The organism is Bacteroides sp. (assembly GCF_029057325.1).
In the GTDB taxonomy this organism is placed as follows: domain Bacteria; phylum Bacteroidota; class Bacteroidia; order Bacteroidales; family Bacteroidaceae; genus Bacteroides.
Genome location: NZ_JAICZW010000012.1, coordinates 1 through 57,671, shown reverse-complemented (window position 1 = coordinate 57,671; position 57,671 = coordinate 1). Strand labels below are relative to the sequence as shown.

General features: G+C 50.5%; 42 protein-coding genes (1 of these 42 running past the window's edge). 24 read left to right on the top strand and 18 right to left on the bottom strand.

The window, feature by feature from the left end; genetic code table 11:
* The 4 genes from K2G43_RS00585 to K2G43_RS00570 form a co-directional block, all read left to right on the top strand.
* Positions 1–1,893, top strand: partial view of a hybrid sensor histidine kinase/response regulator gene (locus tag K2G43_RS00585; RefSeq protein ID WP_297644230.1) — the 3' portion only. Its footprint begins 420 nt before the window's first position; the window shows 1,893 of its 2,313 coding nt (coding positions 421–2,313); its start codon lies beyond the left edge, outside the window; the stop codon is at positions 1,891–1,893.
* 40 nt (positions 1,894–1,933) lie between these two features.
* Positions 1,934–2,770: a peptidylprolyl isomerase gene (locus K2G43_RS00580; protein WP_297644231.1), complete on the top strand. Its 837-nt coding sequence runs from the start codon at positions 1,934–1,936 to the stop codon at positions 2,768–2,770.
* A 148-nt stretch (positions 2,771–2,918) separates the two neighbouring features.
* Complete coding sequence (locus K2G43_RS00575; protein WP_297644232.1) at positions 2,919–4,166, top strand: pitrilysin family protein; 1,248 nt, start codon at positions 2,919–2,921, stop codon at positions 4,164–4,166.
* A 254-nt stretch (positions 4,167–4,420) separates the two neighbouring features.
* Positions 4,421–5,755: an MATE family efflux transporter gene (locus K2G43_RS00570; RefSeq protein WP_300152663.1), complete on the top strand. Its 1,335-nt coding sequence runs from the start codon at positions 4,421–4,423 to the stop codon at positions 5,753–5,755.
* A 33-nt stretch (positions 5,756–5,788) separates the two neighbouring features.
* Here the strand turns inward: K2G43_RS00570 and K2G43_RS00565 are convergent, their stop codons facing one another.
* Both K2G43_RS00565 and K2G43_RS00560 read right to left on the bottom strand, forming a co-directional pair.
* On the bottom strand, positions 5,789–6,889 hold the full coding sequence (locus tag K2G43_RS00565) for a BF3164 family lipoprotein (protein WP_297644234.1): 1,101 nt from the start codon (positions 6,887–6,889) through the stop codon (positions 5,789–5,791).
* Positions 6,890–6,894: 5 nt separating this feature from the next.
* Complete coding sequence (locus K2G43_RS00560; RefSeq protein ID WP_297644235.1) at positions 6,895–7,149, bottom strand: NVEALA domain-containing protein; 255 nt, start codon at positions 7,147–7,149, stop codon at positions 6,895–6,897.
* 678 nt (positions 7,150–7,827) lie between these two features.
* On the opposite strand from K2G43_RS00560, the gene K2G43_RS00555 reads away from it, so the two are divergent.
* The 3 genes from K2G43_RS00555 to K2G43_RS00545 all read left to right on the top strand — a co-directional run bounded on the left by K2G43_RS00555 (position 7,828) and on the right by K2G43_RS00545 (position 15,751).
* Positions 7,828–12,348 carry a translocation/assembly module TamB domain-containing protein gene (locus K2G43_RS00555; RefSeq protein WP_300152661.1) on the top strand — a complete coding sequence of 1,507 codons (4,521 nt, stop codon included), beginning with the start codon at positions 7,828–7,830 and terminating at the stop codon, positions 12,346–12,348.
* Positions 12,349–12,357: 9 nt separating this feature from the next.
* Positions 12,358–14,715 (top strand): BamA/TamA family outer membrane protein, encoded by a 2,358-nt coding sequence (locus K2G43_RS00550; protein ID WP_300152660.1) that lies wholly within the window; start codon positions 12,358–12,360, stop codon positions 14,713–14,715.
* Between the two features lie 124 nt (positions 14,716–14,839).
* The gene (locus tag K2G43_RS00545; protein WP_297643360.1) at positions 14,840–15,751 is read left to right on the top strand and encodes a nucleotidyltransferase; all 912 of its coding nucleotides are present in this window, start codon (positions 14,840–14,842) and stop codon (positions 15,749–15,751) included.
* Between the two features lie 158 nt (positions 15,752–15,909).
* Here K2G43_RS00545 and K2G43_RS00540 read toward each other — a convergent pair whose 3' ends face one another.
* From K2G43_RS00540 to K2G43_RS00510, 7 genes are all read right to left on the bottom strand, one after another.
* A complete protein-coding gene (locus K2G43_RS00540; protein ID WP_300152657.1) occupies positions 15,910–16,407 on the bottom strand; it encodes a DUF3836 domain-containing protein in 498 nt (165 codons plus the stop codon).
* A 115-nt stretch (positions 16,408–16,522) separates the two neighbouring features.
* Positions 16,523–17,845: a TolC family protein gene (locus K2G43_RS00535; protein ID WP_300152655.1), complete on the bottom strand. Its 1,323-nt coding sequence runs from the start codon at positions 17,843–17,845 to the stop codon at positions 16,523–16,525.
* Between the two features lie 467 nt (positions 17,846–18,312).
* Positions 18,313–20,478: a peptidase domain-containing ABC transporter gene (locus K2G43_RS00530; RefSeq protein WP_297643355.1), complete on the bottom strand. Its 2,166-nt coding sequence runs from the start codon at positions 20,476–20,478 to the stop codon at positions 18,313–18,315.
* Positions 20,479–20,500: 22 nt separating this feature from the next.
* A complete protein-coding gene (locus tag K2G43_RS00525) occupies positions 20,501–21,670 on the bottom strand; it encodes an HlyD family efflux transporter periplasmic adaptor subunit (RefSeq protein ID WP_300152653.1) in 1,170 nt (389 codons plus the stop codon).
* A gap of 157 nt (positions 21,671–21,827) precedes the next feature.
* A complete protein-coding gene (locus tag K2G43_RS00520) occupies positions 21,828–22,658 on the bottom strand; it encodes a hypothetical protein (RefSeq protein ID WP_300152651.1) in 831 nt (276 codons plus the stop codon).
* 15 nt (positions 22,659–22,673) lie between these two features.
* Positions 22,674–22,874 carry a hypothetical protein gene (locus tag K2G43_RS00515; RefSeq protein WP_300152649.1) on the bottom strand — a complete coding sequence of 67 codons (201 nt, stop codon included), beginning with the start codon at positions 22,872–22,874 and terminating at the stop codon, positions 22,674–22,676.
* 112 nt (positions 22,875–22,986) lie between these two features.
* Positions 22,987–23,136 (bottom strand): hypothetical protein, encoded by a 150-nt coding sequence (locus tag K2G43_RS00510; RefSeq protein ID WP_300152627.1) that lies wholly within the window; start codon positions 23,134–23,136, stop codon positions 22,987–22,989.
* 997 nt (positions 23,137–24,133) lie between these two features.
* Here K2G43_RS00510 and K2G43_RS00505 point away from each other — a divergent pair.
* From K2G43_RS00505 to K2G43_RS00480, 6 genes are all read left to right on the top strand, one after another.
* A complete protein-coding gene (locus tag K2G43_RS00505) occupies positions 24,134–25,129 on the top strand; it encodes a HAMP domain-containing sensor histidine kinase (protein WP_297641506.1) in 996 nt (331 codons plus the stop codon).
* Entirely contained in the window at positions 25,126–25,824 is a 699-nt protein-coding gene (locus K2G43_RS00500; RefSeq protein ID WP_300152624.1) for a response regulator transcription factor, read from the top strand. Before K2G43_RS00505 ends, K2G43_RS00500 begins: the two co-directional genes overlap by 4 nt.
* Positions 25,825–25,929: 105 nt before the next feature.
* Positions 25,930–27,684, top strand: coding sequence for an AAA family ATPase (locus K2G43_RS00495; protein WP_300152622.1), 1,755 nt, complete (start codon positions 25,930–25,932; stop codon positions 27,682–27,684).
* A 414-nt stretch (positions 27,685–28,098) separates the two neighbouring features.
* Positions 28,099–29,418, top strand: coding sequence for a TolC family protein (locus K2G43_RS00490; protein ID WP_297641512.1), 1,320 nt, complete (start codon positions 28,099–28,101; stop codon positions 29,416–29,418).
* A gap of 45 nt (positions 29,419–29,463) precedes the next feature.
* Positions 29,464–30,498 carry an HlyD family secretion protein gene (locus K2G43_RS00485; protein WP_300152619.1) on the top strand — a complete coding sequence of 345 codons (1,035 nt, stop codon included), beginning with the start codon at positions 29,464–29,466 and terminating at the stop codon, positions 30,496–30,498.
* Between the two features lie 38 nt (positions 30,499–30,536).
* Positions 30,537–32,132: a hypothetical protein gene (locus K2G43_RS00480; protein WP_300152617.1), complete on the top strand. Its 1,596-nt coding sequence runs from the start codon at positions 30,537–30,539 to the stop codon at positions 32,130–32,132.
* On the opposite strand, the gene K2G43_RS00475 is transcribed toward K2G43_RS00480, so the two are convergent.
* Entirely contained in the window at positions 32,099–32,443 is a 345-nt protein-coding gene (locus K2G43_RS00475; RefSeq protein ID WP_300152615.1) for a hypothetical protein, read from the bottom strand. The two genes, K2G43_RS00480 and K2G43_RS00475, sit on opposite strands and share 34 nt — an antisense overlap.
* Positions 32,444–32,466: 23 nt before the next feature.
* The gene (locus K2G43_RS00470) at positions 32,467–32,751 is read right to left on the bottom strand and encodes a hypothetical protein (RefSeq protein ID WP_300152613.1); all 285 of its coding nucleotides are present in this window, start codon (positions 32,749–32,751) and stop codon (positions 32,467–32,469) included.
* A gap of 7 nt (positions 32,752–32,758) precedes the next feature.
* Here K2G43_RS00470 and K2G43_RS00465 point away from each other — a divergent pair, with 7 nt between their 5' ends.
* Positions 32,759–34,729, top strand: a complete 1,971-nt coding sequence (locus tag K2G43_RS00465) for an ABC-F family ATP-binding cassette domain-containing protein (RefSeq protein ID WP_300152611.1) — start codon at positions 32,759–32,761, stop codon at positions 34,727–34,729.
* 29 nt (positions 34,730–34,758) lie between these two features.
* Positions 34,759–36,795 carry a M13 family metallopeptidase gene (locus K2G43_RS00460; RefSeq protein ID WP_300152609.1) on the top strand — a complete coding sequence of 679 codons (2,037 nt, stop codon included), beginning with the start codon at positions 34,759–34,761 and terminating at the stop codon, positions 36,793–36,795.
* 199 nt (positions 36,796–36,994) lie between these two features.
* Here the strand turns inward: K2G43_RS00460 and K2G43_RS00455 are convergent, their stop codons facing one another.
* Positions 36,995–37,258, bottom strand: a complete 264-nt coding sequence (locus tag K2G43_RS00455) for a GNAT family N-acetyltransferase (protein ID WP_297641571.1) — start codon at positions 37,256–37,258, stop codon at positions 36,995–36,997.
* Positions 37,259–38,230: 972 nt separating this feature from the next.
* Here K2G43_RS00455 and purH point away from each other — a divergent pair.
* From purH to rodA, 6 genes are all read left to right on the top strand, one after another.
* The gene (gene purH / locus K2G43_RS00450) at positions 38,231–39,754 is read left to right on the top strand and encodes a bifunctional phosphoribosylaminoimidazolecarboxamide formyltransferase/IMP cyclohydrolase (RefSeq protein WP_297641523.1); all 1,524 of its coding nucleotides are present in this window, start codon (positions 38,231–38,233) and stop codon (positions 39,752–39,754) included.
* 116 nt (positions 39,755–39,870) lie between these two features.
* The gene (locus tag K2G43_RS00445) at positions 39,871–40,893 is read left to right on the top strand and encodes a rod shape-determining protein (RefSeq protein ID WP_297641525.1); all 1,023 of its coding nucleotides are present in this window, start codon (positions 39,871–39,873) and stop codon (positions 40,891–40,893) included.
* Between the two features lie 96 nt (positions 40,894–40,989).
* Positions 40,990–41,835, top strand: a complete 846-nt coding sequence (gene mreC, locus K2G43_RS00440; protein WP_297641527.1) for a rod shape-determining protein MreC — start codon at positions 40,990–40,992, stop codon at positions 41,833–41,835.
* On the top strand, positions 41,835–42,335 hold the full coding sequence (gene mreD / locus K2G43_RS00435) for a rod shape-determining protein MreD (protein ID WP_297641529.1): 501 nt from the start codon (positions 41,835–41,837) through the stop codon (positions 42,333–42,335). The genes mreC and mreD overlap by 1 nt, the downstream gene beginning before the upstream one ends.
* 66 nt (positions 42,336–42,401) lie before the next feature.
* Positions 42,402–44,255, top strand: coding sequence for a penicillin-binding protein 2 (gene mrdA, locus K2G43_RS00430; RefSeq protein ID WP_297641531.1), 1,854 nt, complete (start codon positions 42,402–42,404; stop codon positions 44,253–44,255).
* Positions 44,236–45,693: a rod shape-determining protein RodA gene (gene rodA / locus K2G43_RS00425; RefSeq protein WP_300152606.1), complete on the top strand. Its 1,458-nt coding sequence runs from the start codon at positions 44,236–44,238 to the stop codon at positions 45,691–45,693. The genes mrdA and rodA overlap by 20 nt, the downstream gene beginning before the upstream one ends.
* 24 nt (positions 45,694–45,717) lie before the next feature.
* Here rodA and K2G43_RS00420 read toward each other — a convergent pair whose 3' ends face one another.
* The 5 genes from K2G43_RS00420 to K2G43_RS00400 form a co-directional block, all read right to left on the bottom strand.
* Positions 45,718–46,203 carry a gliding motility lipoprotein GldH gene (locus K2G43_RS00420; RefSeq protein ID WP_297641534.1) on the bottom strand — a complete coding sequence of 162 codons (486 nt, stop codon included), beginning with the start codon at positions 46,201–46,203 and terminating at the stop codon, positions 45,718–45,720.
* Positions 46,181–47,473, bottom strand: a complete 1,293-nt coding sequence (gene ricT, locus K2G43_RS00415) for a regulatory iron-sulfur-containing complex subunit RicT (protein ID WP_300152604.1) — start codon at positions 47,471–47,473, stop codon at positions 46,181–46,183. The genes K2G43_RS00420 and ricT overlap by 23 nt, the downstream gene beginning before the upstream one ends.
* Before the next feature lie 99 nt (positions 47,474–47,572).
* A complete protein-coding gene (locus K2G43_RS00410; protein WP_300152602.1) occupies positions 47,573–48,700 on the bottom strand; it encodes a DNA polymerase III subunit in 1,128 nt (375 codons plus the stop codon).
* 50 nt (positions 48,701–48,750) lie between these two features.
* The gene (gene metF / locus K2G43_RS00405; RefSeq protein ID WP_297641540.1) at positions 48,751–49,704 is read right to left on the bottom strand and encodes a methylenetetrahydrofolate reductase [NAD(P)H]; all 954 of its coding nucleotides are present in this window, start codon (positions 49,702–49,704) and stop codon (positions 48,751–48,753) included.
* A 91-nt stretch (positions 49,705–49,795) separates the two neighbouring features.
* Positions 49,796–51,718, bottom strand: coding sequence for a fimbrillin family protein (locus K2G43_RS00400; RefSeq protein ID WP_300152599.1), 1,923 nt, complete (start codon positions 51,716–51,718; stop codon positions 49,796–49,798).
* Positions 51,719–52,078: 360 nt separating this feature from the next.
* On the opposite strand from K2G43_RS00400, the gene metA reads away from it, so the two are divergent.
* Genes metA through K2G43_RS00385 form a run of 3 tightly spaced genes read left to right on the top strand, consistent with a single transcriptional unit; the run spans position 52,079 to position 55,954 of the window.
* Complete coding sequence (metA, locus tag K2G43_RS00395; protein ID WP_297641544.1) at positions 52,079–52,996, top strand: homoserine O-succinyltransferase; 918 nt, start codon at positions 52,079–52,081, stop codon at positions 52,994–52,996.
* Positions 52,997–52,998: 2 nt separating this feature from the next.
* On the top strand, positions 52,999–54,885 hold the full coding sequence (locus K2G43_RS00390) for a U32 family peptidase (RefSeq protein ID WP_300152668.1): 1,887 nt from the start codon (positions 52,999–53,001) through the stop codon (positions 54,883–54,885).
* Between the two features lie 16 nt (positions 54,886–54,901).
* On the top strand, positions 54,902–55,954 hold the full coding sequence (locus K2G43_RS00385) for a hypothetical protein (protein ID WP_300152597.1): 1,053 nt from the start codon (positions 54,902–54,904) through the stop codon (positions 55,952–55,954).
* A 245-nt stretch (positions 55,955–56,199) separates the two neighbouring features.
* On the opposite strand, the gene K2G43_RS00380 is transcribed toward K2G43_RS00385, so the two are convergent.
* Positions 56,200–57,671: TonB-dependent receptor (locus K2G43_RS00380; protein ID WP_300152595.1), on the bottom strand; the 1,472-nt coding region annotated here is incomplete at its 5' end.

The following is a 57,671-nucleotide window of genomic DNA, read 5'->3' as shown; positions in this document are numbered from 1 at the left end:
GCTACGGATACGCTGCTTGCGCCCTATAATCCTGCCGACTCCTTGCACGAAGAGTTGCGTGCCGTGGCGCGGCAGAAGAGGGCGGTGCACACCGCCGTGCAGCGTCGCAAGCGTGACCTGCAACGCCGCAGCGACCTGCTGGCCGTTCGCATCGACAGCCTGCTGAAAGAGCATGAGGCGGAAACCCTTCTGCGTGCGCGGGCGGAGGCGACATATCGTCAGGAGGTCCGTCACCGTTCGGTCCGGACGATTGGGGGCATTGCAGCGGGCGCACTGCTGCTTTCGGTGCTGTTCCTTGTCGTCATCGGGCGTGACATCACCCGCAGCAATCGCTACCGGCGTGAGTTGGAAGAGGCGCGCCGCCGTGCCGAAGAGCTACTTGCCGTCCGCGAGAAGCTGATGCTTGCCATCACCCACGACTTCAAGGCGCCGCTTGGCTCTATCATTGGATATGCCGACCTGCTCGTCCGGTTGGTGGAAGAGGAGCGGCAACGGCTTTATGTGAACCATATCAGGAGCTCCTCAGAGCATTTGTTGAAGCTGGTGACCGACTTGCTTGACTTCCATTCGCTGGAGTTGAACAAAGTAGAGGTCCGCCGGGTGGCTTTCCGTCCTTTACGCTTGCTTGAAGAGGTGTGTGCCGGTTTCCAACCGCTTGTGGCGGCAAAAGGGTTGGCGTTTCACTGCGATATGGACTCCCGCTTGGCAGAGCCCTGTACGGGCGACCCCTTGCGCCTGCGGCAGGTGGTCGATAACCTGCTTTCTAATGCCGTGAAGTTTACGGAGCGGGGCAGCATCACGCTGACTGCCCGTTACGAGGGGTGTTCTTTGGTGATAGCTGTTGCAGATACCGGCAAAGGCATGCAACCTGCCGACTGCGAACGCATCTTTCGGGAGTTCACCCGCCTGCCGGATGCCCAGGGGAAAGAGGGCTTCGGGCTCGGCCTTTCCATTGTCCGCATGTTGGTACAGCTGCTTGGAGGCACCATCTGGGTGGATAGCGTGCCCGGTAAGGGGAGCACCTTTACCCTGTGTATCCCGACCTTTTTAAATGAAGAACCGGTTGATAATGAAGAATCGGGGAGGAATGAAGAATTAAGAATGAAGCATGAAGAGTGGGGCTGCGCTGTCATGCCGCAAGGAGATTCTTCATTCCAACTGAAGCGCCTTCTTCTGATTGACGATGACCGCATCCAGCTCACTCTTACGGCTGCCATGCTCAGGCAGGGTGGCATCGATTCGGTCTCCTGCTTGCAACCGGACGAGTTGCTCGATGCTTTGCGCACCGATACTTTCGATGCGCTGCTCACCGACGTGCAGATGCCTGCCATGAACGGCTTCGACCTGCTGGCATTGCTTCGTGCGTCGAACATCCCGCAGGCGTGCACCCTCCCGGTGATAGCCGTTACCGCCCGTAGCGACATGCGCCGCGAGGAGTTTGTGGCTCATGGATTTGCCGGATGCCTGCACAAGCCGTTTACCGTCGGCGAACTGCTGGGCGAATTGGAGCAGGCGGTCGATGCACCGGCGGCGGAAGTTCCGGATAGTCCGAAAGAGCTTGACTTCTCGTCTCTCACGGCTTTCTCTGCAGGCGACCCAAAGGAGGCGAAGTCTATCGTGGAGAGTTTTCTTGCTGAGACCCGTCTGCATGCGGCACGTCTGCGGAAGGCGGTGGAGTGTGAGGAGGTAGAAGAACTGGCTGCCGTCTCGCATAAGATGATTCCCCTCTTCACCCTGATTGGCGCCACGGAGGCGGTAGCCTTGATGAGGCTGCTGGAATCTTCCCGGGAGGCTCCTTTCACCAACGAACTGAAGGCGCATGCACTCTCCCTGCTTGCCTGCATAGAGGAGGTGAAGACGCAGGCACAATCTTTCTTTGCGGCTTTGGGCTGATTTTCGTATATTTGCGGACTTTAATCAAATAGAAAAACGAATGAAACGGAACATCATTGTATTATTAACCCTGCTGGCTTGCGGGCTGACAGCATGCAAGCCGGGACAAAAACAACAAGGAGACATGGAAAAAGAAACAAAGCTGAAGATTGAAACCAGTGCGGGCGACATCATCGTGAAGCTCTATAACGAAACGCCGAAACATCGCGACAATTTTATCAAACTGGCCAAGGAAGGCACGTATGAGGGCACGCTCTTTCATCGGGTCATCAAGGATTTCATGATACAGGCAGGCGACCCGGAATCGAAAGGCGCCCCGAAAGGCAAGATGCTGGGATCGGGCGACGTGGGCTATACCGTTCCTGCCGAGTTTGTCTATCCGCAGTATTTCCACAAGAAAGGTGCCTTGTCTGCCGCACGTCAGGGCGATGAGGTGAATCCGAACAAGGAATCCTCCGGATGCCAGTTCTACATCGTTACCGGAAAGGTCTATAGCGACTCCACCCTGCTGGGCATGGAGCAGCAGATGAACCAGGTGCGCCTGAACAACGTTTTCAATGCGCTGGCACAGAAACACATGAAAGAAATCTACAAGATGCGCAAGGCGGGCGACCAGGATGGTCTGATGAACCTGCAAGACTCCTTGATAGCGCAGGCAGAGGCACAGGTGGCCAATGAACCGGAATTCCGATTCACCCCCGAACAGGTGAAGGCCTATACTACCGTGGGCGGTACGCCCCATCTGGACGGCTCATATACCGTGTTTGGCGAAGTGCTGGAAGGCATGGACGTGGTGGACAGCATACAGAAGGTGAAGACCGACCGCAACGACCGTCCGGAGGAGGATGTGGTGATTAAGAAAGTGACGGTGTTGTAATCGATTTAAAGGAGTTATCGGGAGTTGGCAGGAGTTGTCCGGGAGTTAGGAACCAATACCTTTTCTATCGCTATGCGATGGGCCTTTACCTCCTAACGGAGTGATTGCTCCCGAATGACTTCCGGTAACTCTTTTCGTCCTATAAATTATGAAGATAAATAAATACCGTCTTCCCAACGGCCTGCGTCTGGTGCATCACGAGGACCGCAGCACGCAAATGGTCGCCCTGAACATTGTCTATGATGTCGGTGCCCGCGACGAGCATCCCGACCACACCGGTTTCGCCCACCTCTTCGAGCACCTGATGTTCGGAGGTTCGGTGCACATCCCTGATTATGACACCCCGCTGCAACGGGCAGGCGGGGAGAACAACGCGTGGACAAACAATGACATCACCAACTACTACCTGACGATTCCGAAGTCGAATGTGGAAATCGGATTCTGGTTGGAATCCGACCGCATGCTGGAATTGGCGTTCAGCGAGCAGAGTCTCGAAGTGCAGCGGGCGGTGGTGATCGAAGAGTTCAAGCAGCGTTGCCTGAACCAGCCGTATGGCGATGTGGGGCATCTGCTTCGTCCACTGGCCTATCAGAAGCACCCTTATCGCTGGCCTACTATCGGGAAAGAACTTTCACACATCGCCAACGCCACGCTTGCCGAGGTGAAGGAGTTCTTTTTCCGCTTCTATGCACCCAACAACGCAGTGCTCGCCGTTACCGGAAACATCTCGTGGGAAGAAACGGTCAGGCTGACGGAGAAGTGGTTCGGCCCGATTCCCCGCAGGGAAGTGCCGGTGAGGCAACTGCCGCAGGAACCCATGCAGACAGCAGAGCGCAGGCAGACGGTGGAACGGAACGTCCCTCTGGATGCCTTGTTCATGGCTTACCGTATGTGCGGTCGCAATGAAGCCGACTATTATGCTTTCGACATCCTGTCGGATATCCTGAGCAACGGGCGCTCCAGCCGCTTGACACGCAAGCTGGTGCAGGAGCAGAAGCTCTTTTCCAGTCTTGATGCCTACATTTCCGGCACCCGGGATGCGGGATTGCTCCACATCAGCGGAAAACCTTCTGCAGGCGTCTCTCTGGAGCAGGCGGAAGCGGCTGTCCGCCGGGAACTGGAAGAGTTGCGGAACGTGCTTGTTGGCGGGCAGGAGCTGGAGAAGGTGAAGAACAAATTTGAATCCACGCAGATATTCGGCAACATCAACTACCTGAATGTGGCTACGAACCTTGCCTGGTTCGAACTGACAGGGCAGGCGGAAGACATAGACCGGGAGGTGGACAACTACCGTGCGGTGACGGCAGAACAACTCCGCAGAGTGGCGCGGCAGACGTTTCGCGACGAGAATGCGGCGGTGTTGTATTATAAAGGAGTTGTCGGGAGTTCTAAGTAGATGTGTCAGAACATACATTTCACTATCTTTTAGGCACGGATCACACGGATTTACAAGGTTTTCTTCTTTGTTAATCCGTGAATTCCGTGTAATCCGTGCCTGAAATTTATCATTATGTCGGTTCCTTTTCGTTTTTGACAACCTCCTTAGGAGTTAAAGGCCGATAGTCCTGCTTGCATGATTCGGAGTATTGGCTTTTGACTCCCGATAACTTCTGCCAACTTCCGATAATTCCTTTTTGTAATCATATCATCATGAAACATCTATTCGATACCTATAAACAACATTACAAAGCCTTGCTCTTTTTGGGGATGCCCATTGTGGTGGGGCAGTTGGGAGTCATCGTATTGGGCTTTGCCGATACGTTGATGATTGGGCATCACAGCACGGAAGAGCTGGGTGCCGCTTCGTTTGTGAACAATCTCTTCACGCTGTGCATCATCTTCAGTACGGGTTTCAGCTACGGACTGACACCGGTGGTGGGCGGTTTCTACGGCAACCGCCGCCATGCCGAAGCCGGGCAGGCGTTGCGGTGCAGCCTGGTGGCGAATGTATGCGTAGCCTTGCTGCTGACCTTTGTGATGGCTGTTCTATACTTCAATGTGGAGCGACTGGGGCAGCCCGAGGACTTGCTGCCGCTGATTAAGCCTTATTATCTGGTGCTGCTTGCCTCGCTGGTCTTTGTCATGCTGTTCAATGGCTTCAAGCAGTTCACAGACGGCATTACCGATACGCGCACCGCCATGTGGATTCTGCTTGGAGGGAATACCCTGAACATTGTGGGCAACTACATCCTTATCAACGGAAAGCTGGGCTTTCCGGAAATGGGGCTGCTGGGCGCGGGTGTCAGCACGCTGTTCTCCCGCATCGTGATGGTGGTGGTCTTTGCCGTGATTGTGCTTCGCAGCCGCCGCTTCATCCGTTACAAGGTAGGCTTCATGCGCTTGGGCTGGTCGGCGCCGATGTTCAAGCAGCTCAATGCGTTGGGATGGCCTGTCGGCATGCAGATGGGCATGGAGACCGCTTCGTTCAGCCTCAGTGTCATCATGGTGGGGTGGCTGGGTACGCTGGCGCTGGCTTCCCACCAGATAATGCTTACCATCGCTCAGTTCACTTTCATGATGTACTATGGCATGGGGGCCGCTGTGGCGGTGCGTGTCAGCAACTTCAAGGGACAGGGAGATGTGCCGAATGTACGCCGTTCGGCATACGCGGGCTTCCATATCATGCTCTGCATGGAGGTGGTGTTGCTCAGCATCGTTTTTGCCCTTCACGGCCAGGTGGGCGGATGGTTCACGGACAATGCGGAAGTGTCTGCCATGGTTTCCGCCCTCTTCTTTCCCTTCCTGATTTATCAGTTCGGCGACGGGTTGCAGATAACCTTCGCCAATGCCCTGCGGGGCATTTCAGACGTGAAGCCGATGATGGTCATCGCCTTCATCTCCTATTTTTTTATCTCTTTGCCAGTGGGCTACCTCTGCGGCTTTATCTTGGGTTGGGGGCTGACGGGCATCTGGATGGCTTTCCCCTTCGGGCTGACCAGTGCGGGGGTGATGCTGTGGCTGAGGTTCAGGAAACAGACGCGATGAGGCGGCCCGAAAATACCGGTGCGTTAAGGAATATCAGAGCCGGTACTTGACTATAAGCGGCTCGTATGCTTCCGACTCCGTGATGCCGTAAAGGGTGCTGTCATCTTCTGTCGCAACGATGTTGACAACGAAAGGAGACAGATGCAGCTTGTGGCACAACTGCCCTTCCCAATCAAATACGAACACCTCTTCACTATAGCTGACGCTCTTGCCCGGTCCTTTAAACTTATCAGGGAGTTGTTTGGCACGTAAATCGCCGTGAGTCTCTCTGTGGCGGAGTATATAGATGTGGCGGGATGTCACGGACACCTTGAACCCCTTTAATTGCGAGTCCGGTTCTCCTTCGGGACTGACACCGTCCTTTCCCGGACGGTACGACGGATATTGGTCGAGTATGACTTTGCGGTTGACGACCCGATTACCTTCCAGATCAAAGATCTCAGCATAAAATCCCTCGTCACCGCATCCGTACAGAAAGCGGTTCCGGTGGGGATGCTTCTTGATGTGTGCCCCGGAGTTGTAAACCCATTGTTTGGTCATTACAGGCTCATCGAATCCGTCTTCCGGCCAGAATCCCTCGATGTCAGTCAGTTTTCCGGTGGGTAGGTGCAGGAGCTTGAACCAGTCCCGTTTCCGGCTTTTCGGATTGGGGATGACACAAGTGCTGATCAGTGTACTGTCGTTTATGTACTCCGCCTGTTCAAGCCACAGGGCTGTACTTTGCCTGAAGACATGGAGAGGACGTATGGTTTCGGTGTCGAGGTTGATGATTTGCGCGTTCCTGTCGTTGACACTGTAGAGTAGCATATTCTGTGTAGGCTTGTGGTAGAATATGCGATGTGCCTCTATCAGCTCCTCAGGCCCTGTTCCCCGCTTGCCGTAACGACGAGAGAGGAGGGCGCTATCAGTTGTCAATCGGTATGTCTCGACGAAGAATGATTCTTTGGAAGCTTCAAGAATGATTTCATCGGCGTTTACATCAATAACAAAGTGGCTGTTTTCAAGTGAATCGGCGGGTATCACGGTTCCTTCAAGGCAGAAAATGGGGGTGTCATCAGTCTTGTTCCGGTAATTGCATGATACAAGCAAAATTCCGGTCAGGAGTGTGGAAAGAAGGAGGAAGAGGCGGTTCATAACGATTATTTTTTAGGCTCCATATCTTTGACTATAAGATGCCTCCAAACCCCTTCAGAGTCTTCGATCAGGAATTTGCATTCAGATTTATCTTTTTCGCTACAAGGAATTTTGACGGGTGTGGCACCTTCTCCACTGGCAAGAGCTTCGATGTTTGCGATTTGAAGATTTGTTAGCTGTTTCATGCTCGCGCCACGATATTGGATGTAACTACAAAAACTAAAAATTACGGCTGCGATAAGGATGATCTTTCTTTTCATAATTCGTGCATTTAAAGGAAAACAATTTTGAAATATGCAAATATAACAATCAGTTTCGGCATTTGCAATTTTTTATATGACTGTTTTTGAAATATCTATGACTTCATTTTGATTCATTTGATTCTGCCCCCAATCGCCCCATTGCCCACAGGTGTGAAAATGGCATTGAGGCGGTTGCTTCGTTCTTTTAAAATGTAAGATATTTTTTCGTCCTTTTTTTGTGACCGGCACGTTCCGGTGAAAAAACGCTCTTTTCCCTTCACTTCCTTGTTTCCCCTATCTGCTTCCTATCCCACCCCTACCAGGACCTATTCGGCTTCGGACGTTCTTCGGACAAACTCCACTCCCTAGGACCGAAGAATGTCCGAAGAACGTCCGAAGAACGTCCGAAGAAACTACGGAGCAGGTAAGGGCCGGATAAGACGCGGACAAGAAGAGCCGGAGATGATAAAAATTCCTGGAGGGGAATATGGCGTGTAAATAATTGTGATTTTAATTCCTCGTGGGAAAGTTGGAGAAACTGTCAGCCGTCAATCTGTGCGCGACGGCGATCGAATTGCTTTCAGAACCGTAACTTTGCCACCACCCTTGTGATTTTCCTCTTCATTAGAACCAAATGTCGAAATTAATTGTTTCCTTTGTACTACCTTTTAAACGTGATGAAAGATTAACAATCCGATGAGAAGAAAATGGCTGAGAATAGCACTCTGGGTGCTGCTTACTCCTGTAATACTGTTTTTCATCCTGATGGTGTTGCTCTACGTGCCGCCCGTGCAGAACCTGATACGGAAGCAGGCCACGGCAATCGCCTCGGATGTGACGGGTATGGATATATCTGTGGAGCGGATTGACCTTCGCTTTCCCCTGAACCTGCTGGTCCGCGGCGTGTTGGTGGTACAGCCCGTCGACAGCACCGCCGGCGTGCAACGTCCCGATACGTTGCTGAACCTCGAAAGCCTGAACGTGCGCGTTCAGGCACGTCCCTTGTTCAGAGGGAAGGTGGAGGTGGACGACATCACCCTGAAACAGGTGGCCGTCAACTCGTCCAACCTGATAGAGGGGATGCAGGTCAAGGGGGTGCTGGGGCGTTTCTTCCTCGAAAGTCATGGCATAGACCTTACGCAGGAGGATGCTGTGATTAATAATGTCGAATTGAGCGACACTCGTGTGCAAGTGCTGCTTGCCGATACGACCGATACCCCCGCGGATACTGCCGCCGTGGCATTGAACTGGAAAGTGGCGCTTCATGCCTTGAAGCTGAAGAACGTGTCGGTGGATTTGCAGATGCCTTTGGATTCCATGAGTCTGGAAGCCCGGGTGGGAGATGCCGAGATAGCCGATGCCGCCGTCGATTTGAAGAACCAGGCATACGGTTGGACGAAATTCTTGCTGAGCGGGACCTCTTTCTGCTACGATGCGGGCGTACGGCCTGATACGGTTGCCGCAGGTTTCGATCCTTCGCATATCGCTTTTCGGGACATCCGTGTAGGCATAGATTCCGTTTACTATCGTGGCAGGGAGATGAACGCCGTGGTCCGTGAGTTCTCTATGAACGAGCGTTCCGGCTTGAGTGTCACCTCCTTGACCGGACATCTGTTTGCCGATTCCACACTTATCCGCATTCCTTCCTTGAGGCTGCTGACCCCCCACAGCGAGATGAGCCTCACGGCGCAGACCTACTGGGACTTGATTCATATACCCACTAGCGGGCGCCTGAGTGCCCGCTTCAATGCCCGCATCGGCAAGCAGGATGTGTTGCTGCTGGCCGGTGAACTTCCCCAGACCTTTAAGGATGCCTATCCCTTCCGTCCGCTGACGATTCAGGCAGGAACGGAAGGCAACCTGAAGCAGATGCAGATTTCCCGCTTTGCGGTAGATTTGCCGGGGGCCTTCTCGCTGACCGGAGGCGGTGAGTTCTGGAACCTGGAGGACAGCGTGAGGCGCAGTGGAAGCATGGACTTTGAGATGCGTACCCAGAACCTGAACTTTCTGACCGGACTTGCGGACATGGCTCCTGGCGGTTCGGTCGTCGTGCCGGACAGCATACGCCTGGCCGCCCGCATCGGTGTGGACGGTCCGCAGTGCACCGCCACCTTGCAACTGCAAGAGCAGGAGGGCACTTTGAATCTGGACGCCGCCTACAACCTCGCTACCGAAGCCTATCGTGCCGCTTTGGATGTCAAGGACTTGCAGTTGCATCACTTCCTGCCTCAAGACTCTATCTATACGCTCACCGCCAAGGTGTCTGCCAAGGGACGTGGCGTGGATGTGACCTCGCACAAGAGCGTTGCCGCCCTGAAAGCCTCGTTGGAGCAATTGCAATACAAGCACTGGGATATCTCGGGGGTGAAATTGGATGCGGGGCTTCAAGCTTCGGTAGCCCGTGTCCGCCTTTCCAGCGACAATATGTTGCTGAAGATGCGTGGAGGTGCCGATTTGCGGCTCGACCGCACCTATCTGGACGGTGCGTTGGACTTGAATGTGGAGGAGGTGAACCTCTATCGGCTGGGAGCTGCGCCCCGACCTTTGAAGCATCCCTTTGCCTTCACGCTGGCAGCGGAGGCACGTCACGACTCCATTAAAATGAGGATGGATGCCGGCGACCTGAACCTGCGCTTCCGGGCGCGTAGCACCCTGAAGAAGCTGATGGAGCAGTCGGACAAGTTTGTCGCTGTTCTGACGAAGCAGCTGGAGGAGCGGCATCTGGACCACGCCGCCCTGCGCCGGATATTGCCTTCGGCAGGCATGCACCTGATGGCAGGGCATGAAAATCCGGTGGGCTACTTTCTGGCGACAAAGGGGATTGCATACGAGGACTTCCGGCTCAGTTTCGGTTTTACGCCGGAGGTGGGCATCAACGGACGGACCGCCGTTCACGGCCTGCGCATGGACTCCTTGCAGCTCGATACCATTTTCTTCACGGTGAAACAGGACACGACGCGCATGCAGTTGCAGGGCGGGGTGATCAACGGACCTAAGAATCCGCAGTTTGTGTTCCGCAGTGCGCTGACGGGCGAGATACGTAACGAGGACGCCGAACTGACCGCAAGTTATGTGGACGGGAAGGGACGGACCGGTGTGCTGTTCGGCATTAACGCCCGTCCGCTGGTCGAGGGACATGGCAAGGGGAACGGCGTATTGTTGAACCTGACTCCTGCCGAACCGATTATAGCCTTCCGCAAGTTTCATTTTGAAGACAATTGCAATTGGATCTATCTGCATAAGAACATGCGTGTCTATGCCAATGTGGATATGGACAGCGACGACGGACTCTGTTTCCGCGTGCAATCCAATCCGCAAGACACGGTTTCCTTGCAAAACATCAACATCGAGTTGCTTCGTATGCGGTTGGACGAGTTGACGGATGTCATTCCCTATATGCCGAGATTGTCCGGCCTCTTCTCGCTCGAGGCCAACTACGTGCAGACGGCTACTTCCTTGCAAGTCTCCGCAGAGGCGGGTATTGAGAAGCTTACCTATGAGCGGCAGCCGGTGGGTGATATAGGCATGGGCGCCACCTGGTTGCCCGGCGACAAGAACCAGCACTATCTGAATACCTACTTCACATACGACAATCAGGAAGTGATGACTGCCGACGGCATCCTGACCCAAACGAACGGAAAGGACTCACTGGAGGTCACAACCCGCTTCGAGCATTTCCCCTTGAAGATAAGCAACGCTTTTATTCCCGACCGGATGGTGGCTTTTTCTGGTGATGTGGATGGTGAGCTGCTTATTGACGGTGCGTTGGAGAAACCGCAAGTGAATGGGGATGTTGTGTTGGACAGCGTTTCCGTCTATGCCCGTCAGGCGGGAGCACGCTATTGGTTCGACCATCGTCCTATTCAGATAAAGGACAACCGATTGCTGTTCAATAAGTTCGCCATTTATACCACCAGCAAGAATCCATTTACCATTGATGGCGCTGTGGATTTCCGGAATATGGAACGGCCTACCGCAAACCTGAGCCTGCTGGCCGAGAATTATACGTTGCTGGATGCTCCCCGCACGCGCGAAAGTCTGATTTATGGTAAGGTCTTTGTCGATTTGCGGGCCACCGTCAAGGGACCGCTCGACGGCCTGACCATGCGAGGAAGCATGAATCTGCTGGGCAATACAAACGCTACGTATGTATTGACCGACTCTCCGCTGACGGTGGAAGACCGTTTGGACGGGTTGGTGACTTTCACTTCGTTCACCGATACCGCTTCCGTAGCAACGGAGGAGGTGCCGGCCATGTCTTTGGGGGGGATGGAGATGTATATGTCCGTCCATATAGACGATGCGGTGCGTCTGCGTGCCGACTTGAGCACCGACCGCAGCAAATACATTGAGCTGGAGGGCGGTGGAGACCTGAATATGCAATATACTCCGCAAGGTGATCTCACCCTGACCGGACGTTATACGCTGTCGGGCGGTGTGATGAAATACTCGTTGCCCATTATTCCGCTGAAAGAGTTCCAGTTCAATCCGGGCAGCTATGTGGATTGGCGGGGAAATGCCATGAACCCCACCTTGAACCTGAAAGCTACAGAGCGCATGCGTGCGTCTGTGGCCGATGAAACCGGAGACGGCTCGCGCATGGTGAATTTCGATGTATCCATTGCCATCAAGAACCGGTTGGAGGCACTGGAGCTTATCTTCGATATCGCCGCCCCCGAAGATGCCACCATCGAGAACGAATTGCAGGCAATGGGAGCGGAAGAGCGCAGCAAGCAGGCGATTGCGATGCTGGCCACGGGCATCTACCTGAACAGCGGTGCCAAGGGCGGCGGCCTGTCAATGGGTACCGCTCTGAACAGCGTGCTCCAGAGCCAGATAAACTCGTTGGCCGGAGGCATCAAAGGTGCCAATATCAGTGTGGGGATTGAGGACCACACTTCTGCCGAGACGGGCGACACGCAAAAGGATTTCAGCTTCCGCTATTCGCAACGCTTCTTCAACGACCGTGTGCAGATAATCATCGGCGGCAAAGTGTCCACTGGTTCCAATGCCACGAACAATGCGGAGTCGTTCATCGACAACATCTCGTTGGAGTACCGGCTCGATACGTCGGGCACCCGCTATATACGTGTGTTCCACAACAAGAATTACGAGAGTGTGCTCGATGGTGAAATCACGGAGACCGGTGTCGGTCTGGTGCTTCGCCGCAAGATGGATAAATTGAGCGAGCTGTTTATTTTCAAGAAGAAAAAATAACCGGAAACAATGAAACGAATCTTACTATATGCCATAATGGCTATGTTGCTCTGGACCGGCTGTTCCACGACCAAGCATCTGCCCGAAGGGGAGATACTCTATACCGGACAGAAACCGATGATTGTGCTGAACCGCAGTGAGACGGCTGTGGGCGAGATTGCCATGGAGGAGGTGGAAGCGGCGTTGGCTACTGCACCGAACAACTCCTTCCTGGGAAGTTCTACGATGCGTACACCGCTGCCTTTCGGATTGTGGATTTACAATGGATTCCAGAAGTATGAAAAGGGAATCGGCAGATGGATTTTCAATAAGTTCGGAGCCAATCCGGTGCTGATGTCCACCGTGAATCCCGGCATCCGGCAGAAAGCCGCCACCAATTTGCTGCGCGACTACGGCTACTTCAACGGAACGGTCAGCTATCAGACCTTTATCGATCCGAAAGATTCACTGAAGGCAAAGCTGCAATATACGGTGGATATGCGCAATCCTTATTTCATCGATACGGTGGCATACGTGGGGTTCGACCCGCACACGACCCGTATCATGGAGCTGGGACGCCGCCGTTCGCTCATCAGTCCGGGCGAGCAGTTCAATGTGGCCGACTTGGACGGGGAGCGCACCCGCATCAGTACCTTGCTGCGCAACGTCGGCTGTTACTATTTCCGTCCCGACTATCTGACGTATCAGGCGGACACGACGATGGTTCCGGGCGGGCATGTGCAGATGCGCATGACACCCGTGCCCGGCATGCCGAAGGTGGCGGAGAAGCCTTTCTATGTGGGCAAACGTTCCGTCTATCTGCTAGGCAAGCGAGGAGAGACTCCCAATGACAGCATCGGCTACAAGGATTTGTCCATCCATTATCACGACAAGTTGCGGGTACGTCCCAATATGCTTTACCGTTGGCTGAACTATCAGGGATATCGCCGCAAACAGCAGATTCAGGACAGTGCGGGCATTGTGCGCCGGCAGTCCATGCAGAACCGATATAGCTTCTATCGCCAGACCCGTGTGCAAGAACGTTTGGCCAATGTGGGCATCTTCCGTTATGCCGAGATGCAATATGTGCCGCGTGATACGGCATTTGTCTCCGATACGCTGGACCTGAATATTATCGCTGCCTTCGATAAACCTTACGATGCGGAGTTCGATTTCGACGTCACCATGAAGAGCAATAACCAGACGGGACCGGGTGCCACCTTTACGCTCACGAAGAACAATGTCTTTGGTGGCGGCGAAAGTTGGAACGTGAAGCTGAACGGCTCGTACGAATGGCAGACGGGTAAGGGAAGTTCCTCTTTGATGAACAGCTATGAGTTGGGCCTTTCGACATCGCTTGTCTTCCCCCGGGTGGTTTTTCCCCGGATGGGCGACCGTGAGTACGACTTTCCCGCTACGACCACTTTCCGGCTCTATGCCGACCAGATGAACCGTGCCAAATACTACAGGTTGTTGGCTTTTGGCGGCAATGTGACGTATGACTTCCAGCCTAAGCTGACCGGTAAGCACAGCTTCACGCCTTTCCGGCTGACCTTCAACGTGCTGCGACATCCTACGGAGGCTTTCAAGGAGTTACAGGAACAGAACCCGGCGCTCTACGTCAGCCTTCGCGACCAGTTCATCCCTGCGATGGAATATACCTATACCTACGACAATGCTGCCGTACGCGGAAAGCGGAACCCTGTCTGGTGGCAGACTACCGTGGCTTCGGCGGGCAATGTCACTTCCGCCATTTATGGCATCTTCGGGCAAAACTTCAATAAGGAGGGGAAGAAACTGTTCGGCGTACCGTTCGCCCAGTTCCTGAAGCTGAATTCCGAGTTCCGTTACCATTATCGGATAGACAAGAACCAGTTAATCGCTTCGCGCATTGCAGGCGGTGTCATCTGGTCCTACGGCAATGCCACGACCGCTCCCTATACGGAGCAGTTCTATATCGGTGGTGCCAACAGCGTGCGTGCCTTCTCAGCGCGCAGTATCGGTCCCGGCGGATATCCTCCTGAGAAGGAACGGAAATACACCTATATCAACCACGTCGGCGATATCCGCATGGAGGCAAACGTGGAGTATCGTTTCCGCATGATTGCCGACTTGCATGGGGCGGTGTTCTTGGATGCCGGCAATGTGTGGCTGATGCGCAAGGACGAAAGCCGTCCGAACGGAGAGTTTACGCTGAAGAATTTCCCGAAGCAGATAGCGTTGGGCACCGGTGTCGGCCTGCGTTATGACATGGATTTTCTGGTGTTCCGTTTGGATTTGGGTATCGGCCTGCACAATCCGTACGATACCGGAAAGTCCGGCTATTACAACATTCCTAAGTTCAAAGACGGCATGGCGCTGCATTTTGCCATCGGTTATCCTTTCTAAATGTGGTTTTTTAATTGGTTAGTGCTAAATTATGCATTGAAAATATCCCTTTTCAGTAATAAATTTTAGTACATTTGCAATCGTAATCAATCCGGATACACTAACCTTTTAAAAAATAACAGATATGAAACCTACATTATTCTTATTGGCAGCCGGCATGGGCAGCCGTTATGGTGGCTTGAAACAGTTGGACGGACTGGGTCCGAATGGCGAGACAATCATGGATTATTCTATCTATGATGCCATCAAGGCAGGCTTTGGCAAGCTCGTTTTTGTGATTCGCAAGGATTTCGAGCAGGACTTCCGCGATAAAATCATCTCTAAATATGAAGGTCACATCCCGTGCGAACTGGTGTTCCAGGCTCTTGACAACCTGCCCGAAGGCTTCACTTGCCCGGAAGGACGTACCAAACCTTGGGGAACCAACCATGCAGTGATGATGGGTGCCGATGTCATCAAGGAGCCGTTTGCCGTAATCAACTGCGACGACTTCTACGGCCGCGACTCCTTCCAGGTGATGGGCAAGTTCCTTGCCAACCTCCCCGAAGGTTCCGAAAACGTATATTCCATGGTGGGCTTCCGCATCGGCAACACGCTGAGCGAGAGCGGTACGGTTTCCCGCGGTCTTTGCGGAACGGATGCCAACCATCTGCTGACTTCCGTGGTAGAGCGTACTAAAATCCAGCGCATGGACGGCGAAGTGAAGTACATCGACGACAACGGCGAATGGGCGCCCACGCCTGAGACCACTCCGGTCAGCATGAACTTCTGGGGCTTCACTCCCGACTACTTCGCTTACAGCAAGGAGTTCTTCAAGAGCTTCCTCAGCGACCCGAAGAACATGGAGAACCTGAAGAGCGAGTTCTTCATCCCGTTGATGGTGGACAAGCTGATTAACGACGGAACGGCAACTTGCGAGGTGCTTGATACCACCAGCAAGTGGTTCGGTGTGACTTATCCCGAAGACCGCCAGAGCGTAGTCGATAAGATTCAGGCTTTGGTGGATGCCGGCGAATATCCTGCCAAATTGTTCTAAGGTTTTTTGTTTTTTTCTTTCATAGAAAGCGCGTCCTGTCACTCTCTTTGGTAAGGGAGGGGGCAGGGCGCGCTGCTTTTTTTTTGATGTGGTTGGCATTATGCGGCACAAGGTGGCGGTGGATTTCAAGGCATGGGAATGCCGGTGTGCGAAGGAGGTTAAAACGCTGTCAACAGGTTGCTGTCCGGATTCATCATGATTACGTTGTCCTGCATCACCCAATCGTTGTCTGCCTTGTCCCATTTGTATAGTGTCACGGCCATAGTCCCTTCTAGGCTTTGGTCATAAACCTGCTTGCTCAGGATTTCCGTGTAGCCTGCCTTTTGAGGGTTCCATAGGGCGTATTCTATCGAAAAGCCTGACTGGTCATATACATAATACAGGCAATGGCTGTGCTCCCATTGGTTGGAGGTTCCGTTCCACTTCATTGCTTCTTTTCGGGTCAGGCATCCTTGCTCGTCATACGTGTAGTTGTATTTCAGGTGGTGCGATAAGTGCTTGTCGTTTTCGCTCTTCTTATACACTGTCTGCGAGGTTATCATTTGTTCGTCCATCTCTACATTGTAGGCAAAACCGTTGTTGTTGCCGGACACACCTAAGAAGGTTGAGAAAATGGTTGTTGTTGTAATCAGCGTTGCTGTTGTAATCGATTCCATATTGTTCTTTTTTTTAAAGTTTATATTCTTTTTCTTTTCTCTGATGCAAAAGTTGGGAGGATTTTTACCCTTTTAGGTTATCCGTATGTTATCGTTACGTTAACCGTTTGCAAAGTCAGTTTACCGGTGAATGGCAAGAATAGAAAGCCAGTATTCTGTCTTTCAGTAAGTAGGTATATTTGGCCTGCGATTGTTTGGAAAGGGCGTCGGCCAGTTTCATCTTGATTTCGTTGTACTCAAATACGGTCGATTTCCCGGCTGCATACTTTTCCAAAGCATATCGGTGTGCTTCTTGGTTGGCGGTTACGGCTTTGGAGGTCGATTGGTACTTCTCGAAGGCCGCCAAGGCATCCGTGTATGCTTTCTCTATATTTTTATACAGGCTTTTCTTTTCATTCTCCAGAGAGAGCCGCGAATCATCTTCTTCGATTCTTGCCGCCCTGACACGGTTTCGTGTGGCGAAACGGTCGAACAGGGGAAGGCTGACTGTAAAATAGATGCTTTTCTGCATATTGTTGTTAAATTGGTTTTGGAATGTTTCGCTTACCCCGTGTCCGTAATGGTAATAACCCGTACTTATTCCGGCACCCAGCGAAACCGCCGGATAATAGCCTGCCTTGGCAATCTTCACCCCCTTCGACTTGCTTTGCCATGTATAGTAGGCTTGTTTGACTTGTGGCATGCAGGTCAATGCCGCGTGATAGATGCCCAACGGGTTCAACGTGTCTGCCATGACGATGTTGCCGCTTAAAGAATCAATGTCAAAGTATTCATTCCCTTTCAGCTCCATCAGTTGGGCCAGTTCCAGAAAAGCAAGTCTCAATGCGTTTCCTGCTTCGGTTGCGGCCAATTCATCATCTGCCAACTGCGCCCTCACATCATAGAGCTGCGAGGGTGCTGCCTTCCCGTTTTCAATCAGCAGCCGGGTACGCTCTTCCTGTTCTTCGGTCAGCCTGATTTGTTCTTGCGCTATCCGGAGGATTTCCTTGTCCAGCAGTATTTGGAAGTAAGCGCCGGTGATATTCAGTGAAAGGTTGTTCTCTATCAGTCCCTTGTCCGCCTCTGCCGCCAGCAAGTCATACCTGTTTTGTGAGATGGAAGCGATTGTCCTGAAGCCCGAAAAGAGGTTCATTTCCGCGCTGACGGAAAAGGTTGAACTCTGTATGTTGCTGTTCTCATAGGTGTTGTCCCGGTTCAGTGCTCTTCCAAACGCAAACTTTTGGGAGGCACCGGCATTCAAATCCGGCAACAGGCTGTTCTTCCATGTGTTTCTTTGCACTTGCAAGCTGCGAATCCGATTCTTGCTTCGTTTCACTTCGGTGTTATGCTCGATGGCATACTCGATACAGTCGTTCAGAGCCCATTTTCTGTTTTGTGCATTGACGGCTGTAATACCGGCGAAAAGGATTAGCGCGATGGCAATACTTCTTTTTTTCATATACATCATTTTATTAGTTGGTTACTTACTTTGTCTGTTGGCGGAATTAAATCAGCGAGGAAATAACTTCTGCAATTTTCCTTATATTCCCCGGTTTGACAGACACTTGCGTCTGTCGTCTCAAACACTTGTGTTTGTCAGCTTGAACACAAGTGTTTGTCACGCTGAACACAAGTGTCTGTTATCGTATTTTTCAGCACTTGATAATCAGTGCGTTAAGTAGCTGTAAGAAGCGGGTCTGCGAATTAATTCCGCCAACGGGTTTACTTTTGACGATGCAAAAGTAGGGCGCTGTTCTGTCGGATGATGTTATCTGAAGGTTATCGTTAGGTTAACGTCGTATAGATAGTATGCTCTTTTCTTGCTGCAAGTTCTGTTTCAGTCTTTATTTCTTCTTTTCATGTCGCCGTTTTCAGTTGTATTGACACCCGGGTGTTGTACAACTGAAAACGGCACTTCTAACTCCTTTAATCCAATATCTCAAACTGCTCCGTCCACAATCGGTTGTAGATGCCGCCAAGCCTGAACAATTCCTGGTGTGTGCCGTTCTCCACCACTTTTCCCCTGTCAATCACTACAACGCGGTCGGCCTCCTTCACCGTGTTCAGCCGGTGGGCAATGATGATGACGGTCTTCCCTTTTTGGGCCAAAGCCTTCAGCGTTTGCTTCACATACCGTTCGGAGGAGGTGTCCAGGGAGGAGGTAGCCTCGTCGAAAATCAAGATTTCCGGTTCTTTGTAGAGGGCTCTGGCAATGGCGATGCGCTGCCGCTCGCCGCCGGATAAGGAAGCGCCGTGTTCGCCGATGTATGTATTATACCCGTTAGGAAGCCGCTCGATAAACTGCTTCAGGCCTAACTGCTCCGACAAATCCACAATCCGCTTCATGTCAGGATTCAAATCGCCGATGGCGATATTCTCCACCACCGTACCGGCGAACAGCTCAATCTGCTGCGGAACCGTGCCTATCCGGCGGCGCAGGCTTCTGTTGTCAATCTGCGCGATGTCGTAATCGCCGATGCGGATGCGTCCCGACTGAGTGGGATAAATGTGCTGTAGAAGCGAGATCAAGGTCGTCTTGCCCGAACCGCTTTCGCCGATGATGGCGGTCGTCTTTCCCTGCTCAATCTTCAGGTTCAGTCCCTTGAACACCTCCTTGCGCGAGCCGTAGCGGAAGAAGACATCCTCAAAAAAGATATCTCCAATCATATCCGGCTTCAATGCTATCTTCCGGCTGTCGTCCTGCTCGCGTTCCAAGTCCATAATCTGGAAAAGGCGGTCGGCGGCAATCAGGGCATCTTGAATGGTCTGGTTGGAAGAAATCAAAGAGCCGATGGGCGAAACCACGTAGCTTATCAAGGAATAGAACACCATCAGGGTGCCCGGTGTCAGTTCCCGGTCTATCACCAACAGGCTTCCTACCCACAGCACGGCGATGGTGATGGCTGTAGAGACAAACTGTATGCCTCCCTGCGCCATGATGGCGCCATAGATGCTGTGGAACGTATTCTTCAGCAACAGGACGAAACGCGATTCGGTCTTCAGGTTGGCAAACGCTTCGATGCCGAAACGCTTGATGGTGGCAATCGAGTTGATGGACTCCACCAACTGGGCTTCCAAGTCCGCGCTGCTCTCCATGATGCTGCGTTGGTATTTCTTGTTCAGCCGGTTGAATCCCCGGAAGATGAGCAGGAACAACGGAGCGGATGCCAGCGTGATGAGTGCCAGCTTCCACGAATAGACAAACATCAGACAGACGGAAAAGAGCAGAATCATCAGGTTCACCACCAGGTCGAGCGACACATTGTTGATGAAGTTGCGTATCTTCACCGCATCGTTCACACGCGAAATGATTTCGCCCACACGCATTGTGTCGAAGAACTGTTGCGGCAGTGTAAGCAGATGCTTGTAGTAGCCCAATATCAGGGCGGCGTCAATCCGCTGTCCGGTCTTCAGGGCAAGGATGCTCTTCATGGCACCGATGAACGTGCGCAGCAGCAGGACGATAATCATCACCACGCCCATCAGGTTGAGCAGGTTGACGTTTTCGTCCACCAGCACATAGTCCGTGATTTTCCCCACATACACGGAGGTGGAAAGCCCCAGGATGCTGTATATCAAAGCACCGAATACGGCTTGTGCCATCACGCTCTTGTGCGGCGCCAGCAGGGAGAGGAATTTCCGGGTCATGCTTGTCTTCATGTTCCCTTTCCGGAAGGTCTCTTCCGGTTCCATCAAGACCAGTACGCCTGTCCACATGTTTTTGAATTCGTCATCCGTCACTTTGTGCATCTGTCCGTCTGCCGGGTCCATGTAAGTGACGCGCCCCTTTTCCGCCTTGTACAGCACAACGAAGTGCTGCAACCTTTCATGCACAATCACATGCGCGATGGCGGGTTTGGGTACTATCTGCAGGGCCTCGAACTGTGCTTTTACCCCTTTGGCCGACAATCCCAACTTGCCTGCGGCTTCAATCAGCCCCAAGACGTTCGTTCCCTTTTGGTCGGTGAACGCATACTGGCGGATTCGCGCCACCGGAAACCGCAAACCGTAGTGGGCGCATACGGAAGCCAGGCAAGCCGCTCCGCAATCGGTGATGTCATGCTGTTTTATTTTTACTCCTTTCTGATACATAATCTTGTCTCCTCTTTTTGGGTTAGTTTAATTTCGCAATCTTTGTTTCGTTGACATATTGTTTGGGATTTACCCAACTATCCATCTTCTGATGCAGCAAGTCGAACAGCGAACGGCGTGTCACCATGAAGTGGGCGCTGACCGTCATTCCCTTCTTCAACCGGCCTGTCCGGCCGTCTTTCAGTTGCAGGTAGTCACGCTCCATTTCGCACTTCACCTTGTAGAAAGAGTTTCCCTGGCTGTCGGTCAGGAAGTCCGACGAAATATCCTTTACCTTGCCGGGCAAAGTTCCCCACTCGTTGTAGTTGAAAGATTCCACCTGCACTTTGACCGGCATTCCCACGCTCATGAACCCGATGTTCCGGGGAGCGACATACACCTCCAGGCAGAGCGTGGAGTCCGGGCTGATGACCGCCAATGCCTGTCCCACCCGGATGCTGCTTCCCCGATAAACTCCCGCGAACTGGTCCACCGTTCCATCCACCGGGCTGCGCACAATGTACATCTCCTTATCCTTGACCTCCTGCTTCAGGCTTGCGTTCATCTCATTGAACGTGTTCCGGTAGCTGTTCAGGTCGGCCTGCCAAGTGCTCAACTGGCTTTGCACCAGCGATGCCAGTTCGTTCTGCTGGCTCTGCCACCTGAAATAGTAGCCGTCGTACTCTTCTTCGGCAATCACCTTCTTCTCGAACAGCACTTTGTTTCGGTTGTATTCCTTCTCAGCCTGCGCCAAGGCTGTCTCCAGCTCCTTTTTCTTCTTCACGAAGTAGGCATATTCCTGCCGGCGTACCGGTGAACTGAACTGTTCCGGGCACTCCCCTTTTGCCAGATACGCCAAATCGGCCAGTTGTGCATGGCAGTCGTCCAAGCGGGCGGACTGGTAACTTATCTTGTAATCCGGGTTGTTTGTCCGGAATTTCAGAATCACGTCTCCCTTGCGCACCTGTTCCCCTTCGCATACAAACACCGAATCGACAATTTCCGTGACGGCGGAGGTGATTTCCGTCTTTTCGGTCACCGGTCTGACCACTCCATTCCCTTGCACCGAGATGTCCACGTAGATAAACGGAAGTGCCACCATCGTGGCCGTAACGGCCAGCAAGACCACCCAATAAATAACCTGAGACTTCGTAGTGTGCTGATAGATGTAAGTCTCGATGCAATTGTCTATCCATTCGTTCGGTAATAACATATTTCTTTGTTTTTATTGATTAATACTTTTGTTGATGTTTACGGAGGCAAAAGTAGAGGAGACTAAATCAGAAGAGAGTTATTTCTATGTTATGGTTAGGTTAATAGAGAGACAAAAATCACTATCGAACGTATTGTGCTATCTGTATGTCGGTAACTTAGTTGTAACAAGAAATCATTTTCTCATGTGTATCAATATAAATAGAAGAGAAACGCTTAAAAAATGGTAATCCAATCACATGCTCTCCCTCTGAAAAAGAAATGATGGCTTCTTTTACTCTTGTATTATTTACTAAGCACTCTCTTTTTGTATATAAATCTATTTTAAACAGCGTGTTTTTAAAATTGTAGCATGTATCTTTCCGGAAGAACTCAATGTTTAATTTGTCCTCATAACCTTTGGGAAGAATAAAATCGCTTCTTGTATATCCAGTATCAATAATGACATCTTCTACTAATATGGAATCCAATTGTAAATCTATTACCCATCGGCTTTCTTTCTTTCGATAATTAAAGATCATATCTGGAATTTGCTCAGATTTGTAAAATTGGTTATTTATCGTCTGCCTCTTAAAGTCAATATTCCAATTTGAATGATTAATAATATCTGTCCCCAAAATCCCATCAATATTTTTTATGCCAAAGGATTTCGGTAAAATCATTACCGTTTGAAAAAATCTTCCATCGTTTAACAGGCCGGGATATAGTAGTAAATATTTCTTAAGTTTTATTTCATTCCCATATATATCTGTAGCTATCGCATTATAGAAAAAGGAAGTAGAGTTGGGTATTGTATCAGTATATAGCAATGTAATATCTGCACCTGTATCAAATACAAAATTCATTCCGTTAACTGAAAGAACCATGCAATCATCATCATTGAAAGTCGTATCTATAGTAGGATATTTTTTCCTAAAACAAAAGATAACAATCAAACTGATTAGTGATATTGCAGCGAACAATACTTTTATCCACTCCCTTTTTCTCATGTTACTAACAAATTGTTATTTGTTTTGAATCGAATCACCTATGGCCACATTGTTTCCTGTACCTTGACCGGTTGAAACATGATTGTTAGAGCACATAGAAATCGTTATACTACCAACAGCCAATACAGCCCATACCAACAGCGACCCGCCATTAACTTCATTCATTTCTTGTACGCTCATTTCTTGCATTGTTGCAAATTCATTAGTCTTTTTCATAAAATTACTTTTTAAATTGTTAATAATATACTTGTACTACTGCAATAGTCTTCTTTTTTTTATACTTTCAATTTTATTAGGAAAATCCAAATATTTATCCTTTCAGTTTCCTTTACCAGCAGATAATGTATTCGGCAAGCGGGCCATAGATTTCACGAATCCGTTCCAGTTCTTCAGGAGTCGGCTCGCGATAGCCGCCATTCACGTTTCTCACTTCTGCTTCATTCAGCAAAATGCACTTGTTCTTTTCTTCTTTTTTCATAATTCTTCTTTTTTTATTGTTAATACTAAAGTTTGTTGTTCTTTTGATGCTGCAAAGATAAGCAGTGTATTTTTGGACTTATGTTAGCTTTATGTTATCATTAGGTTAATATGCTTTAGTGTTAATACTGAATTTGTTTCTTTTTGATGCTGCAAAGTTGGGGAATATCTTTCAGGCTTTGTGTTATCCTTATGTTATCGTTAGGTTAATAAGGTTTCGATTCTTAAATAACTTTCTTAACTGATTTCAAATATCAAAGGATAGCCATTCTTGTTGTTTGATAGGTCATTCCTTTACTACTATTTTTACCCTTACACCATCAATGATGACCCAATCATAACTTTTGTCACCTCCGAAAATAGCTTCGGCTTCACTCTTACTTAAATCTCTGATGTTCTCTTTCATATTTTTGTATTTTTGATGTATTGATTAATAAACTGGCGCAAAGTTATAAGTTCGTCAACTTCTAAAATGTTACTTTTCCGTTATCGTTAGGTTAACATTTCAAATAAAACCAATATATTTGCAACCGTTTTTTAAGTTCGTGTAGATGAAGTCGCAAGAAAAAAAAGGTAAAGCAAGGATGCTATATGATAAAATTATGGCAATAAAAAGCAGAAAATCCCCAAATAGGGGAACGTCCTTCTCTGCTTATATTGTCATATTTACCGTTTTAGGTTTGGTTGGAGCGTTGGCTTTACAATCCATTTGGCTGTATAATACCTATATACTTGTCAAAAATAACATTCAAAGAGAAACTACGATTGTAATAACAAAGGCATTAGAAAAAGAAGGAGATATTAGATTTGCGAAAGTTCCTACAGGAACCCGAATTATGAGTGGTCCCACAAAGGATAGTATTCCTGCAGAAACCTATTTTTATGAGCGACTGTCTGATATGGGCTATCCGATGTCATTAAGTAAATTAGACTCAATAATATCTGTTTTGTTAAAAGAATGCGGAATTAAGGATGAGTTCTCAATTGATATGTTTGATATGAGTGATGATGTTATGCAGGGAAAAAGTAGAGATATCGGTTCTTCGTCATTGCTAACAATCAAGTCTAAGGGTTTTCCTATCCGTTCCGACTACACGCAAGTGGTTCAATTGACCCTTGTTAATCCATATAAGACATTTGTTGAGCGCATGGGGTTGCTTATCATTGCTACTATCATCATCTTGAGTTTTGTTGTCGGTTGCATTATTTATCAAATCAGGATGATATATCGGATGAACAAGATAGCCCGCATCCGCGAAGACTTCTCCTATGCTTTGATTCATGACATGAAGTCTCCACTGAGTTCTATCTTCATGATACTGAACTTTCTTCATAGCGGAAAACTCGAAGGGAAGCCCGAAATGAAAGAGAAGTATTACCGGATAGCGGAAAGCGAAGCGGAACATTTGCTGGCACTTACCAACAAGGTGCTCACCATCTCCAAACTGGAGAACCATAAACAGGAAATAACGAAGGTAAAAGTGTTGCTGGCACCCATCCTAAAGGAACTGGCGGATAAGTTTATTGCCCAATCCACCAAGGAGGTGCGCTTCGCTTTCGACCTGAAAGTGGAGGAAGTCTATGCCGAGGCCGAATACCTGAAAGAGATATTCAGCAACCTGATAGACAACGCCATCAAATACTCCAAAGAGTCTGTGGAAATAAGAATCAGCTCGGAAAACCGCGATTCGAATACCATCATCAGGGTGCACGACAACGGGCTGGGCATTGCCGACAAATACCAGCGCCGCATCTTCAACAAATACGAGCGGGGAGCCGCGGAGCGACGGATACGGAAAGGCGGTGCCGCAGGTTTCGGTCTGGGACTGAACTTCGTGCAGCAAGTGGTAGAGGCACATGGTGGAAATATCACCGTGAACAGCATAGAAAGAGAATATACAGAATTTATAATCTATTTACCGAACCGGGAGAATTCGGCCGGAGAGGTCGATTCGTTGGAAGTCTTAACTCCCGATAACTCCTTAAAGATATGATAAAACTTTTATTGGTAGAAGACGATGCCAACCTGTCGTACATCGTGCAGAGCGGCTTGCAGGACTTGATTGGAGGATATGAAGTGGTCACCGCCGCCAATGGCAAGGAGGGGCTGAAAGCCTGGGAAGAGTTTCGGCCGGACATCATCATCTCCGACATCGACATGCCCGTGATGGACGGCTACGAAATGGTGAGGCGTATCCGGGAGACGGACGGCGACACGCCTGTGCTGTTCGCATCGGCACTGGTGTTGCCCAGCGATGTGAAGAAAGGGTATGAGATAGGGGCGAACAACTACGTGAAGAAACCCTTCGTGCCGGACGAGATGGATGCGCACATCCGTGCCATCCTGAAGATGAAGGAGGGGGCAAAGTCCAAGGACGAAACTGGTTGCTGCAAGTTCGGTGCCTACACGCTGAATGCCATGCGCGCCACGCTGCGCAACAACGATACCGACCAACTGAAGACACTGACCGTCAGAGAAGCCAAAATCTTGCAACTGCTCGCCGAGAATAAGAACGAAGTGGTGAGGCGCGAAGCCATCCTCAGTCGTTGCTGGGATACGGAAGACGACTACTTTGCCTCACGCAGCCTGGACGTGTTCATCTCCAAGCTTCGCAAGCTGTTCGAGAAAGATGAACAGATTGAGATAAAGACCGTCAGGGGCGTGGGGCTGATGCTGGTGGTGCAGTGACGCGAGGAGTCCTGTAATTTAGCGACCGACTGTTTGGAGAACTGATAAAAAGGCTTTACCTTTGTTTCTTATTGAAAGCAAACCTCTTAAAAAGGTATAGAAGTTATGAAGGAATATGTAGCCCCGAACAGGAAACGTCTGCCATACGGCATGATGAACTTCGCAGACATTCGCTGCGAAAACTATTACTATGTGGACAAAACACGTTTCATCCCTCTGATAGAAGAGGTGGACCGCTTCTTTTTCTTCATCCGTCCCCGCCGTTTCGGCAAGAGTCTGACACTGAACCTCCTGCAACACTACTACGACATCCTCACTCGTGACCGTTTTGAAGAGTTGTTCGGCGACCTTTATATCGGGCAGCATCCCACGGAGAGCCGCAACAGCTACTTGGTGCTTTACCTCAACTTCTCGGGCATTGTAGGTGAACTGGATGATTACCGCAAAGGGCTGGATGCGCATTGTCTGACGATGTTCGATTACTTCTGTGATATCTATGCCGACTATCTGCCTCAAGGCCTTAAGAAACAGTTGGGTCAAAAGCATGGAGCGGTCGAACAATTTGAATTTCTATACACGGAATGTGCGAGAGCGGGCCAAAAGATATACCTTTTTATCGATGAGTACGACCACTTCACCAATTCCATCCTTTCTAACCCCGAAAGCCTGTACCGTTACACCAACGAGACGCATGGCGAAGGTTATCTGCGTGCTTTTTTCAACAAGATAAAGGCGGGAACCTATTCAAGCATTAAGCGTTGTTTCATTACTGGCGTCAGTCCCGTGACGATGGATGACCTGACAAGCGGCTTCAACATTGGTACCAACTACTCCCTTTCGTCCGAATTCAACGAACTGATGGGTTTCACCGAAGAAGAAGTGCGCGCAATGCTGACCTACTATTCCACGAACAGCCCCTTCAAGCACAGCGTGGACGAGCTGATAGAGCTGATGAAACCTTGGTATGACAACTACTGTTTTGCGCAAAGGAAATACGGGAAAGTCACAATGTACAACTCCAACATGGTGCTCTATTTTGTCAAGAACTACATCATGGATGGCTGTGTGCCCGACAATATGGTAGAGGACAACATCCGCATGGACTACGAGAAGCTGCGTATGCTCATCCGCAAGGACAAGGAATTTGCCCATGACGCTTCCATCATCCAGACTCTGGTGAAGCAGGGCTACATTACTGGCGAACTGAAGCGGGGATTCCCCGCCTCCGGCATGGTCAATCACGACAACTTCGTGAGCCTGCTCTTCTACTTCGGCATGCTTTCCATAGGTGGCCTGTACAAAGGGAAGACCAAACTCATCATCCCCAACCTGGTGGTGCAGGAACAGCTCTACACCTACCTATTAAGTACCTACAACGAGGCAGAACTCCACTTCAGCAGTGACGAGAAGAACGAGCTGGCAAGTCAATTAGCGTACGACGGCAACTGGCGGACTTACTTCGGCTACATCGCCGACTGCCTCCATCGCTACGCCTCGCAGCGCGACAAGCAGAAGGGCGAATCGTTTGTCCACGGGTTCACCCTTGCCATGACAGCGCAGAACCGCTTCTACCGCCCCGTATCCGAGCAGGACACGCAGGCTGGCTATGTTGATATTTTCCTCTGCCCCTTGCTGGATATCTATGCCGACATGCGTCACAGCTACATCGTTGAGTTGAAATACGCCCGGTACAAAGACCCCGAAAACCGCGTGGAGGAACTACGCTTGGAAGCCATTGCGCAAGCGAACCGCTATGCCGAAACCGAAACAGTGAAGCGTCTTGTCGGCACTACGCAGTTACATAAGATTGTGGTGGTGTATAAGGGCATGGAGATGGTCGTGTGTGAGGAAGTTCAGTGACCGAAAGTATCTGTGTTTTGTACATATTCCGTGCCTTTTAGAAGGAACAGTCGGTCTGTAATGGTTTCCCTATCTTGACATTTATAATGTATTCATTATCAATGTAGGGATGCACTCTGGTGTTGCCGGAATGCCAATGGGTGATTGTTTTAAGCCGTATTTCTGCAAATTGCTGAATTCCAATCAGGTAAAGTTGCTGAATAGCTATGCGAGCCTGTAATTTATAGTTAAAAGATGTTATAATATCGCGCCCGTAGGGTCACAACTTACCTCTTAATTTCTTTACCTTTGCTGTCGAAATAACTGAAATGAAGGAAAAGAGAGAGTATATGAAAGTCCGTTTTTATTAGACGATGGTTCGTTATCCGAATAAAGAATAGACAGCAAATTACCCTTTAAAACAAATATATGCTTATGAGTAACAGAACGTGGCTCATGGCACTGTGTTTCGCAGCGCTATGCAGCCAGGGCTTGTATGCCCAACACTCTTCCGGACGCACTTTGGGCATTGAAGAAATGTTCCGTTTGGCAGACACGAACAGCAAGAGTATTCAGACCTACCAAACAGGGCGCGAGGCTGCTGACCAGGCTGTGAAAGCCGCTAAAGCGCAACGGCTGCCCGATGTCGGCGCTTCTTTGTCGTTCAGCTATTTGGGCGACGGACACTTGTGGGACCGTGATTTCGATAACGGAATGAATATCCCTATGCCTCACTTTGGCAATAACTTCGCTTTGGAGGCGCAGCAGGTCATCTATGCGGGAGGTGCCATCAGTAGTGGTATCGCCCTTGCCGAATTGGGACAACAGATGGCTGAGTTGGATTGGCAGAAGAACCGGCAAGAGATTCGCTTCCTGCTGACGGGATATTATCTGAATCTCTATAAACTGAACAATCAGGTGCGGGTGCTTCGGAAAAACCTCGATGTAACGGAGCAACTGATTCGTCACATGGAGGCACGGCGTAGCCAAGGCACCGTGTTGAAGAACGACATCACCCGTTACGAACTTCAGCGGGAGACGTTGAGGCTGCAACTGGCACAAGTGCAGGATTCTCGTAAAATTGTGAACCATCAGTTGGTGACCACGTTGCATCTGCCTGCCGATACGGAGATTGTGCCCGACACTACGCTGCTGGATGAGGAGATCCGGACGCTTGCCGAAGAAGATTGGCAGCAGATGGCGGTGCAGGGTAATATCAGTTTACAGCAAGCCGAGTTGGTGGTACGCATGAGCGAGCAACAAGTGAAGCTGGAACGCTCCGAACGTCTGCCCAAAGTGGCATTGGTGGCTGCCGACCATCTGGACGGCCCCATCACCTTCGAAGTGCCGGTGCTCGACAACAACTTCAACTACTGGTATGTAGGGGTAGGGGTGAAGTACAACCTCTCTTCCCTCTTCAAGAACAATCGGAAACTGAAGCAGGCACATCTCAATGTCCGCCGTGCGCAGGAGGGGCATGAACTGGCGCAGGAGCAGGTGGAAAACGCCGTACAGGCGGGTTATGTCAATTTCCTGACCTCCTTCACCGACTTGCGTACGCAGGAAAAGAGCGCGGAACTGGCTGACGAGAACTACGCCGTCACCGCCAACCGCTACAAGAACGACCTCGCTCTGCTGACCGATATGCTGGATGCAAGCAACACCAAGCTAAGTGCCGACCTCGGTCTGGTGAACGCCCGTATCAACGTGATATACAATTATTACAAGATGCGCTACCTCACCCACTCCCTCTGATTCTTTTTATTTTTCTATTTTCAACTTTCAATTTTCATTTTTATTATGATTGCAAAAAAAACTCAGAAGCTGATATACAACCTCCTTATTATCTGTTTCCTCTTGGGAGGATTGGTTTATGTTTTCGCCCGTTTCATCCATTTGGGCAGTGTGGAGTACACCGATAACGCTCAGGTGAAACAGCACATTACCCCTGTTAATACCCGTGTGCAGGGCTTCATCCGTGAAATCTGCTTTGACGAGTATCGTCCGGTACGCAAAGGCGATACATTGGTCATCATCGAAGATGCCGAGTTCAAATTGCGGCTGGCGCAGGCGGAGGCCGACCTTGCCAATGCCCTTGCCGGCCGACAAGCCACGACAGCGGGCATTGCCACCACGCATAACAACTTGAGCGTAAGCGATGCCGCTATTGAGGAAGTGCGTGTGCAGTTGGAGAACGCCCGTCGTGAATTGTCCCGTTATGAAAAACTCTTGAAGGAAGATGCCGTCACCAAGCAGCAATATGACAATATGCGTACTGCCTGCGATGCCGCCCGGGCACGTTACGAGCAATTGTTGCGTGCCAAGCAATCCACCTCGTTGGTGAAGAGTGAGCAGACGCATCGTCTGGGGCAGAACGAGGCGATGGTACACTTGGCAGAGGCTGCCGTAGAGTTGGCCCGGCTCAATCTTTCCTATACGGTGATCGTCGCTACTTGTGACGGTGTTACCGGTCGTAAAGACATTCACGAAGGACAGCTGGTACAGCCGGGGCAAACATTGCTGGACATCGTGGACGGTAGCGGCCTTTGGGTGATTGCCAACTATCGGGAGACGCAACTCCCCAACATCAAGGAAGGCGCCCGAGTGAAGATGACTGCGGATGCCGTACCGGGCATTGTTTATGAAGGAACGGTAGAGTCCATCTCCGAAGCCACCGGTGCCGCCTTTTCCATGATTCCGCAAGACAATGCCACCGGAAACTTCGTGAAGGTAGAGCAACGCATCCCCGTTCGTATCAGCCTGAAGGACAACAGACCGGAACACTTGCGCCTTCTGCGTGCCGGCTTCAACCTTGAATGCGAAGTCCACTACTGATTTAATTCTTCAATTTTTAATTTTCAATTTTAATTAGCATGTCCTCCACCCCTTCCTTCTCCATGCCCATGTTCCGTGACTTTGTTCCACGGAAGCTACAGCCTTGGATTTATCTTTGCATCGCTTTCACTTTTCAGTTGTCGGGCGGTATCTATCTGGGTGCGCTCAACCAGATGATTGGCGATTGCTCCTTGATGCGTGAAGACCTGCTGATGTGCATGTATAGCATGCTCATAGGTATGTCCTTCTATTTTCCGATTCTGTTTCGCACCAAATTCCGTTTCACCAACAAGACGTTGCTTACGGCTTCGGCACTTGTCATGTTGCTTTGCAATCTTGTGGTGCCCTACATTACTTGCTTGCCGTTGCTCTGGGCGGTGTGTTTTGTCAGTGGCATGGCGAAGATTCAGGGCACCTTCGAGTGTATGTCCAACATCCAGTTATGGATGACTCCCAAACGCGACTTTACCGTTTTCTTCCCGTGGCTGCAGATGGTCATTTTGTGCAGTATGCAGTTTTCCGACCTGCTCACTACTTATCTGATGTATTACTATCATTGGAGTTATATGCACCTGTTTGTCGTGGGGGTGATGCTTGTGGTGTTGCTGTTCTTGTTCACTTGCATCAAGCATTTCCGTTTCATGAAGCCTTTTCCCTTGTTCGGTGTAGATTGGCTGGGCTGGGCGCTTTGGGCGGCATTGGGGCTTGAAGTTACCTACCTCTTCTGCTATGCCGATTGGCTGGATTGGTGGAGCAGTCCCGTGTTCAGGCAGGTGGCGGTGGTGGCTGTGGTCAATCTAGTCTTCTGCCTGTGGCGCATGTTCACCATCCGTCATCCCTATTTGGAACCCAAGATGTGGACTTATCGTGGTTTGTGCCCGGTATTGATACTGATAACCTTGGTCGAAGCCTTTCTCGCTACGGAATACGTGTTGGAAGAGGTTTACTATGAAGAGGTGATGCATTATGCCGAGCAGGTCAGCGTACAGCTCGACTGGTTTGTGCTGGTAGGCATTGTTTGCGGCTGCGTCTTTTCCTATTGGTGGATGCATGTGCGTGGTTGGAGCTACTTGCGTTTATGTACCATCGGTTTAGCCTCCTTGATAGCCTGTCTGTTCGGATTCTATGTCACTCTGTCCACCGATATCCATCTGTATCAATTGGCGTTTCCGGTGGCATGTCGCGGTTTTGCCTATGCGGCGTTGTGCTCGGCCTTCTTTGTTTGCCTGCACGAGCTGATGTCTTTCCAGCACTTCTTTCAGGCGTTGGCTGTGTTCAATCTGCTCCATGCTGTTGTGGGTGGTGTGCTTGGCTGTGCTGTCTATGCTCGCGGGCTGTCCTATTTTGTGCCCGACAATTTTTCCCGTTACGGCGCTTCGGTGGAGCGTGTCGGTTTCAGCCGCGCTCCTTTCGACTTAGGCGGATATATGGAGGAGTTTATTTCGCAGATGATGGAAGTCAGCCTCAAGCAGCTGTATGGCTGGGTGCTTTATGCGGCTATCTTGCTTTTTCTGCTGTTTCTGCTCTACGACATGCCGATGCGCCGCCAATTGAAGCGGATGCCCACTTGGGCCTCGGTGAAGCATGGAATGATGAACTCCTATTGGCGGGTGCGACATGGAAAAATGCCATAGAACAAGATGCTACTGAGCACCATTGCCGCGATGTCATACCAGTCGAAAGTGCCGTGTATGTTGAACAGCCCTAATAGCTCATAGCCTATATAGGTCAACAGGGCATAGATGGTATATTCTTTCACGGAACGCTTGTCGTTGAGTCCATAGAAGAACAGGACCGCGGCCGGTACGCATACGATGCTGCCGATCGTATCGGCTATGTGAAAATCCCGGATATGATTGGCATAGATGTAAGGGCGGTAGGTGTGGGACAGAATTAGTCCTGCCAATCCTATCGACATGCCGGTCAAGGTGTATTTCTTGTTCATGGCTATTATGGATGGTCTGTCATTCAGAACAGAGCGAGAAACCGACCTACCTCTTTACCGGCATAATAAAGGATGCAAAAGGCTAAGGCGATGGCCCCAAAAACAAGCATGTATTTTAGAAACTCATTTCGTTGGACGCTCTTTTTGAATTCCGTGTATAAGTTTAAACACTTCTTGTAGTCTGCTTCTTTGATTGTTTTTTCTTTTTGTGGTTTATATTCAGGCTGGTTTCCTTTTTTGAGGGCGTAAAGATAGGGATTGTTTCGGGATAAAACGCTACCTTTGCAGCCTCTTAACGATAAATTCATTGACATTATGATATCCGTAGAAGGACTGAAAGTGGAATTCAACGCCACGCCGCTGTTCGAAGACGTTTCCTACGTCATCAACAAGAAAGACCGCATAGCCCTGGTGGGCAAGAACGGGGCGGGCAAATCTACCATGCTGAAGATACTTGCCGGCATTCAGCGGCCCACGGAGGGCGTGGTGGCGGTACCCCGCGAATGTACCATCGGCTACCTGCCGCAGGTGATGATTCTCAGTGACGAACGTTCCGTGATGCAGGAGGCGGAACTTGCCTTTGAGCACATCTTCGAGATGCAGGCGGACATTGAACGCATGAACCAAGAGCTTGCCGAACGAACCGACTACGACAGCGAGGAATACCAGAAACTGATAGACCGCTTCACCCACGAGAACGAACGCTTCCTGATGATGGGCGGCACGAACTACCGTGCCGAGATAGAGCGCACACTCCAAGGCTTGGGTTTCTGCCGTGAAGACTTCGATCGCCCCACGAGCGAGTTCTCCGGCGGTTGGCGCATGCGTATCGAGCTTGCCAAGCTGCTGCTGCGCCGTCCCGACGTGCTGCTGCTGGACGAGCCAACCAACCACCTCGACATCGAGAGCATCCAGTGGCTGGAGAACTTCCTTGCCACCCGCGCCAATGCGGTGGTGCTCGTCAGCCACGACCGCGCTTTCCTGAACAACGTCACCACCCGCACCATCGAAATCACCTGCGGACGCATCTACGACTACAAGGTGAAGTACGACGAGTTTGTAGTGCTCCGCAAGGAGCGCCGCGAACAGCAGCTCCGTGCCTATGAGAACCAGCAGAAGCAGATAGAAGACACCGAAGCCTTCATCGAGCGTTTCCGCTACAAAGCCACGAAGGCGGTGCAGGTGCAGAGCCGCATCAAGCAGCTGGAGAAGATAGAACGCATTGAGGTGGACGAGGAGGACAACTCCGCCCTGCGCCTGAAGTTCGTGTGTGGCAGTCGCAGTGGCAACTATCCCGTCATCTGCGAGGATGTGGCGAAGGCGTATGGCGACCACGTCATCTTCCACGATGTGAACCTGACCATCAACCGGGGCGATAAGGTGGCGTTTGTGGGCAAGAACGGCGAGGGCAAGTCCACGCTGGTGAAGTGCATCATGGGCGAGATTGCAGACTATACCGGAAAACTGACCCTGGGACACAACGTACAGATAGGCTACTTCGCCCAGAACCAGGCGCAACTGCTGGACGAGAACTTGACGGTGTTCGACACCATCGACCGTGTGGCGGTGGGGGACATCCGCTTGAAGATACGCGACATCCTCGGCGCCTTCATGTTCGGCGGCGAGGCTTCGGACAAGAAGGTGAAGGTGCTCAGCGGTGGCGAGCGTACCCGCCTTGCCATGATAAAGCTGCTGCTGGAACCGGTGAACTTCCTGATACTGGACGAGCCGACCAACCACCTCGACATGCGCTCCAAGGATGTGCTGAAGGAGGCGATACGCGAGTTCGACGGCACGGTGATAATCGTCAGTCACGACCGTGATTTCCTGGACGGCCTGGCAACGAAGGTCTATGAGTTCGGCGGCGGAGTGGTGAAGGAGCATCTGGGAGGAATCTATGACTTCCTGCGAAAGAAGCAGATAGAAAGTCTGAACGAGTTACAGAAGTCGCCTTCGCTGTCAGCTTCGCCCACCGTCGGAAAGGCGGCGTCGGGCAGTGCCTCCGGCGTGGAAGCGGCACAGCCTTCGGCTGCCAAGCTCTCTTACGAGGCCCAAAAGGAACTCAACAAGAAACTCAAGAAACTGGAACGCCGTGTGGCGGACTGCGAGGCGGAGATAGAGCAGACCGAATCGGCAATCTCCATCCTCGAAGCCAAGATGGCTACGCCGGAGGGCGCCGCGGACATGTCGCTCTACGAGCAGCACCGGAAGCTGAAGGAGCAGTTGGACCGCGTGATGGAAGAGTGGGACGCAGCTTCAACGGAACTGGAAGAAGCAAGAAAATAATCATTAGTGCTTAAAAATAAATATAAAGTATGAAAGCAAATCATTTTTTACCCTTTGCAGCCTTCTGCCTGCTGGCAGCATCCTGCAACACCGGCAAGCAGCAGGCTGAATTGACAGCAGGCATCCAGCTTGCCAATCTTGACACGACGGCAATGCCGGGCAGTGACTTCTACCAATACGCCTGCGGCGGATGGGTGAAGAACAACCCGATTCCGGCCGAATACTCGCAGTACGGTTCCTTTACCATCCTGGCAGAGAACAACCGCAAGCAGATTCAGGGACTTATCGAAGAACTGGCAGCCACTCCGCACGAAGCAGGCAGCGTGGCACAGAAAATCGGCGACCTCTACAAAATTGTCATGGACAGCGTGAAGCTGAACCAGGACGGCGTGGCTCCCATCCGCAAGGAACTCGACCAACTGGCCGCCCTGAAGGACAAGAAAGAACTCTACGCTCTGCTGGGCAACATGCAGAAGAAGGGCATCGTGGCCTACAACGTGATGTACGTTGGTGCCGACGAGATGAACAGCAGCATGAATGCCGTACAGACCTATCAGGCAGGCCTGAGCATGGGCGAGCGCGAATACTACCTGGAGAACGACGAGGCTACCGCCAAAATCCGCGAAGCCTTCCGCGTGCATGTGCAGAAGATGTATCAACTGGCAGGCTTCGATGAGGCTGCCGCCAAGAAGGGCGTGGAGGTAGTGATGGATGTAGAGACCCGTCTTGCCAAGGCATTCCGCTCGCGCACCGAATTGCGCGACCCGCACGCCAACTACAACAAAATGACAATGGGCGAACTGAAGCAGAGCTATCCTACCTTCGACTGGGATGCCTACCTGTCGGCCATGGACCTGAAGGAGGTGAAGGAGGTCATCGTGGGCCAGCCCGCTTCGCTGAAGGCTGCCGCCGAGATTCTGGATACGCTGCCCATCGAGCAACAGGGCCTCTACTTGCAATGGAGACTGATTAACGCCTCTGCCGGAACCCTGAGCGATGCCCTGGTGGAGCAGGACTTCGACTTCTATGAACGTACCATGAGCGGCACGCAGGAGATGCAGCCCCGCTGGAAACGTGCCGTCGGTACTGTGAGCAGCGCATTGGGCGAAGCCGTCGGCCAGATGTATGTGGAGAAATACTTCCCCGCAGCCGCCAAAGAACGCATGGTGACGCTGGTAAAGAACCTACAGGAGAGCCTGGGCGAACGCATCCAGGGCCTGACTTGGATGGGCGACTCCACCAAAGTGAAGGCATTGGAGAAACTTGCTACCTTCCACGTGAAAATCGGTTATCCCGACAAGTGGAAAGACTACTCTACGCTGGACATCAAAGACGACTCTTACTGGGCAAACATGGAACGTGCCAGTGCGTGGGGGCATGCCGAGATGATAGCCAAAGCCGGAAAGCCTGTCGATAAAGAAGAATGGCTGATGACCCCGCAGACTGTCAACGCCTACTACAACCCCACCACGAACGAAATCTGTTTCCCCGCCGGCATCCTGCAATACCCCTTCTTCGACATGCAGGCCGACGACGCTTTCAACTACGGTGCCATCGGCGTGGTTATCGGCCATGAGATGACGCACGGATTCGATGACCAAGGCCGCCAATACGACAAGGCCGGCAATCTGAAAGACTGGTGGACCGAAGAGGATGCCAAGCGTTTCGACGAGCGCGCCCAAGTGATGGTCAGCTTCTTCGACAGCATCGAAGTGGCTCCGGGCGTGCATGCCAACGGCAAGATGACCTTGGGCGAGAACATTGCCGACCACGGTGGTCTGCAAGTGGCCTACCAAGCCTTCAAGAAGGCTACAGCCGCACAGCCGCTTCCCGTATTGGACGGCTTCACCCCCGAACAACGCTTTTTCCTTGCCTACGCCGGCGTATGGGCAAACAACATCCGCCCCGAAGAGGTGCTGAACCGTACGAAGAGCGACGTACACTCCTTGGGCGAATGGCGCGTGAACGGTGCGTTGCCGCAAATCGGTGCCTGGTACGAAGCGTTCAACGTGAAGGAGGGTGACCCGATGTTCCTGCCGGTAGAGAAGCGCGTCTCCATCTGGTAAACACTCATTCTGATATTTCCTTTTTTTTACCCTCATACCCTCATAGCCGTTCGGAATGCCTTTGTTCTTAGGCAGTTCAATCGTGAGAGCGGCTATGAGGGTAAAATTTTGCTCTCACAACCGGCAAGCTCGTTCCGGATTCTCCAAATGATATTCGGAGGGGTTCATCAGTGGATGTTACACTCCTGTTTCTTCCGTTCTATTGCAAGTATTCCGGATGCCGTTTCAGCCAGATGGCGGCATAGGAGCATGTGGCTATGGGTTTAAGGCTTTTGCTCCGTGCATAGTCGTATGCGGTTTTTACAAGGGCGGAGGCAATTCCTTGTCCGCCAATCTCTTTGGGTACTATCGTATGGCGGATGTCTAAGCCACCGTTTGTTGTCAGCTGGTAGGCAAGGTATGCCGTGTGGCCGTTCACTTCTGTTTTGAACAGCTGCCCTGTTTGGTCATGTACAATTTTCATCATTTTAAACAAATGCTTTTTTAAGTGTGTATGCGGATGAAGCGGTTTTTTGCTTCGCTCCTTGAATGACAGATTGTATAAATAACCGTTGTCGCTTCACAATTGTTCTGATTTTGTTTTAGTATAATGTCCGTTGGCGGAATTTATTCGCAGGTCTGTTTGTGGTGTGATTTAATATGCTGATTTTCAGGTGTAAAAAATCGATCTGACAGACACTTGTGTTCAGCGTGACAAACACTTGTGTTCAAGCCGACAGACACAAGTGTTTGAGCCGACAGACGCAAGTGTCTGTCAAACCGGGGATATATAGGCGGAATTTGAATGCTATGGAAAAGAGAACTAACTTCTCTAAATGTAAACTATTTTTCAGCTTTCTCCTCGCGGGAAGCACGTCCCGATAGAAAAACGCCTTTTCCCTTCCTCTCCGCGGTTCTTCCTGTTTGCATCTTATCCCACCCCTACCAGGGCCTATTCGGCTTCGGACGTTCTTCGGACAAACTCCACTCCCTAGGACCGAAGAATGTCCGAAGAACGTCCGAAGAAACACCGAAGGAAGTACGGAGCGGGTAAGGACCGGACAAGACGCAGGCTGAAAGGATAGGGGATGATGGATTTTTCCGGAGGAGAAAATATTGTGTAAATAATTTTGATTACAGGCTTCTTTTTATGAAAGAACCGTTCCACGGAAAAAAGAAATCGGAGGAAAGGAAGTGGTGTAAACCCTTATGCCATTTTTCTAAATTTTAGGTAAATGCGCTTCATTAGCCGGAGGGGGTATGGCTAAGCCGATTCCATCTGCAAGTGTGAAATCAGGCAATAAATTCTAGAAAAACAGGCGATCGGAAATGAAAAAGCCAAGCCTCAATTTTAATTATAGCTAATTTATTGTGTATGAATATGTGCGCAACCAAACAAAATTCGTACCTTTGTGCCCTAAAATTTATAATACGCGTACTAATAAATAAGCAAATCATGTCTGAAACAAAAAAAATCAAAACAGCTCTGGTATCTGTTTACCACAAGGAGGGTTTGGACGAAATCATTACCAAACTGCATGAAGAAGGTGTAGAGTTCCTTTCAACCGGTGGAACCCGTCAGTTTATCGAATCTCTGGGCTATCCCTGCAAGGCAGTGGAAGACCTGACCACATACCCCTCCATTCTGGGCGGACGTGTAAAGACCTTGCACCCGAAAGTGTTCGGAGGAATACTCTGCCGTCGCGGACTGGAACAAGACATGCAACAGATTGAGAAATATGAAATCCCCGAAATAGACCTCGTCATCGTTGACCTCTATCCGTTTGAGGCTACCGTGGCAAGTGGCGCCGACGAGCCCACCATTATCGAGAAGATTGATATAGGCGGTATCTCCCTGATTCGTGCCGCTGCCAAGAATTATAGCGACGTGGTCATCATCGCTTCACAAGGACAATACCAGCCGTTCCGCGATATGCTGATGGAACACGGTGCTACTACTTCGCTCGAAGAGCGCCGTTGGTTTGCCAAAGAGGCGTTTGCCGTATCTTCTCACTATGATTCGGCTATCTTCAATTACTTCGACGGCGAAGAAGGCTCTGCTTTCCGCCAGTCGGCCAACAATCAGAAGGCTTTGCGCTATGGCGAGAACCCGCATCAGAAGGGCTACTTCTACGGCAATCTCGATGGCATGTTCGACCAGATTCATGGCAAGGAAATCTCTTACAACAACCTGCTCGACATCAATGCTGCCGTTGACTTGATCGACGAGTTCAAGGAGACCACGTTCGCCATCCTGAAACATAACAACGCTTGCGGTCTGGCTTCACGTCCTACCGTATTGGAAGCGTGGAAGGATGCGCTTGCCGGCGACCCTGTATCGGCTTTCGGTGGCGTGCTCATCACCAACGCCGTGGTGGACAAGGCTGCCGCCGAAGAAATCAACAAGATATTCTTTGAAGTGATTATCGCTCCCGACTATGATGTGGATGCGCTGGAAATCCTTGGTCAGAAGAAGAACCGCATCATCCTGGTCCGCAAGGAGACCGCGCTGCCTAAGAAGCAGTTCCGCTCTTTGCTGAATGGCGTGTTGGTGCAAGACCGCGACTTGAAGGTAGAGACTCCCGAAGAGTTGAAGACGGTGACTGTCAAAGCCCCGACGGCTCAGGAGATAGAAGATATGCTCTTCGCCAACAAGATTGTGAAGAACAGCAAGTCCAACGCCATTGTATTGGCAAAGGGCAAGCAGCTGTTTGCAAGCGGAGTAGGCCAGACCAGCCGTGTGGATGCCCTGAAGCAGGCCATCGAGAAAGCCAAGAGCTTTGGTTTCGACCTGAACGGTGCCGTGATGGCGAGCGATGCTTTCTTCCCCTTCCCCGACTGCGTGGAGATTGCCGGCAATGAGGGCGTGACTGCCGTTATCCAGCCGGGTGGAAGCATCAAGGATGAACTCTCGTTCAATTATTGCAACGAACATGGCATTGCCATGGTGATTACGGGATTCCGTCACTTTAAACACTGATTAAATTGAGAATTGAGAATTGAAAATTGAGAAATGATACACTTTCCCGCTTTTCAATTCTCAGTTCTTGATAGGTGTATTAATTCTCAATTTCTAATTCTCAATTTTCAATTTAAATGGGCTTGTTCTCTTTTACACAAGAAATAGCGATGGACCTTGGTACCGCCAACACCATCATCACCTCGAATGGTAAAATCGTGGTGGATGAACCTTCGGTGGTAGCGTTGGACCGTCGTACAGATAAGATGCTTGCCGTGGGCGAAAAGGCAAAGCTGATGCACGAAAAGACCCACGACAATATACGGACCATCCGTCCGCTTCGCGATGGTGTGATTGCCGACTTCTATGCTTGCGAGCAGATGATACGCGGACTTATCAAGATGGTGAATAGCCGTCATCGCCTGTTCTCTCCCTCACTCCGTATGGTCATTGGTGTTCCTTCGGGCAGTACCGAAGTGGAACTGCGTGCCGTGCGCGACTCTGCCGAACATGCCGGCGGACGTGACGTTTACCTGATTTTTGAGCCGATGGCAGCCGCTATTGGTATCGGTATCGATGTGGAGGCGCCGGAAGGCAACATGATTGTAGATATAGGTGGCGGTTCTACAGAGATTGCCGTCATCTCGTTGGGAGGTATTGTGAGCAACAACTCCATCCGTATTGCCGGTGACGACCTGACTGCCGACATCCAGGAGTACATGAGCCGCCAGCACAACGTGAAGGTCAGCGAACGTATGGCGGAACGTATCAAAATCAATGTAGGTGCCGCTTTGACCGAATTGGGCGAAGACGCTCCCGAAGATTATATCGTGCATGGTCCGAACCGTATTACCGCGCTGCCGATGGAAGTCCCCGTATGCTATCAGGAGGTGGCACACTGTCTGGAGAAATCCATCTCCAAGATTGAGACCGCTATCTTGAGCGCTTTGGAGAATACGCCTCCCGAATTGTATGCCGACATTGTGCACAATGGCATCTACCTTGCCGGTGGCGGTGCGTTGCTTCGCGGGCTCGACAAGCGCCTGACGGACAAGATAAATATTCCGTTCCACATTGCGGAAGATCCTTTGCATGCGGTGGCCAAAGGTACGGGTGTGGCTCTGAAGAATGTGGATCGTTTCTCATTCTTGATGAGATAATAGGCAAATCAATAGTGAAAGAGTTAATGGTGAAATCTATGTTGCATGAGGTGAGGATTCATTTTTAATTCTTCATTCTTTCATTTGTTTGTCAATATGCGTAATTTACTGAACTTCCTCATTAAATACAATTACTGGTTCCTCTTTCTGTTGTTAGAGGTGACCAGTTTTGTTTTATTGTTCCGCTTCAACCATTATCAGCAGAGCGTCTATTTCACCTCTGCCAATGGAGTGGCGGGAAAGGTTTATGAAATTTCAGGGGGAATCAGTTCTTATTTTCATTTGAAGACGGTCAATGAGGACTTGCTGGACCGCAACATCTGGCTGGAGCAGCGGGTGGCGCTCCTGGAAAACGTGTTGCAGGAGAAGGAACAAGACTCGGCCAGGCTGTATAGTATGGAACGGATTGCTCCTGCCGAATACCAAGTGTTCAAGGCAAACGTCATCAAGAATAGTCTGAACAAATCAGATAACTACATTACGTTGGATCGTGGTGCGGCAGACGGCATTTGTCCGGAAATGGGAGTGGTGGATGCCAACGGAGTAGTGGGGATTGTCTATAAGACCTCACCTCATTATTCAGTGGTGATTTCATTGTTGAACGGTAAATCCAGCATCAGTTGCAAGATTGTGGGCAGTGACTACTTCGGCTATCTGAAGTGGGAGGGGGGAGATTCCCGTTTTGCCTACCTGAAAGACTTGCCCCGCCATGCGGAATTCAAATTGGGCGATACGGTGGTGACAAGTGGTTATTCCGCCGTGTTTCCGGAAGGTGTCATGGTGGGTACGGTGGACGATATGGCCGACTCGCATGATGGATTGTCGTATCTGTTGAAGATAAAGTTGGCAACAGACTTTGGGAAGGTGAGCAACGTGCGTGTCATTTCCCGTAGCGGGCAGGATGAACAGAAAGCATTGGAGAATGATAAGGAGTTGAAGTAATGGTTATCAATTATCTGCATAAAATAGGATGGTTTGTCGGATTGGTGCTGCTGCAAGTGCTGATACTTAACAATATAGACATTGCCGGGTATGCTACTCCGTTTCTGTATATCTACCTGATTGTGAAGTTCGAGTCGGATACTCCCCGTAATACGTTGATGCTTTGGGCATTCTTCTTGGGATTGGCGGTCGATGTCTTTTCCGACACGCCGGGAATGAATGCGGCAGCTTCGGTATTGCTGGCTTTCATGCGGCCTCTTCTTTTACGCTTGTTCATACCTCGCGACACATTGGACGTATTGGCTCCTGCTGTTCATTCCATGGGTGTCTTTCCTTTCTTGAAATACCTGATTGCAAGTATCTTGGTGCATCATGGGATGTTGCTTACCCTTGAATTTTTCTCTTTTGCCCATTTGAGCACATTGTTGCTGCGGATTTTGACAAGCACCTTGCTTTCCGTGGCATGCCTGATGGCAGTGGAAGGAGTCAAGAAGAAATGAGGCGAATTATAAATTTTGAGTTGACGGCGCATGAGCCGCATGACAATTCATCATTCTGAAAATAACATGAAGGATTATACTCTGGAGAAGCGTAAATATGTGATTGGGGCGGTGACGATTGTCATCGTTCTTATTTATGTGTTCCGGTTGTTCGATCTGCAAATCATGACCGATGATTACAAGCGGAACGCTGACAGCAACGCTTTTCTGAACAAAATACAATATCCCTCGCGAGGGGCGATTTACGACCGGAACGGCAAGTTGCTTGTGTTCAACCAGCCTGCCTACGACATCACGTTTGTGCCGCGCGAGGTGACGGAACTGGATACACTCGACCTTTGCCGCACGCTGAACATCACCTTGGAACAGTTTAACAAACGGATGGCGGATGTGAAGAATCGCCGCATGAATCCCGGCTACTCCAAATATACGAATCAGATGTTCATGACGCAGCTTTCAGCGGAAGAGTGTGGCGTGTTTCAGGAAAAATTGTTCAAGTTTCCGGGCTTTTACATTCAGCGGCGTACCATCCGGCAATATACCTACAATTCGGCGGGACATGCGCTGGGCGATATCGGCGAGGTGTCGAAGAAAGATATCGAGAACGACAATTACTACATCCGTGGCGATTACATAGGCAAGCAGGGCATTGAGAAGTCTTACGAGAAGTATCTTCGTGGCGAGAAGGGCGTGGAGATTCTGCTTCGCGATGCTCACGGACGCATTCAAGGACACTATATGGACGGACAATTGGATCGTCCTTCCGTACCCGGCAAGAACCTGACGTTGGGAATAGACATCGACCTCCAGATGCTGGGAGAACGGTTGCTTCAGCACAAGATTGGGGCGATTGTGGCCATTGAACCGGAAACGGGAGAAATACTCTGCATGGTCTCTTCGCCTACCTTCGACCCTCACCTGATGATAGGGCGGCAGCGTGGCAAGAACCACCGCCTGTTGCAGATGGACAAGCGGAAACCGTTGCTGAACCGTGCCATTATGGGCGCCTATCCTCCGGGTTCTACTTTCAAGACGGCGCAGGCGCTGACTTTCCTCCAAGAAGAGATTATCCACGAAGATTATCCGTCCTATCCTTGTGCGCATGGCTTCAATTATGGAAGTCTGCATGTGGGGTGTCACGGACACGGTTCGCCTCTGCCGTTGGTGCCGGCTATTGCCACCTCTTGCAATTCGTACTTCTGTTGGGGGTTGTTCCGCATGTTTGGTGACAAGAAATACGGTTCGCCGCAGAATGCCATCACCGTATGGAAAGACCACATGGTGTCGCAGGGATTTGGCTACCGGCTGGGTACAGACCTTCCGGGTGAGCAGCGCGGCTTTATCCCGAACGCTCAATTCTATGACAAGCCCTATCGGGGATCGTGGAACGGTCTGACTGTTATCAGTATCTCCATCGGGCAGGGGGAGATTACCGCTACTCCGTTGCAGATTGCCAACTTGGGAGCGACCATTGCCAACCGCGGGCACTTCACCACCCCGCACATCGTGAAGGAGATAGAGGACAACGAACTGGACAGCATCTACCGCACTCCCCGTTATCCCACCATCGGGCGTGAGTATTATGAGATGGTGGTGAAAGGCATGCGCGCCGCTGTCACAGGTGGTACCTGCCGCATGGCAGGAGCCATCTTGCCGGGTATCGAGGTTTGCGGAAAGACGGGGACGGCACAGAACCGTGGCAAGGACCATTCCATCTTTATGGGTTTTGCCCCGATGAACAACCCGAAGATAGCCATTGCGGTGTATGTGGAGAATGGTGGTTTCGGAGCCACGTATGGCGTGCCCATCGGTGCCATTATGATGGACCAGTACCTGCATGGGAAGTTGTCGCCTGAGAATGAGCTGCGGGCGGAGGAATTCAGTAATCGAGTAATATTGTATGGTGACGAGGAGAGATAGTATATGGAAATCGCTGGACTGGGTGACGATAGTTGTTTACCTGCTGCTGATTGTGTTTGGATGGTTCAGCGTGTGTGGAGCGAGTTATGATTACAGCGACCGCGACCTGCTGGACTTTTCCACCCGTGCGGGCAAGCAGTTCGTATGGATTGTCTGTTCGTTCGGATTGGGGTTTGTCTTGCTGATGCTGGACGATGCCCTCTACGACATGTTCTCCTACCTTATTTATATAGGGCTGTTGCTGCTGCTGTTGGTCACGATATTTATTGCGCCCGATACCAAGGGGTCACGTTCGTGGCTCATCCTGGGACCTGTCAGCTTGCAGCCTGCGGAGTTTGCCAAGTTTGCCACGGCGCTGGCGATTGCCAAGTACATGAGTGCCTATTCGTTTACGATAAAGAATTGGAAAAATGCCTGTATGCTGGCGTTTTTCATTCTGTTTCCGATGTTGCTCATCATCATGCAGCGGGAGACCGGTTCGGCATTGGTCTATTCTGCCTTCTGCCTGATGCTCTATCGGGAGGGAATGCCGGGCGTGGTGCTTTTTTCCGGGCTTTGTGCGGTGGTCTATTTTGTGGTGGGCATCCGGTTTGCCGATGTGATGATTGCCGATACTCCTACGCCCATCGGTGAGTTTGCCGTGTTGTCGATGGTGCTGCTTTTCGCTGCGGGCATGGTGTGGGTCTATGAGAAGAAATGGGAGCCGACGCGTAACATGCTGGCGGTGACGTTCGGTGTATTGCTGGCGGCTTATCTGTTATCCGAGCATGGGGCGCATTTCAACCTGGTGTGGGTGCAGTGGGGACTTTGTGCGTTGCTGATAGGTTACTTGTTTTTCCTCTCTCTGCGTGAGCATCGGCTGACCTATTTTCTGATAGGCATGTTTGCCATTGGTTCTATCGGTTTCCTCTATTCCAGCGATTATTTCTTCAACAAGGTGTTGGAGCCTCATCAGCAGATACGTATCAAGGTAGTGCTTGGTATGGAAGAGGATTTGGCAGGTGCGGGCTACAATGTGAACCAGTCGAAGATAGCCATCGGCTCCGGGGGACTGACGGGAAAAGGCTTCCTGAACGGTACGCAGACCAAGCTGAAATATGTGCCCGAACAGGACACTGACTTTATCTTCTGCACTGTGGGCGAGGAGGAGGGATTCATCGGCTCAACAGCGGTGTTGCTGCTGTTCCTCGTATTGATTCTACGGCTGATTGTGGTGGCGGAACGGCAGCCTTCTGCTTTTGGGCGAGTATATGGGTATTCGGTGCTCAGCATCTTCTTGTTCCATCTCTTCATCAACATTGGCATGGTGCTGGGCTTGACACCAGTCATCGGCATTCCATTGCCTTTCTTCAGCTACGGCGGGTCTTCGCTGTGGGGATTCACCATTCTGTTATTCATTTTTTTGCGGATTGATGCAGGGAGAAATCGAAGGGTTTAGGGCGATTGCAAGATGGATACACTTTTATCGTTCTAACTTGATGCCGATATCGTTGATGCCCGGAAGCTTTTCATCGGGAAAAGCATAAACTATTTTTAGCAGATAAGTGCCAGGCTTGCCGATGCGGATGCTTCCTGCCGGGAATCTGCTTTGGTAAAGCCCGCCCCAACCATCGCCTTGCCAGACTCCTTCAGGGGTTGCTAGTGTGAAATGCAGGGTGTCTGCAGGCGAGGACGAGCCGTCCGGTGCTGTGCTGCCGACGGTTAGATTTAGGTTCTGATAGGGATAATTGTTTCGGTTCCGTACTTCGATGGATAGTTTGTAGTAGGTTTGCGAGTCGGGCACCTCCACGGGGAAGCAGATGGTATCTGTCCGTTTCCACCCTTCGTTGGATAGAGATTGATAGGCGTGATACACCGTCTGCTTGTCGCAAGCGCTTAAGAGGCTTGCGGCAAGCAGAAAGATGGTACTTTTGGGCAGGAGGTTCCTATTTTTGAACGGGTTTGTCATTGGAAGCATTTTTTTCTCCTTGCGGTTTGGGCTTGTTGTTGCGGTTCTTGTTACGGTTGTTGTTCCGCGGCTTGGATTGCTCTTTGGGAGCATTAGCTTGCTGGGGAGCGTTGGATTGTTCGCTTCCTTGCGGACGGTTGTTGCCGTTGCTCTTCTTTTTTTTCTTGTTGCGGTTACCGTTTCCTTCGTTGTTGCCGTTGTTCTTGGTTTTTCGATTGCGGTCGAAGCGTGTCAGGCTTTCTTGTTCCACCAGGTCCACCGGTTTTTGGGGGACTGTGCGGTGCTCTTCCGCCAGCAAGCTGTCGGGTTTGATGCCTCGTTTGTTCAGTCCAATGATTTCAAAGGCACGTCTGCCGCTGATGGTGACCAGGTTGGCGGGGATGCTCTTGTCGCTCGAGTAGGTCACTTGGTTGCTCAGGATATCGGCTTTGAAGAAGTAGAATACGCCGTCTTTGGTTTCCAATTCTACCTCTTTGGAAGGCAATCGCTTTTGGGCTTCCACATAGCAGTCCACTTCGTAGTTGAGGCAGCATTTCAGCTTGGCGCATTGTCCGGCAAGTTTCTGCGGATTCAGCGAGATGTCTTGGAAGCGTGCCGCACCGGTGGAAACCGATACGAAAGAGGTCATCCATGTAGCGCAGCATAGCTCACGCCCGCAGGGACCGATACCGCCAATGCGTCCAGCTTCCTGACGGGCACCGATTTGCTTCATTTCGATGCGCACGCGGAATGCTTCGGCAAGCACCTTGATGAGCTGGCGGAAGTCCACACGTTCATCGGCGATGTAGTAGAAGATGGCTTTGTTGCCGTCTCCCTGATACTCTACGTCGCCGATTTTCATGTTGAGGTTGAGGCTCAGCGCAATCTGGCGGGCGCGTATCATCGTGGAGTGTTCGCGTTCTTTCGCCTCCTGATACTTGTCCATATCCACCGGCTTCGCCTTGCGGTAGATGCGCTTAATGTCTGTTTCCGATTTGATGTTGGCTTTCTTCATTTGCAGGGGGACAAGGCGTCCTGTCAGTGTTACCACCCCGATGTCGTGTCCGGGCATTGCTTCTACGGCCACGATGTCACCTTTTTCCAAAGGTATCTTATTGCTGTTGCGGTAATATCCCTTGCGGGTGTTCTTGAACTGAACTTCCACAAAATCACTCTCCTCGGTATTGCCAGGGATGTCGGCGAGCCAGTCGTAGGTGTTCAGTTGCTTGTCCTGTCTGCCGCAACTTTTGCAACAGAGGTTTCCGCTTCCGTTATGTAGCTTAAATTCCATCTTTATCAGTATCTTTTATTTATTGTTCTTTTATTTAATTGTTCTAACGCTTTTTTGTTGCATCTTCTTCTTGATTTAAAACCACAAAAGACTTGAACTTTATTGTTTCAGCAGCACAATCATCTTCAGCGAAAAGTCGAAGAACACCATGCGGGCGTTCACGTTCTGTTCGATGTGTATTTGCGCTTCGGTCAGTTCGTCCATGATGCCCATAACGTTCCGTTCGTTGACGAAGGGCGAGAAGCGGTTGGAGAAGTTCCGTTCGTTTATGGTCATGTAGTTCATCTCTTTTTGGTGGAAGTTGAGGATGAAGTTTTCTCTTATCATGCGTTGGCAATAGGTCAGAAAGTTCTTTTGCCGTTCGCGTCCCATGGCTGCCACCTGTTCGCTCCATTGTTTCATCTCCCGAATCTTGCGTTGGTAGGAGAGGCGCATCAGACTGACGAACAGGTCGAAGAAGAGTTCGTTCTCTTCGTTCAGGTGAATGGTTTCCAGTGCTTTGATGAAGTTTCCGTTGGCAAGGTGAGCGATGACTTCACTGTCGGCGGGCTGCACGCCATACTTCTGTTGCAGGGCTTCCGCTACGTCCGTTTCTTCTATCTTGGGGATGTTGAAGCGTTGCGTCCGGCTGAGGATGGTGGGCAATATCATTTCGGGTGCTTCGGAAATCAGTAAGAAGAGCGTCTTTTCGGGAGGTTCTTCCAACAGCTTGAGCAACTTGTTGGCGCAGACTTCGTGTAGCTTTTCGGGGAGCCATACAATGACGGCTTTATAGCCGCCTTCACTAGATTTCAGGTTGAGTTTGCGGGTAATCTCGTCACTCTCTTTGGCATAGATGATGGCTTGCCCGTTTTCGGCATCTATTTCGTTCAACCAATGGTTGAGACCGAAGTAGGGAGTGGTAAGCAACAGGTGTCGCCAGTTGGTGATGTAGTCATCGCATACTTCCTTTTTTCCTTTGGCGCTTTTCACTATCGGGAACACGAAATGTATATCCGGATGTACCAACTTATCCCACTTCACGCACGAGGGGCATGTGCCGCATGCATCCGTCTCCGTGCGGTTGGGGCAGCTGATGTAGCGGGCGTATGCGAGTGCCAACGGAAGTTTACCTGTTCCGGAAGTGCCGCAGAAGAGTTGCGCATGAGGAATGCGTCCTTCTTGTACTTCCTGTATCAGCCTTTGTTTGGCTGCTGCTTGTCCTATGACATCTTTAAAGCTGAACACGAGATTAATAGCTTATAAGTTATTACTTGAAATTTTAATTGCCTATTGTTTTAGTAGATTTGTTTGGCCACCTTCTTGATGCTGTCTGTAGCTCCCACGGAGTAGAAGTGCAGGCTGGGTACGCCATGCGCTATCAGCTCCTTGCACTGCTGTATGCACCACTCGATTCCCACTTGCTTGGCCTCTTCGTCACTCTTGCATTTCAAGGCTTCTTTGGTCAGTTCTTCAGGTAAATCGACCTTGAAGGTCTTAGGTATCATGCTGAGTTGCGACAGTTTCTTGAAAGGCTTGATGCCCGGAATGATAGGGATGGTGATGCCGGCTTGACGGGCACGTTCCACAAATGCGAAGTATTTACGGTTGTCATAGAAGAGTTGGGTTACGGCATATTCGGCACCTGTCTCCACTTTCTTCTTTAGCCAATAAAGGTCGGTTTCTATGTTGGGAGCCTCTTCGTGCTTTTCAGGATAACACGCCACACCGTAGGAGAATGGTGTATTCGTTATTTTCATTTCGGAACCATCGACGAAGATGCCTTTGTTGAAATTGTTGATTTGTTCCTGTAGTTCAATGGCATGGTTGTAACCGTCAGCTTCGGGTGTGAATACTGATTCGTGCTTGGCTTTGTCGCCGCGCAGCACCAGCAGGTCGGTGATGTTGAGGAATTGCAGGTCGAGCAGTTCGTACTCCGTATCTTCGCGGGTGAAGCCACTGCAAAGGATGTGAGGTACGACCGTAATGTTGTATTTGTTTTGGATGGCAGCCGCCACGGCAATCGTTCCAGGACGTCGGCGCAAGCGGTTCCGTTGGAATATTCCGTTGCCAAGATCCTTATATACATATTCGCTGCGGTGGGTAGTGATGTTGATGTATTTGGGGGCAAATTCCCGTAATGTATCAATGGTTTCATACACTTTTTCGATACCCGTGCCTTTCAGCGGTGGCAGTATTTCGAAAGAAAAGGCTGTTTTTTCGTTGCTGTTTATCAGGTCGATTATTCTCATTTCTTTTTCGTTATCTTTGTTCAATAGGCAAAAAACTTACACATTGGCAACAAAAATACGAAAAAGAAATGAAAATCGTTGAGATTGACCGCTATTCTTTTATGCAGCGGATGGAAAGGGCCTTGTAGTAGGGCATATTGGTAACGTGCGCCCCTTGTACTACAAACTTGTTTTGTTCACCTAAAAGATAAAAAGTGGTTTCAGAAAGTGTGTTGTTTAGAGCATCCCAACTCCAGAAAGCGGTCATCTTATAGGGACTGTAATGGGCGCCTTTGAGCCACATCCCGACCGGATAGGCGTTGAACCAGGCATGATTGTTGACGGGTGTTACTTCAGGCATAACTTCGCCCGGAATCATCACTTGCCACTCACCGGCTTTCAGTACGGCAGCATCATAACCGATGTATTCCTCCAGTTGCTTCCACTCTTCGTCCGATGGGAGCCTCCATCCTTCGGGTGCTAACTCTCCGGCCAGAACGGCTTCTCCGTTGTAGAAGTAGATGTTGTATTTATCCGGTTTGTAATATCCGGCTTTATCCGTTCCCAGTTCTGTCTGCTTCTTTAGGGCGGTTCCATCCCTGTAGGCGGTTGCACGCAGTTCTTTTCCCATCCAGTATTGCTTCCCTATTTTGGTGATGGGGTATTTTTCACAGCTTTTTCCTCTAATATCCTGTATGACATGGTTGATAATATTGACATTGATTGCTTGGGTGGGCTTACTCAACGACAAATGATAAAGGTCGTCTATGTAGAATTTGTCGATGGAGGCAGATTCTCCTTCGGTGTAGGTGAATCCGTGATCGTCTGTATTCCAGCTTATCCTGCCTCCGCAGATGGCATCATCACAATCGATGAGTTGTAAGATGATTCCGTTGCTTAAATCAGTCTTTTCATCCGGTGTAATCGGGTAGGCGACGATTGCTCTGGAGGTCAGCGAGGTGGATTTGAGATACTCTTTACATACTTCTGCTACGGGCATTCCATCGTGATAGATTCGGTATATGTTGGATTGTGAAAAGGAGAGCGCCGGGATGTGTATGGCGGCATACGGCTCTGTGTTGTCGGTCTCCATGTTGGTGATACTGTCCCATTCTTTGATGCTTCCGGCAAAACAATTCAGTGCATTACTATTAGTTTGTGTAGTGGAAATGTCAATGACGCATTCCATATTACTGCCTATTTCCATCTTCGGCATTTCGCAACTATAGATGCGTCCGTTCCATTCTAAGATGAATGACTGTTCGCTGTTGCCGATGCTTTGCGGAATAATGATGAATTCCTTGCCGATGAGCTTTTTCTTTGTGTTGATGCTCCATTTCCCGAAAGCTACAATATCCTTTTCTTCTTGCAGGTTGCTGAATGTCCCATTTTCCAGATCGTAGTCAGCGGTGGTTTGTAATCCGGTGGCTATGATGCGCGGATTGGCATCCAGCAGTTCCTGAACGGTACAGCTTTCATCGGGAGTCATCGTGATGGTCAGTTTGGCGAACTTGTGTTGAAATTCGAGTGCCACATCTTTTTCTTTATTGGTGACATCATTTGTTTGAGCTACCATAAAGTCGCTGAGCGAGTGGCTCTTGCTGTCACTTTGGTCTGTCTGTATCGATACGGGGAGGATGGACGAACCTGCCGGTACGCCGTTGTTCTGATAAGGGTAGTAACTGATGAAATTCAAAGGTATGTCCCCTTCGGGGTAGAATACGCTTTTCTTGGGGACGAGGTTGTTGTCTTCTGAGTAGGTCAGGGAGAGATTGTCAATGTATCGCTTCCCTTTGATGGAGCTGGAGGGAGTGGTCGCTATTAATCCTGCTTTATCTCCCTTTTCAAAAGCATTGCCTGTTACTTTGGTTGCAGTCTGCTTGATTTGGACGGAGAAGGAGATGGGAATTGTTCCTTCTGTCAGCTCTGTTTCAGGATCATCGCTGATTTTGTTGACACAAGCTGTATTCACTAATGTCATACAGCAGAATAAGGAAACGGCAAACGCCGTTTTGGACAAATAATTTTTTTTCATGGTATTATAATTAAATTAAGGGGCAGTGGAGGAGTATTCTTCCTTGGATGTCCCGGTTTAGCTCAATAAATTGTCGTTAAAAAAATGTGATTGGGCAGAGCTATAACCGGTATGAAAAAGTTATTTACGCTTTTAAATGCTAATTATTCGTATTCCACTTGATATCGTGTCGCAATGCTTTTGAATCGTATTTTTTTTATAACTACTTGTAGCTATCGCAACAAATGTAATCAAATATGTTAGAAAAAGAAGGATAAATCTATAAAACTTTTATAATTTATTGACCCTGCTCTGATTTTTTGCCTACCTTTACACACTAAAATCGTAAATAGTAATAAGTTAAATTGTAGTCATAGCTTTATGCCTTTAAATTTACCCGATAAGCTGCCTGCCATTGAGTTGTTGAAAGAGGAGAATATCTTTGTCATTGATAATTCCCGGGCAACTCAGCAGGATATCCGTCCGTTGCGCATTGTGATTCTGAATCTGATGCCGTTGAAGATCACGACAGAGACAGACCTGGTACGCTTGCTTTCCAACACTCCGCTTCAGGTGGAGATCTCATTGATGAAGATAAAGAGCCACACCCCTAAGAATACTCCGATAGAGCACATGCGGGCATTCTATACGGATTTCGAGAAGATGCGTGGCGAGAAGTATGATGGCATGATTATTACCGGTGCGCCGGTGGAGCAAATGGAGTTTGAGGACGTGACCTATTGGAATGAAATTACCGAAATCTTCGATTGGGCACGTACACATGTCACTTCCACGCTCTACATTTGCTGGGCTGCTCAAGCCGGACTTTATCATCACTACGGGGTGCCCAAATATGCACTGGATAAGAAAATGTTCGGTATCTTCGAACATCGCACATTGCAGCCTCTGCACCCTATATTCAGAGGATTTGACGATGCGTTCTGTGTGCCCCATAGCCGGCATACGGAGATACGTAGGGAGGATATATTGAAGGTGCCCGAATTGACGCTCCTCTCTGAATCGAAAGATGCCGGTGTATATATGGTTGTGGCCCGTGGCGGACGTGAGTTCTTCGTGACCGGACATTCGGAATACTCTCCGTTGACGCTGGACACGGAGTATCGTCGTGACTTGGATAAAGGATTGCCTATTGAAATGCCCCGCAACTATTATGTGGACAATGAGCCGGACAAAGGGGTGCTGGTGCGTTGGCGTGCTCATGCCAACCTGTTGTTTTCCAATTGGCTGAATTATTTTGTTTATCAGGAGACTCCGTATAATATTGAAGATATAGAATGATGCTGATGAAGCCACGTAAAATAGAACTGCTGGCACCTGCCAAGAATCTGGAATGTGGTATCGAAGCTGTCAATCACGGGGCGGATGCGGTGTACATTGGGGCACCGAAGTTCGGCGCACGTGCTGCGGCAGTCAATTCGTTGGAAGATATCGCGGCTTTGGTGGTGTATGCCCATTTATACAATGTCCGTATTTATGTTACCGTCAACACGATTCTGAAAGATGATGAACTGGCAGAGACGGAAAAGATGATTTGGGCTTTGTATCGTGCGGGAGTGGATGCGCTGATTGTGCAGGATATGGGAATCACTCGTTTGAACCTGCCTCCCATTCCGCTTCACGCAAGTACGCAGATGGATAACCGTACGCCTGAGAAAGTGCGCTTTCTGGCAGATGCCGGTTTCCGGCAGGTAGTGCTGGCGCGCGAACTTTCGTTGCAAGAGATCAGGCATATTCACACATCTTGTCCGGAAGTGCCGCTTGAGGTATTTGTGCACGGGGCGCTCTGTGTGAGCTACAGCGGACAGTGCTATGTCAGTCAGGCATGCTTCGGGCGCAGTGCCAATCGGGGAGAGTGTGCGCAGTTCTGCCGGTTGCCGTTCAGCTTGCAGGATGCGGATGGAAAAACGATTGTACGCGACAAGCACCTGCTCTCCTTGAAGGACCTGAATCAGAGCGATGTTTTGGAGGACTTGCTGGATGCCGGAGTCACTTCCCTGAAAATAGAAGGCCGATTGAAGGACGTTTCGTACGTGAAGAATGTGACCGCCGCCTATCGGCAGAAGCTGGACCTCCTCTTTGCCCGTCGGCGGGAGTATGTGCGTGCTTCTTCCGGCGTTTGCCATTTCGATTTCAAACCCCAACTGGACAAGAGCTTCAGCCGCGGGTTCACCCACTATTTCTTGCAGGGGCGCGAACAGGCGGTTGCCTCATTCGACACCCCTAAATCGTTGGGCGAAGAGATGGGGACGATGAAGGAGCAGCGTGGCAACTACCTGACCGTGGCGGGTGTGAAAGCTTTTCATAACGGGGACGGCGTTTGCTTTCTGGACGAACAGGGTCGGCTGCAAGGATTCCGTATCAACAGGGTGGATGGGAATAAACTCTATCCGGCAGGAGAGATGCCTCGCATCAAACCTCGTACCCGTCTTTACCGGAACTACGACCAAGAGTTTGAACGTCTTCTTGCCCGTAAGTCGTCCGAGCGTAAAATCAGGATTGGATGGACGCTTGCCGACACGGCTTTCGGCTTCAGCCTGACTGTTTCCGATGAAGATGGCAACCGGGTGGCACGCTCTTTCCCTTACCCTAAAGAGGTGGCACGCACTCCACAGGCAGATAATCTGCGGGCGCAATTGTCGAAATTAGGTAACACGCCGTTTGAAGTTGCGGAAAAGCTTTCGGCTGTTTCCGATGGAGCATCGAAAGATGCTTCCGGCATCGGCCTGCATCTTTCTCAGAATTGGTTCCTGCCGGCCTCTGTCGTGGCAGACTGGCGGCGTCAGGTCATTGATAGGCTGATGGCGGCACGACGCATCACCTATCGTCGTGAGTCGGCTCTCATGAAACCTACCGGGCATCCGTTTCCTGCCGCCGAACTGACCTATTTGGGCAATGTGATGAACAACGCGGCATATCGCTTCTATCAAGCGCATGGTTTGCAATCCATTGCTTCCGCTTACGAAAAACAGCCTGTCCCTCAAGCCGTCCTGATGTTCTGTAAACACTGCTTGCGTTTCAGCATGGGCTGGTGTCCCGTTCATCAGAAGGGACGTTCCCCTTATCGGGAACCCTATTATTTAGTAGGATTGGACGGCAAACGCTTCCGGTTGGCTTTCGATTGTAAGAACTGCCAGATGAAGGTGTTTGGGGGAAATGAGGAATTTTAGGGATGCAAGTATGAGAATGGTCGGAAGCAGAAGAACAGAAAAGAAAAACGGAGCAGGGAGTGGAGCCGGTAATTTCCGCAGCTCCTCCTCCTTCATTTTTCGTTCTTCCTTCTTTATATTTCTTTTTCCGGCGTTTTTCATCTTCTTGCTTTCTTCCTGCCGCTATTCTTGTCCCAATCTTGACGATGCGGCCTTGGGCAAGTACACCCGCGATTCGTTGGCTTATCTTTACGAACGCCATTACACGTGGAATACGAATCTGGAGGTATGTGCCGATTCCGTCAGCCTGGTTTGCTTGCCATTGAAAGATTGTTACAATGTGCTTCGCAAGGGCGACCGTGCGGTGGTGGCGGAGTTTGCCGTTCATCCTGCCGATAGTGTGGACAGTGTATGGGTGAAGCTGGCACATTCGCAGGAGGTGCAGGGATGGTTGCGCGAGTCGGAGATGATGCGTGCTTTTGTGCCGTTGGACAGCGTTTCGCAGGCGATTTATCTGTTCAGCGATACGCATGCCTCTTATTTCATCGCAGTCTTTGCCCTGTTTGTCGCACTCTGGCTCTTCCGCATCTTCCGGCGTAAGCGGTTGTGGTTGGTTTGTTTTAACGATATTGACAGCGTTTATCCGTTGTTGCTGTGCCTGCTGATGGCTTGCAGCGCCACGATTTACGAGTCGATGCAGGTCTTTGTGCCGGAAACGTGGCTACATTTCTATTTCAATCCTACGTTGTCGCCCTTCAGGGTGCCGTTCGTCCTTTCGTTGTTTCTGATGAGCCTTTGGCTGTTTGTTGTGGTGCTTTTGGCGGTGCTCGATGAATTGTTCCGCCAACTTTCTCCGGAGGCGGCGGTGTTCTATCTGTTGGGACTGGCGTCTTGCTGCATCTTCTGCTATTTCTTTTTTATTCTGACTGTTTCCATCTACGTGGGTTATCTGTTTCTTGCGGCGTTTGTATGCCTGTTCTTCAAAAGATTGTGTGTGTCACTGAAAGCTGCCCGTTACCGTTGTGGCAGGTGCGGACAGGTGATAAGGGAGAAGGGGGCGTGTCCGCATTGCGAGGCAATCAATCAGTGACGGGATATCCCAGTGAGGGGCATCGGTCATCCTTCGATAGACAGAACGAAGAAGGGAGTGAAAAATCTCATTGAAAGAACGCCTCATTTTCAGGCGTTTATATGGACGTTGACAGACACTTGCTTCTGTCGTCTCAAACACTTGTGTCTGTCGTCTTAGACACTTGTGTCTGTCGTCTCAAACACAAGTGTCTGTCAACGCGACTATTAATAGGGGTAAAAATGGAATAATATACCCTCTTTTTTTTAGAATCTGCATCTAATCTCTATTCCTCCTTGCACGGGTCGTCCTTGCTGCATAAACCCGTTTCCCATGCTTTCAAAGTAGAAGGATGCGTACTCTTTGTTCAGCGCGTTGCGCACCCAGAAGTCGATTTGCGCATTTCCTTTCTGGAAGCTGAGGCGGCCGTTCAGGGTGGCATAGAAGGGCTGGCTGACGTCGTTTTGCTCTGTCCAGTAGATGCGGCCGTTGCCGGAGTAGTTGGCGCTCAGGGCGATGCGGTCGAGCCAATGGTTCGGGCGGAGCCGGAAGGTGTATTGCCCGCCGAGGTTCATCGTGTGCTTGGGTACGAACGGCACATACTTGCCGTTGTAGCTGATTTCCTGAATCTCTCCGTTTACTTTTTCGTTGCCGATGTAGTCGCGGAAGGTGGCATAGGTGTAGCCGTAGGAAGCGTTCAGCGTGAGGTCGGAGACGATGGTGGCTGTCAGGGCGATTTCCGCGCCTATGCTGCGGCTCTTGCCGGCGTTGGCCGTTTCGCGGCCCAGTCCGTTGGGGGCGAAGCGGGATATCTGCTGGTCTTTCGTCTCCAGCCAAAAGAGGGCGGCGTCGGTGTGCAGGCGTCCTTCCAGCAGGTTCAGGTGGGTGCCTATCTCGTAGTTCCAGGTCTGTTCGGGCTTGTAGGTGGTGGACGATTCCACCTCCGGATTCTCGCCTGCCTGGGGGAAATAGTTGTTCACCAACTCGCGGTAGGCCTCGGGTACGTTTGGCAGGATTGCCTCTTTGCTCTGCCGCATCATGTCGTTCCGCAGGGCGGATTGCAGCAGGTCGGAGAACATCTGCACGTTGTAGCCTCCCGAACGGTAGCCCTTGCTCACGGTGGCGTAGAGGTTGCCCCGGCCATGGGCGAGGTCGTATTGCAGCGCGAATTTAGGAAGCAGTTGCAGATAGTCCTTGTTGATGTCTCCCCGGTAGCGCGACTCTGCGGTCAGGGCTGTTTCAGGCATCATCTCTATCTCTCTTATCACCGCGTCGTTCCGCATCATCTCTCCCCGTATGCCTACCGTATAGTTCATCTCGGTGCCCGAGTCATATTTCATCTTCATGCGCTCGTAGTCCAGACGCAGTCCGGCGGTGAACGACATGCCTTTCAGACCGAAGAGGTCGCGGAAGGTGGACTGATGGAAGAGTGCTCCGTTCAGCAGCGGGGTGTCGAAATTGCCGCTGATGGGCATTCGGTGGTCGGTGATGTTGAGCGAGGGAAGGATGTTCATGCTCATGGAGGGACCCATCGGCACGCTGATGCGCGACGGTATGACGCTGCCCAGCATCTGCCTCAGCATCTCCATGCCTGCCTCCCTGAATACCACGGGGGCATCGGTTCTGAGCCATTGGTAGAAGCCGAAGACACCGGTGGTCCATTGCCAGCGGCTGTCGGACTTGCTTTTCAGTACGATTTCCTCGCTGAGGGCGTTGGAGCGTTGCCGCTGTTCCAGAG

Coding starts and splice junctions, on each gene's coding strand:
- K2G43_RS00580 (WP_297644231.1), top strand. CDS start 1,934: ATGAAACGGAACATCATTGTATTATTAACCCTGCTGGCTTGCGGGCTG.
- K2G43_RS00575 (WP_297644232.1), top strand. CDS start 2,919: ATGAAGATAAATAAATACCGTCTTCCCAACGGCCTGCGTCTGGTGCAT.
- K2G43_RS00570 (WP_300152663.1), top strand. CDS start 4,421: ATGAAACATCTATTCGATACCTATAAACAACATTACAAAGCCTTGCTC.
- K2G43_RS00565 (WP_297644234.1), bottom strand. CDS start 6,889: ATGAACCGCCTCTTCCTCCTTCTTTCCACACTCCTGACCGGAATTTTG.
- K2G43_RS00560 (WP_297644235.1), bottom strand. CDS start 7,149: ATGAAAAGAAAGATCATCCTTATCGCAGCCGTAATTTTTAGTTTTTGT.
- K2G43_RS00555 (WP_300152661.1), top strand. CDS start 7,828: ATGAGAAGAAAATGGCTGAGAATAGCACTCTGGGTGCTGCTTACTCCT.
- K2G43_RS00550 (WP_300152660.1), top strand. CDS start 12,358: ATGAAACGAATCTTACTATATGCCATAATGGCTATGTTGCTCTGGACC.
- K2G43_RS00545 (WP_297643360.1), top strand. CDS start 14,840: ATGAAACCTACATTATTCTTATTGGCAGCCGGCATGGGCAGCCGTTAT.
- K2G43_RS00540 (WP_300152657.1), bottom strand. CDS start 16,407: ATGGAATCGATTACAACAGCAACGCTGATTACAACAACAACCATTTTC.
- K2G43_RS00535 (WP_300152655.1), bottom strand. CDS start 17,845: ATGAAAAAAAGAAGTATTGCCATCGCGCTAATCCTTTTCGCCGGTATT.
- K2G43_RS00530 (WP_297643355.1), bottom strand. CDS start 20,478: ATGTATCAGAAAGGAGTAAAAATAAAACAGCATGACATCACCGATTGC.
- K2G43_RS00525 (WP_300152653.1), bottom strand. CDS start 21,670: ATGTTATTACCGAACGAATGGATAGACAATTGCATCGAGACTTACATC.
- K2G43_RS00520 (WP_300152651.1), bottom strand. CDS start 22,658: ATGAGAAAAAGGGAGTGGATAAAAGTATTGTTCGCTGCAATATCACTA.
- K2G43_RS00515 (WP_300152649.1), bottom strand. CDS start 22,874: ATGAAAAAGACTAATGAATTTGCAACAATGCAAGAAATGAGCGTACAA.
- K2G43_RS00510 (WP_300152627.1), bottom strand. CDS start 23,136: ATGAAAAAAGAAGAAAAGAACAAGTGCATTTTGCTGAATGAAGCAGAA.
- K2G43_RS00505 (WP_297641506.1), top strand. CDS start 24,134: ATGAGTGATGATGTTATGCAGGGAAAAAGTAGAGATATCGGTTCTTCG.
- K2G43_RS00500 (WP_300152624.1), top strand. CDS start 25,126: ATGATAAAACTTTTATTGGTAGAAGACGATGCCAACCTGTCGTACATC.
- K2G43_RS00495 (WP_300152622.1), top strand. CDS start 25,930: ATGAAGGAATATGTAGCCCCGAACAGGAAACGTCTGCCATACGGCATG.
- K2G43_RS00490 (WP_297641512.1), top strand. CDS start 28,099: ATGAGTAACAGAACGTGGCTCATGGCACTGTGTTTCGCAGCGCTATGC.
- K2G43_RS00485 (WP_300152619.1), top strand. CDS start 29,464: ATGATTGCAAAAAAAACTCAGAAGCTGATATACAACCTCCTTATTATC.
- K2G43_RS00480 (WP_300152617.1), top strand. CDS start 30,537: ATGTCCTCCACCCCTTCCTTCTCCATGCCCATGTTCCGTGACTTTGTT.
- K2G43_RS00475 (WP_300152615.1), bottom strand. CDS start 32,443: ATGAACAAGAAATACACCTTGACCGGCATGTCGATAGGATTGGCAGGA.
- K2G43_RS00470 (WP_300152613.1), bottom strand. CDS start 32,751: ATGAATTTATCGTTAAGAGGCTGCAAAGGTAGCGTTTTATCCCGAAAC.
- K2G43_RS00465 (WP_300152611.1), top strand. CDS start 32,759: ATGATATCCGTAGAAGGACTGAAAGTGGAATTCAACGCCACGCCGCTG.
- K2G43_RS00460 (WP_300152609.1), top strand. CDS start 34,759: ATGAAAGCAAATCATTTTTTACCCTTTGCAGCCTTCTGCCTGCTGGCA.
- K2G43_RS00455 (WP_297641571.1), bottom strand. CDS start 37,258: ATGAAAATTGTACATGACCAAACAGGGCAGCTGTTCAAAACAGAAGTG.
- purH (WP_297641523.1), top strand. CDS start 38,231: ATGTCTGAAACAAAAAAAATCAAAACAGCTCTGGTATCTGTTTACCAC.
- K2G43_RS00445 (WP_297641525.1), top strand. CDS start 39,871: ATGGGCTTGTTCTCTTTTACACAAGAAATAGCGATGGACCTTGGTACC.
- mreC (WP_297641527.1), top strand. CDS start 40,990: ATGCGTAATTTACTGAACTTCCTCATTAAATACAATTACTGGTTCCTC.
- mreD (WP_297641529.1), top strand. CDS start 41,835: ATGGTTATCAATTATCTGCATAAAATAGGATGGTTTGTCGGATTGGTG.
- mrdA (WP_297641531.1), top strand. CDS start 42,402: ATGAAGGATTATACTCTGGAGAAGCGTAAATATGTGATTGGGGCGGTG.
- rodA (WP_300152606.1), top strand. CDS start 44,236: ATGGTGACGAGGAGAGATAGTATATGGAAATCGCTGGACTGGGTGACG.
- K2G43_RS00420 (WP_297641534.1), bottom strand. CDS start 46,203: ATGACAAACCCGTTCAAAAATAGGAACCTCCTGCCCAAAAGTACCATC.
- ricT (WP_300152604.1), bottom strand. CDS start 47,473: ATGGAATTTAAGCTACATAACGGAAGCGGAAACCTCTGTTGCAAAAGT.
- metF (WP_297641540.1), bottom strand. CDS start 49,704: ATGAGAATAATCGACCTGATAAACAGCAACGAAAAAACAGCCTTTTCT.
- K2G43_RS00400 (WP_300152599.1), bottom strand. CDS start 51,718: ATGAAAAAAAATTATTTGTCCAAAACGGCGTTTGCCGTTTCCTTATTC.
- metA (WP_297641544.1), top strand. CDS start 52,079: ATGCCTTTAAATTTACCCGATAAGCTGCCTGCCATTGAGTTGTTGAAA.
- K2G43_RS00385 (WP_300152597.1), top strand. CDS start 54,902: ATGGTCGGAAGCAGAAGAACAGAAAAGAAAAACGGAGCAGGGAGTGGA.